The 57,671-nt window shown below is 46.5% G+C and carries 43 protein-coding genes and 1 tRNA gene (1 of these 44 running past the window's edge); 25 read left to right on the top strand and 19 right to left on the bottom strand.

The window, feature by feature from the left end:
• On the bottom strand, window positions 1–704 hold the 5' portion of the coding sequence (locus NDI42_RS02500) for an SDR family oxidoreductase (protein WP_190459739.1). It extends 157 nt beyond the left edge of the window; only the first 704 of its 861 coding nucleotides appear in the window; it begins with the start codon at window positions 702–704; its stop codon lies off the left edge, out of view.
• Window positions 705–814: 110 nt separating this feature from the next.
• Window positions 815–1,555: an SDR family oxidoreductase gene (locus tag NDI42_RS02495; protein ID WP_190459737.1), complete on the bottom strand. Its 741-nt coding sequence runs from the start codon at window positions 1,553–1,555 to the stop codon at window positions 815–817.
• Between the two features lie 325 nt (window positions 1,556–1,880).
• Between NDI42_RS02495 and NDI42_RS02490 the strand changes: the two genes are divergently transcribed.
• Window positions 1,881–2,258, top strand: coding sequence for a winged helix-turn-helix transcriptional regulator (locus tag NDI42_RS02490; RefSeq protein WP_190459735.1), 378 nt, complete (start codon window positions 1,881–1,883; stop codon window positions 2,256–2,258).
• A gap of 80 nt (window positions 2,259–2,338) precedes the next feature.
• Here NDI42_RS02490 and NDI42_RS02485 read toward each other — a convergent pair whose 3' ends face one another.
• From NDI42_RS02485 to NDI42_RS02470, 4 genes are all read right to left on the bottom strand, one after another.
• A complete protein-coding gene (locus NDI42_RS02485) occupies window positions 2,339–2,872 on the bottom strand; it encodes a hypothetical protein (protein WP_190459733.1) in 534 nt (177 codons plus the stop codon).
• Window positions 2,873–3,176: 304 nt separating this feature from the next.
• Complete coding sequence (locus NDI42_RS02480) at window positions 3,177–3,962, bottom strand: DUF3891 family protein (protein WP_190459731.1); 786 nt, start codon at window positions 3,960–3,962, stop codon at window positions 3,177–3,179.
• A 148-nt stretch (window positions 3,963–4,110) separates the two neighbouring features.
• Window positions 4,111–4,371 carry a GIY-YIG nuclease family protein gene (locus NDI42_RS02475; protein ID WP_199311433.1) on the bottom strand — a complete coding sequence of 87 codons (261 nt, stop codon included), beginning with the start codon at window positions 4,369–4,371 and terminating at the stop codon, window positions 4,111–4,113.
• A gap of 158 nt (window positions 4,372–4,529) precedes the next feature.
• Window positions 4,530–5,429, bottom strand: coding sequence for an alpha/beta fold hydrolase (locus NDI42_RS02470; RefSeq protein ID WP_190459730.1), 900 nt, complete (start codon window positions 5,427–5,429; stop codon window positions 4,530–4,532).
• A gap of 130 nt (window positions 5,430–5,559) precedes the next feature.
• Between NDI42_RS02470 and NDI42_RS02465 the strand changes: the two genes are divergently transcribed.
• A complete protein-coding gene (locus NDI42_RS02465) occupies window positions 5,560–7,590 on the top strand; it encodes an S-layer homology domain-containing protein (RefSeq protein ID WP_190459728.1) in 2,031 nt (676 codons plus the stop codon).
• A gap of 150 nt (window positions 7,591–7,740) precedes the next feature.
• Here the strand turns inward: NDI42_RS02465 and NDI42_RS02460 are convergent, their stop codons facing one another.
• The 3 genes from NDI42_RS02460 to petB all read right to left on the bottom strand — a co-directional run bounded on the left by NDI42_RS02460 (window position 7,741) and on the right by petB (window position 10,449).
• Window positions 7,741–8,922, bottom strand: a complete 1,182-nt coding sequence (locus NDI42_RS02460; protein WP_190459901.1) for a glycosyltransferase — start codon at window positions 8,920–8,922, stop codon at window positions 7,741–7,743.
• Between the two features lie 277 nt (window positions 8,923–9,199).
• The gene (gene petD / locus NDI42_RS02455) at window positions 9,200–9,682 is read right to left on the bottom strand and encodes a cytochrome b6-f complex subunit IV (protein WP_190420580.1); all 483 of its coding nucleotides are present in this window, start codon (window positions 9,680–9,682) and stop codon (window positions 9,200–9,202) included.
• 98 nt (window positions 9,683–9,780) lie between these two features.
• A complete protein-coding gene (gene petB, locus NDI42_RS02450) occupies window positions 9,781–10,449 on the bottom strand; it encodes a cytochrome b6 (protein ID WP_190420582.1) in 669 nt (222 codons plus the stop codon).
• Between the two features lie 184 nt (window positions 10,450–10,633).
• Between petB and ctpA the strand changes: the two genes are divergently transcribed.
• The 4 genes from ctpA (at window position 10,634) to trmFO (ending at window position 18,519) form a co-directional block, all read left to right on the top strand.
• On the top strand, window positions 10,634–11,869 hold the full coding sequence (ctpA, locus tag NDI42_RS02445; RefSeq protein ID WP_190459725.1) for a carboxyl-terminal processing protease CtpA: 1,236 nt from the start codon (window positions 10,634–10,636) through the stop codon (window positions 11,867–11,869).
• A gap of 291 nt (window positions 11,870–12,160) precedes the next feature.
• On the top strand, window positions 12,161–15,184 hold the full coding sequence (locus NDI42_RS02440) for a GAF domain-containing sensor histidine kinase (protein ID WP_348231359.1): 3,024 nt from the start codon (window positions 12,161–12,163) through the stop codon (window positions 15,182–15,184).
• A gap of 360 nt (window positions 15,185–15,544) precedes the next feature.
• Window positions 15,545–17,050: a site-2 protease family protein gene (locus tag NDI42_RS02435; protein WP_190459722.1), complete on the top strand. Its 1,506-nt coding sequence runs from the start codon at window positions 15,545–15,547 to the stop codon at window positions 17,048–17,050.
• Between the two features lie 122 nt (window positions 17,051–17,172).
• Window positions 17,173–18,519, top strand: coding sequence for an FADH(2)-oxidizing methylenetetrahydrofolate--tRNA-(uracil(54)-C(5))-methyltransferase TrmFO (gene trmFO / locus NDI42_RS02430; RefSeq protein WP_190459720.1), 1,347 nt, complete (start codon window positions 17,173–17,175; stop codon window positions 18,517–18,519).
• Between the two features lie 64 nt (window positions 18,520–18,583).
• On the opposite strand, the gene NDI42_RS02425 is transcribed toward trmFO, so the two are convergent.
• Entirely contained in the window at window positions 18,584–18,745 is a 162-nt protein-coding gene (locus NDI42_RS02425) for a hypothetical protein (protein ID WP_190459718.1), read from the bottom strand.
• A gap of 416 nt (window positions 18,746–19,161) precedes the next feature.
• On the opposite strand from NDI42_RS02425, the gene NDI42_RS02420 reads away from it, so the two are divergent.
• Together NDI42_RS02420 and NDI42_RS02415 are read left to right on the top strand one after the other, a co-directional pair.
• Window positions 19,162–20,304, top strand: coding sequence for a M23 family metallopeptidase (locus NDI42_RS02420; protein WP_431191424.1), 1,143 nt, complete (start codon window positions 19,162–19,164; stop codon window positions 20,302–20,304).
• A 40-nt stretch (window positions 20,305–20,344) separates the two neighbouring features.
• Window positions 20,345–20,417, top strand: a tRNA-Arg gene (locus NDI42_RS02415).
• A gap of 124 nt (window positions 20,418–20,541) precedes the next feature.
• On the opposite strand, the gene NDI42_RS02410 is transcribed toward NDI42_RS02415, so the two are convergent.
• From NDI42_RS02410 to NDI42_RS02390, 5 genes are all read right to left on the bottom strand, one after another.
• On the bottom strand, window positions 20,542–20,667 hold the full coding sequence (locus tag NDI42_RS02410) for a hypothetical protein (protein ID WP_277876901.1): 126 nt from the start codon (window positions 20,665–20,667) through the stop codon (window positions 20,542–20,544).
• Window positions 20,668–21,516 (bottom strand): class I SAM-dependent methyltransferase, encoded by an 849-nt coding sequence (locus tag NDI42_RS02405; RefSeq protein ID WP_190459715.1) that lies wholly within the window; start codon window positions 21,514–21,516, stop codon window positions 20,668–20,670. It abuts the gene before it with no gap.
• A gap of 377 nt (window positions 21,517–21,893) precedes the next feature.
• Window positions 21,894–23,459 (bottom strand): circadian clock protein KaiC, encoded by a 1,566-nt coding sequence (gene kaiC / locus NDI42_RS02400; protein WP_190459713.1) that lies wholly within the window; start codon window positions 23,457–23,459, stop codon window positions 21,894–21,896.
• 122 nt (window positions 23,460–23,581) lie between these two features.
• Complete coding sequence (gene kaiB / locus NDI42_RS02395) at window positions 23,582–23,896, bottom strand: circadian clock protein KaiB (RefSeq protein ID WP_190459711.1); 315 nt, start codon at window positions 23,894–23,896, stop codon at window positions 23,582–23,584.
• 75 nt (window positions 23,897–23,971) lie between these two features.
• Entirely contained in the window at window positions 23,972–24,889 is a 918-nt protein-coding gene (locus tag NDI42_RS02390; RefSeq protein WP_190459709.1) for a circadian clock protein KaiA, read from the bottom strand.
• A 329-nt stretch (window positions 24,890–25,218) separates the two neighbouring features.
• On the opposite strand from NDI42_RS02390, the gene NDI42_RS02385 reads away from it, so the two are divergent.
• The 3 genes from NDI42_RS02385 (at window position 25,219) to NDI42_RS02375 (ending at window position 30,828) form a co-directional block, all read left to right on the top strand.
• Window positions 25,219–28,440, top strand: a complete 3,222-nt coding sequence (locus NDI42_RS02385) for an ATP-binding response regulator (protein WP_190459708.1) — start codon at window positions 25,219–25,221, stop codon at window positions 28,438–28,440.
• Window positions 28,441–28,673: 233 nt separating this feature from the next.
• The gene (locus NDI42_RS02380; protein ID WP_190459706.1) at window positions 28,674–29,678 is read left to right on the top strand and encodes a coiled-coil domain-containing protein; all 1,005 of its coding nucleotides are present in this window, start codon (window positions 28,674–28,676) and stop codon (window positions 29,676–29,678) included.
• 73 nt (window positions 29,679–29,751) lie between these two features.
• Window positions 29,752–30,828, top strand: coding sequence for a coiled-coil domain-containing protein (locus tag NDI42_RS02375; RefSeq protein WP_190459704.1), 1,077 nt, complete (start codon window positions 29,752–29,754; stop codon window positions 30,826–30,828).
• A gap of 68 nt (window positions 30,829–30,896) precedes the next feature.
• Here the strand turns inward: NDI42_RS02375 and NDI42_RS02370 are convergent, their stop codons facing one another.
• Window positions 30,897–32,813 (bottom strand): ArnT family glycosyltransferase, encoded by a 1,917-nt coding sequence (locus NDI42_RS02370; RefSeq protein WP_190459702.1) that lies wholly within the window; start codon window positions 32,811–32,813, stop codon window positions 30,897–30,899.
• Window positions 32,814–33,049: 236 nt separating this feature from the next.
• Complete coding sequence (locus NDI42_RS02365) at window positions 33,050–33,697, bottom strand: hypothetical protein (protein ID WP_199311431.1); 648 nt, start codon at window positions 33,695–33,697, stop codon at window positions 33,050–33,052.
• Window positions 33,698–33,827: 130 nt separating this feature from the next.
• Here NDI42_RS02365 and NDI42_RS02360 point away from each other — a divergent pair, with 130 nt between their 5' ends.
• The 3 genes from NDI42_RS02360 to tilS are packed head-to-tail and all read left to right on the top strand — an operon-like array spanning window position 33,828 to window position 36,324.
• Window positions 33,828–34,184: a DUF565 domain-containing protein gene (locus NDI42_RS02360; RefSeq protein ID WP_190459700.1), complete on the top strand. Its 357-nt coding sequence runs from the start codon at window positions 33,828–33,830 to the stop codon at window positions 34,182–34,184.
• Window positions 34,184–35,215, top strand: a complete 1,032-nt coding sequence (locus NDI42_RS02355; RefSeq protein WP_190459698.1) for a glycerate kinase — start codon at window positions 34,184–34,186, stop codon at window positions 35,213–35,215. Before NDI42_RS02360 ends, NDI42_RS02355 begins: the two co-directional genes overlap by 1 nt.
• A complete protein-coding gene (gene tilS / locus NDI42_RS02350; RefSeq protein ID WP_190459696.1) occupies window positions 35,215–36,324 on the top strand; it encodes a tRNA lysidine(34) synthetase TilS in 1,110 nt (369 codons plus the stop codon). Before NDI42_RS02355 ends, tilS begins: the two co-directional genes overlap by 1 nt.
• Before the next feature lie 33 nt (window positions 36,325–36,357).
• Here tilS and hmpF read toward each other — a convergent pair whose 3' ends face one another.
• A complete protein-coding gene (hmpF, locus tag NDI42_RS02345; protein ID WP_190459694.1) occupies window positions 36,358–38,118 on the bottom strand; it encodes a pilus motility taxis protein HmpF in 1,761 nt (586 codons plus the stop codon).
• Between the two features lie 606 nt (window positions 38,119–38,724).
• Here hmpF and NDI42_RS02340 point away from each other — a divergent pair.
• The 10 genes from NDI42_RS02340 to NDI42_RS02295 all read left to right on the top strand — a co-directional run bounded on the left by NDI42_RS02340 (window position 38,725) and on the right by NDI42_RS02295 (window position 57,122).
• Window positions 38,725–40,047 (top strand): response regulator, encoded by a 1,323-nt coding sequence (locus NDI42_RS02340; protein WP_190459692.1) that lies wholly within the window; start codon window positions 38,725–38,727, stop codon window positions 40,045–40,047.
• An 86-nt stretch (window positions 40,048–40,133) separates the two neighbouring features.
• A complete protein-coding gene (locus NDI42_RS02335; protein ID WP_190420614.1) occupies window positions 40,134–40,316 on the top strand; it encodes a hypothetical protein in 183 nt (60 codons plus the stop codon).
• A gap of 47 nt (window positions 40,317–40,363) precedes the next feature.
• Entirely contained in the window at window positions 40,364–40,729 is a 366-nt protein-coding gene (locus tag NDI42_RS02330; protein WP_190414517.1) for a response regulator transcription factor, read from the top strand.
• 81 nt (window positions 40,730–40,810) lie between these two features.
• Window positions 40,811–41,341: a chemotaxis protein CheW gene (locus NDI42_RS02325; protein WP_190420615.1), complete on the top strand. Its 531-nt coding sequence runs from the start codon at window positions 40,811–40,813 to the stop codon at window positions 41,339–41,341.
• 128 nt (window positions 41,342–41,469) lie between these two features.
• A complete protein-coding gene (locus NDI42_RS02320) occupies window positions 41,470–44,349 on the top strand; it encodes a methyl-accepting chemotaxis protein (protein ID WP_190459690.1) in 2,880 nt (959 codons plus the stop codon).
• 253 nt (window positions 44,350–44,602) lie between these two features.
• A complete protein-coding gene (locus NDI42_RS02315; protein WP_431191423.1) occupies window positions 44,603–52,159 on the top strand; it encodes a hybrid sensor histidine kinase/response regulator in 7,557 nt (2,518 codons plus the stop codon).
• Between the two features lie 229 nt (window positions 52,160–52,388).
• The gene (blaOXA, locus tag NDI42_RS02310; RefSeq protein WP_190459686.1) at window positions 52,389–53,231 is read left to right on the top strand and encodes a class D beta-lactamase; all 843 of its coding nucleotides are present in this window, start codon (window positions 52,389–52,391) and stop codon (window positions 53,229–53,231) included.
• 76 nt (window positions 53,232–53,307) lie between these two features.
• Window positions 53,308–55,392 carry a prolyl oligopeptidase family serine peptidase gene (locus NDI42_RS02305; protein WP_190459684.1) on the top strand — a complete coding sequence of 695 codons (2,085 nt, stop codon included), beginning with the start codon at window positions 53,308–53,310 and terminating at the stop codon, window positions 55,390–55,392.
• Window positions 55,393–55,491: 99 nt separating this feature from the next.
• Window positions 55,492–55,929 carry an NUDIX hydrolase gene (locus NDI42_RS02300; protein WP_190459682.1) on the top strand — a complete coding sequence of 146 codons (438 nt, stop codon included), beginning with the start codon at window positions 55,492–55,494 and terminating at the stop codon, window positions 55,927–55,929.
• A 107-nt stretch (window positions 55,930–56,036) separates the two neighbouring features.
• Window positions 56,037–57,122: a phosphodiester glycosidase family protein gene (locus NDI42_RS02295; protein WP_190459680.1), complete on the top strand. Its 1,086-nt coding sequence runs from the start codon at window positions 56,037–56,039 to the stop codon at window positions 57,120–57,122.
• 136 nt (window positions 57,123–57,258) lie between these two features.
• Here the strand turns inward: NDI42_RS02295 and NDI42_RS02290 are convergent, their stop codons facing one another.
• Window positions 57,259–57,516, bottom strand: a complete 258-nt coding sequence (locus NDI42_RS02290) for a hypothetical protein (protein WP_199311430.1) — start codon at window positions 57,514–57,516, stop codon at window positions 57,259–57,261.
• Window positions 57,517–57,571: 55 nt separating this feature from the next.
• Between NDI42_RS02290 and NDI42_RS02285 the strand changes: the two genes are divergently transcribed.
• On the top strand, window positions 57,572–57,671 hold a 100-nt coding region (locus NDI42_RS02285), incomplete at its 3' end, for an IS1 family transposase (RefSeq protein ID WP_190450560.1).

The following is a 57,671-nucleotide window of genomic DNA, read 5'->3' as shown; positions in this document are numbered from 1 at the left end:
CCCGCCTCTTTCATCCCCTCTCGTGCAGCATCTTCAGGAACATCGACATATTGAATAGTTCTACCAAGCACAGATGAAAATATGTCTGCTATCTGTTTATTGTCTAGTGCTTCCGAACCTGTTACCAAGTAAGTTTTGCCCTCATGGCCCTCTTCCGTTAGTACGGCGGCGGTGACAGCTGCAATATCGCGCGTATCTACAAGACTAAGCTTTGCATCTCCCAGCGGTAGATAAAAAGCGTTTTGGCTTTTGATAGTACCTCCTGTAAAAGTAATGTAGTTTTGATAAAACGAATTAGGACGTAAGATAGTGTAGGAAAGCCCGGAAGATTCTATCATTTTTTCAACTTCGCGGTGCAATTTACACAAAGGGTTTGCTGGTTCCCCATCTGCACCCATTACTGACAGTCTAACAATGTGTTTTACACCTGCTTTTTTGGCAGCTTCTAAACTTGTAGCATCCAGTTCTACCATGTTTGCAACTAGCGGCGTTGCCAAGAAAAGTTTATCAATTCCTGTAAAGGCGGATTGAACTGTTTCTGGTTTGTTCAGGTCAAACTCTACAAGTTCTACTCCAGTTAACTTTTCTGCCTTGCTGGTTGAACGTACAGCAGCACGAACATTTGCGCCAATTTCTGCCAGTTTTTTGACGACTTGACTGCCAACGGTTCCGGTGGCACCAGTTACTAAAATTGCGTCATTCATTATTTATTACTCGCATACAAAAAGGTCGGTATTGCCCACTTTTTAAATTGTGCAACTATTGATTCGAGCTGAAATATTTCTAGGCAGATATTGCTCACTCTACTGAGGACTTATAAATTGGGGAGAAATTGGGCAAGCTGCTTTTCGACAGCCTTGCGATCGCTACTCAATTGAGCAATCGTATATGTCGCTTCCTCCCCAGGATAGACATCCTCCACCCCATCAATAACTGCCTGCAACGCCGCCTGAGCCACTTCAGCCGCGGGTGTCTTGGGTTTGTCATAGTCTTTGCTGAAATCAGTGTCAACCGTTCCTGGCATCACTGCGACAACTAGAGTTCCCTGCGCCGCCAATTCAGCCCGTACCCCCTGCGTCATCGACAATGCAGCCGCCTTTGAGGCGCTGTAACTTCCACGAACAGGAAGATTTACTAGAGCTAGCGAGGATAATATATTAGCGATCGCTCCGCCGCCATTGTTTTTGAGGATGGGAGCAAAAGCGCGGCACATCTTCAGGGTGCCGAAATAATTAACTTCCATCTCAGTTTTGGCGTGGGACAAATCCGGCGCGGCGATCAAACCTGCATCAAACCCTACACCAGCATTGTTGATTAACAGGGTGACATCGCCGCAATTGGCAGCAGCATCATTGACTGATTTCTCATCAGTGATGTCGAGTTGGATGGGAATAATCCGTTCCGGGTCAGTAGAGACTATCTCTGCAACTGATTCAGCTTTACGCGCACAGGCATAAATTTTTGCTGCCCCTGCTGTTCGTAATGCCTCAACAAACTGCCTGCCAATTCCCCGATTTGCACCTGTCACCAGCGCAACTGCACCTTCAATTTGCATTGGTTCACTTCCTTGATTTATTAACTTAAATACCAGTTCCTAAACTTAGCGGATGTCCCAGAAGTGTCAAGAGTTAGTTTGATCCCCCCAGCCCTCCTTTTCAAGGGGGGAGAATCAAGTCTTAGTCCCCCTTTTTAAGGGGGATGCAAGGGGGATCTCCACCCTCTAAGCGTCTCGATTATGACTTTTCAGACATCCTCTTATCTGTTTATCTGTACATTCGTGTAAAATGCACGCAAGCTGTTTAATTCATTCCCCTATAGGTATGATTACAATAGTACAAATCTTTTAACAAGTAGGTACTAAAAAGTGCTGTACTTACCAAATGGTGCCTAAATTTCCCGAACCCGACGTTTTCAACGCCAATTGCCCCACGCAGCAAGTATTAGACACGATTGCTAACAAGTGGAGTGTTATTGTTGTTTATTCCCTTTCTTTTGGCACTAAGCGCCACAGCGAACTTCAGCGACAGATTAGCGGTGTGTCGCAAAAAATGTTAACCCAAACGCTACGCAACTTAGAGCGTGACGGGCTAGTTGTGCGAAAAGTTTACCCCGTTGTCCCCCCTAAAGTTGAGTATTCTTTGACACCTTTGGGAGAGACGCTGATAGAACCATTAGCAACTATCTGCAAGTGGGCTGAAACCCATATAGATGAGATGCAGGCAGCGCGGGAGCGTTACGACAATACAGTGGAGCATTAGGCTTTTTATTCTCGTTCCCATCCCCATGTATGGCACTGGGAACGAGAAAATTTTTTAGGACTTATGTAGTAGCTATCAAATTATTCCTTAGTCTCAGTAATAGTCTTAATTTGAACACTCAGCTGCTCACGCCTAGCCTTAAACCTAGCAAGCTGATCCTGAAATGTAGTTAACCGAGTCTTAAGCACCTCAAACCGCTCGTTAAACTTATTAGCCTCAGAGCTAAACCGACTATTATCAGCAAGATTCGGCTTTGGTATGCACCCCAGCTCCCATGATTCGACTGGAGAGATATAGATAGCACTTAGCAGCTGGGCTAAAGATTCCCTGGTAGGCTTTTGGGTTATCACAATTTCTTTAGCTAAGTCCTTAGCTTCATCGAGCGTTAACCGCTCTGCCATAAGTGCGGTACATAAATCCTGGTTTGTATTACTCAACTCTTGCTGTATCTGTTGCAGTTGTTGACTCTGGTAACTAAGCTCTAGTTTTAAAGTGTCAACCTGTTCCCGCAAAAGCTGATTCTCATCCTGACTATTCAATTCGCTAAACTCTATAGAAGGATCAGTAGATGCTTCATCTTCTGCCAGTTGACGCTCTTGTTGATATTTCTGCATGGCATGTACTGCCTCTATAACTGGAAAAATTCACCACCCTGTCTTGACAAAAATCGCCTTCCTTCCTGCTTCATTTATACTAAAAATTATTAAAATAGTCGTCTATCTTAAGTTCTTATAACAATTCTTAAGATAGACGTTTGGATGCACTTATAAGAACATAAAAGCGGGAATTGGTAATTGGGGATTGGGGATTGGGGATTGGGGATTGGGGATTGGGGATTGGGGATTGGAAGGACTCTTACCCAGTTCCTTGTTCCTAGTACCCAGTCCCTAGTCCCTAGTCCCCAGCCCCCAGCCCCTTTCATGCTGGGCTGAGGTGGGTTTTGATTGTCGCCCAAGGAGCGATCGCGATCGCGTTCCGCATCGTCTCCTCATCTGCAAATGTTTCTGACAAATAACGTCCCTCGCAAACCAGCGTCACCGTCTCCTTTGCAAAAGGCCAAGGACTCACACTCACTCGCGTCGGATCGCCATTTAGGGGCGTTAGTTTCAGCGTCGTTTCCGCGTTAGCGGTGGGAACCTTCTCAACTAATCGCTCTTTTAAGAGCCTCATGCACAGGATAAGTGACAGACCATCCCATATTGCAACTAACTGCTGATTCCGGGCGATCGCTTCTGGTGTAGTGTAGGGTGCGTAATCAGGATCGTTGCGGAGGGTGGCAATTAATTCCTTTTGGAAAGCCTGTTCGCCCACGAGGAACTTCTGCACAAGCTGGGCATCTTCTGGGGAATCATGGGTAGCATCGTAATGCTCGTATAGGCGCGTACCATGCAGCGAAGCCAAAAGTGCCGGATATCTCCCCAGCGCGATCGCTAATCTTGCCGCCCCAGACCAAATATCTATGTGTATCTTTCGTGGCAGCTCCGTGAAGCTGTGCGGCAAACCCGTCTTGGGGTTGAAGGTGGGCATCTTTTCCCACGAAAACCAGCCGATATCGTGTTGTTCTGCACCCATACAGACATCTTCTCTGGGTGCCAAATTGCCAAAATATTCATTTCCCCAAGCCCGTGCCAACTGACCGGAAACCCACGCATGAGCAGGTTGCGCGATCGCGAGAAGCCCCTCTGGATCTTTGCGATATAGCATTCAATAGTTCCTACCGCACCTTCTTAACTATACTCGTCACGAGTTTGATGTATCACTATAAGAGACGCAGTGGTGCTTTCCTTTCTTAAACTCGCATCGGGTCTTTCTTATACCATTTCATTTTATGTCTGCAACAGCTCCGTTTATATTAAGCATCGTCAACAAGTTGCTCAATACCCACAATTTCCGTATCGCCAACAATATTTGGCTTTGTGTGAAATGTGAAGCGGCGCTTATGTCCTTGTTGGTTCCACACCTCTTGCAACGCTGCATTAGGATAAGCCCCACTATTAAGTTGGGCCAGTAACAAAGGCCATGTCACCTGAATTTTGCTGGCATCACCAGCGTAGAGCTTTAGATGACCAATGTGCGCGATCGCATATATCCCAGAAGCCATAGTTCGGGGCATAAATAAATTGCTCAGAATCTCAGAATTACCTTGCTCTTTCTTAGCTGTTTTCAAAAGAATTGACTAAGGCTGATATAGCAATCCTAAATGATTCGTGAACCCCTGTAGGGACGCGGCAGTGCCGTGTCTCTACACTAGGGCGATTACTCGTTCACAACTTAAATAGGATTGCTATACTTCGCCAACCAATCCAAAATCAACTCATTCACAATGTCTGGTCGTTCATCATGGGGACAGTGACCAGCCTTAGGAATGCCCACAACCTCAACAGGTTGACCAGTTTCACCTAGTTTTCTGTAGATTTCAGCCGCTTTAATCGGTGTCCAAGGGTCATTTTCTCCCCAGAGTACCAACAACGGGTGTTGTACTTGTGGCAACAACTCTGATGGGCTAGGCCCAGGGGGTGCAGTCAGAATTGAAGCAAAAACCTGCTGTGCGCCAGTGTCACAAGAAGGATCGTAAAGCATATCCACCAGTTCATCTGTAATCGCTTCCGGGTCTTTGTAAACCTGGCGGAGAGTGCGACGGAGGCGGTCTTTCTGGCGGATGCGGTTAAACAAAAATGGCCCGACAATTTTGGAACTAACCAGCTTAGTAAAAGCTCCCATCACCAACCGCAAAGGTAAATTTAGCTCATCTGGTCGATGATTTAGACCACCAGCACAGTTAATCAAAATCCCACCAGCAGACATCTCTGGATGATTTGCTACCATCATCAGCGCCAGTAGTCCGCCGATAGAGTTACCCACAAATACAGTTGGCTCCTGAATGTGCGTTGTCCAGAAATCTTGTATCAGTGATTCCCACAACTCCACGGTATAATCTAACGCTGGCTTATCAGAACCGCCGAACCCCAGCAAATCCAGCGCAAACACCCGATAGCCTCCGGCGGCTAACACTGGTATATTTTTCCGCCAGTGTCCAATAGAAGCTCCAAAGCCATGAATCAGCACCAAGGGACGACCAGTTCCCATCACTGTGTACTGAATTTTGTAGCCTTGCCAAGCCCAGTTGAGTTTTTCAAACGTGCTTGTTGTTGTTATCTGTTGGGTAGTCACAAGAAGTATTAAAATTTATAAACTCTTTTTCTATCCTAGTGTTTTATGACTTAAAAAAAGAGAAATCAGGGAACATTCTAACCGCATTCACAGTCACTCTAACGGTTTATAAAGGTGTGAGAACAGCGCGATGAATCGAAGTTCCTTTGCTTTTTTGGGCAGCATGGTATTAGCTGCTACGAGTCTTAGTATTGCCACTACTGCAAGTGCCTTACCTTCTGAAATTACACAAGCTGGCAAGTCTGGAGAACAAATATTAGTGCAGCAGCCTGCTGTAAGCCCAGCAGCAGAAGAAGCTGTTGAGTTGCCGAAACCTGTTGCTGATGCCGTTTTAAAAGATATTGTCCAGCGGACGGGTGTAGAAAATTCTACCCTTCGCGTCCTTCAGGTGGCAAGGCAAACTTGGTCAAATGGTTGTTTGGGTATCACTACCGCCGGTGTTGCTTGCACTGAGGCTACTGTTCCCGGCTGGGTGGTGCTGGTAGCCAACGCCCAAACAAAAGACCTCTGGATATATCGGGCTAATGAATCTGGTTCTTTGGTAAAGTGGGATGAAGCGGCTACCAAGACTCTGACTGCTCGGCTGAGAACCGAAACCACGACTCAGGAACGAACGACTACTGAGCAGCGCACTACAAGCACACAGCAGTCTACAGTAGCAGTCAGCCAGTCAGCAGGATTTAGCCTCACGGTTGTGCAACCAGCAGGCACTTTATCTGATGTGATTGCTCGCGTTTCGCTGAAGGAGAAACAAAGCAATAGCTATACCCAAGAGAAATATCTGGGTGATTTCAAGTATAAAATCAAACAAAAGGCTAAGTTTGTCCAAGGGGTAAAACCAGGCGATCGCGTCGTAGTTCGCTTGTACAATTTGCAAAACAGCCTGATTGGTTACAGCGAGTTTGAACTTCTCTCGGAAAACGCCGCCGTTAACTTAATTCTGCCGCCGAACCCTTCCCAAGTGCGCGTAGTGCGGACAGTATACGGGATTGATGCTAACGCCGATGGCAATATTGACAGCGGCACCACTGTTTACAACTACTACACTCAAATTAATAGCCAGGAGCGCGTCACCTTCCTCAGTAGCGTTGAGCAGCTTAACCTCAGCTCTTTCCAGCTAAGCGGAGTACCCGCTGCTGCAACCAACGTTTATCCCACTTCCTTTACCAGTGGTGAATATGCACTTGCCAGCCAGACGATGAGCGCTTACAGCTCAAGCTTAGCGGCGGTTTTGACATCTATACCTGGTAAGCTGGTGCAAGTGGTGGACGTAGGTGCTGGTAACGCCATCTACCAAGTTAGCCAACTGCTTTCCAAATATCAACAGGTGGCGGCGGCGGCTCAAACTGTTCAGACGAGTTTTGTGGATGTGCCGCAGGGACATTGGGCAAAAGGTTTTATTGCCGAGTTGGCATCCTTGGAGATTATCGAAGGCTTCCCCGATGGTCGTTTCCGTCCAGATCAGCCGGTAACTCGCGCCCAGTTTGCGGCGATGATTCGGAAGGCGTTTGAGAAGAGTAAAGTCAGGAATGCGATCGCTTTCAGAGATGTTTCCTCAAACTACTGGGCATATACTGCCATACGAGAAGCTTATGAAATGGGCTTTTTGAGCGCTTCTGGCAACCGGTTCAACCCCACGCAAAACCTTTCTCGTCTTGACATCTTAGTAGCCTTGGCAAAGGGAATGAATTACTCTTCTGCCACCACGACTACCGAAACCCTGCTGCAAGTTTACAGGGATGCCTCTACTATTCCTAGTAGCGATCGCAGTTTGATCGCCGCAGCTACTGAACGTGGTCTGGTAGTGAACTATCCCGACATCAAGTTACTCAAACCCAATGAAGTAGCAACTCGTGCAGATGTCTCGGCTTTCCTCTACCAAGCCTTGGTCAGCAGTGGCAAAGCTAGCAACATCACCTCACCCTACGTGGTAGGAGAAGAAGCGACACCTCAGCCGACTCAAGTCCGCGAGGTAGAACAAACCCCTGGTAACAACCGTCAGGTAGATGATCGCGATCGCACTAACCAGCGTCAAAATTGTAACCAAGGCGTAGGTAATGGCCCAGAGGGTTGCGACCCAGGCAATTCAAATCGTAACCAACCAAGTAACGACGAAGGAGCAGGAGCAGCACCTGGAAATCCAGGTCGTCAAGGCAAATAATATTAAGTTTGTCTAGCCGATAACAAAAGAACCCCACCCCCAACTCCTCCTCGCCAGCGGAGAGGGTTGCCGGAGCTAGCGTTGGGTGAGGTTCCTCAAACGCGACACCCCTGTGCGTGGGCAAGCCACGCACAGGGGTAGCAGCTCCTCCTACAATACTTTCCTCTGCGTTCTTTGCGCCTGGGCGGTTCCTTCAATCAACTGTTTTAACTGCACCGCAAGAGCTTCCTTACTAAACAAAGCAAGGCTTTGTTCTCGCAACCACTGACTATCACAGCGCTGATCTCCTCCCTGAAGAATTTCAATACAAGCAGCTGCAACGGCTTCCGGGTTGCGGTGAGGGACGCGCCAGCCGAAGCGTCCATCCTGTAGAGGGTCAGCGGAACCATCGTCGTCACCAGATAGAACCGGGATACCACACGCCATCGCCTCTAGATAGACAATGCCGAAGCCTTCTTGGGAAGGCATGATATAAGCATCAGCAACGCGGTAATGGTCTACCAAGTCTTCTGTGGGGACAAACCCGGCAAATACAACTCGGTCAGCAACTCCTAAATCTTTGGCAAGCTGGGCGAGTCTGGGTTGATCGTCGCCGCGACCAATCACCAGGTATTTTACTTCTGGGAATACTTGAGCGATCGCCGGAATTGCCCGAATTGTCACATCCACGCCTTTGTAGATATCGCCTGACCACAGCCGCGCCACAGTCATCAATACCTTGGCACCAGCAAGATTATACCTTTCGATCAATTTCTGCGGTTTCGGCCCTGGGGTAAAGTAATTTCCATCAACCGCACAGGGTAACATCTGCACTTTGTGGGGGTCGAGGTTATTCACAGCACAGGCGCGATCGCGGCTATAACGACTGATTGTCCATATCCCCGATGCCTGCGCCAAAGCCGTGCGATCGCTTATGCCTAAAGGTTCCCAAAACTCTTTTCCGTAAGTAAGCACCGTGTAGGGAATCCCTAGCGGCTGACAAAAGAATCTAACCAGTGGTGCCAAATTAATATGACCACAAAAAACGTGCTGGGGGCGTTTTAGTAATAAATACTTTAAAAATGCGCTTGCCAGTAGCAATCGCTCTAACTGACGAGTTTTACCTTTAAAATAATGAAATTTCAGGTTCTTACCTTCAAACGAATTTGGGCATCCAGAACCATCTCTCAGCAAAAATACCTCCCCCCTAGCTTGTCTCAACGAGAGATAGGACTTCAAAATGTCCTTGACATAAGATTGAATGCCACCTTCGCAATCAAAAACACTCAGAAAAATGAAAGCATGGTTGGCGGCTGGCTTAAGTTTCTCAGCAAAATCTGTATTTTCTCCCACTTCAGTATCCCAGGATGTTAGGAGTTCTATTTCTGTTGGGGTAGAGGCACTGGAATGGTTGGTCAATGTTTCAAGTCCTTAAAAACCATCTTCTTCAAAAGACTTTCAAAGCTGATTGCGGTTCCCAGTTAAGTTTAAGTAGCGCTTTCTGTTAAGACTACCAGTAGGAAATATTTATCATCACTATTTCGTAATTAACGCCTGTAAAAGTTTCCTAGCTGCACCGTAGAACTGCTGAAGAAACTCTCACAGGCGTTAAATCGCAAAAATGACCGTTTTAGAAAAGACCAAGGGTCAGAGATTTGTCAATTGGGAAAGTAGCACCGATACCAAGCCAGATGGTAACAACGGTTCCAAAGAGGAAAACCGTTGTAGCGACTGGACGACGGAAGGGGTTTTGGAACTTGTTGACGTTCTCAATAAAGGGAATCAGAGTCAACGCCAAAGGAATAGCGGTCATGCTGGCGATACCCAACAGTTTGCTGGGTAGAATCCGCAGGATTTGGAAAACAGGCCATAAGTACCATTCTGGAAGAATTTCCAGGGGGGTAGCGAAGGGATTTGCTGGTTCGCCAACCATAGCGGGGTCTAGCACAGCTAACCCGGTACAAAGAGCGATTGTCCCCATAATCACCACGGGGAAGATGTAGAGTAGGTCGTTAGGCCAAGCAGGTTCACCATAGTAGTTGTGACCCATGCCTTTGGCAAGTTTTGCACGTAATTCTGGATCTGCCAGATTCGGCTTTTTTAGAGTTCCCATTTTTTGAAGTGTTCTCCTAATGAGTTGTTAACGGTTTGTTTGGAGATTTCTAGTGGTTTTTAGCTAATGGCTATTAACCATTAGCCATTTTTCACTATTTACAAAGGACCGGAAATGCCCTGCTTACGAATCATCAAGAAGTGTAGCAGCATGAAGACTGCAATCAGCCAAGGCAACACAAAGGTATGCAGGCTGTAGAAGCGAGTCAGAGTGGCTTGACCAACACTTTCACTACCGCGCATTAGCTCAACGATTTGATCGCCGACAATGGGGATAGCAGCTGGAACGCCGGAGACAATCTTAACCGCCCAGTAACCAATTTGATCCCAAGGCAGGGAGTAGCCTGTAACACCAAAGGAAACGGTGATAACGGCGAGAATTACACCTGTCACCCAGGTCAGCTCACGGGGCTTTTTGAAACCACCGGTGAGGTACACCCGGAAGCTGTGCAGAATCATCATCAGCACCATCATGCTGGCAGACCAGCGGTGGATGGAGCGGATCAGCCAACCGAAGTTGACATCTGTCATCAAATACTGTACTGAGGAGAAAGCTTCGGTGACGGTTGGCTTGTAGTAAAACGTCATCGCGAATCCAGTGGCAAACTGGATCAAAAAGCAAGTTAAAGTAATCCCACCCAGACAGTAGAAAATATTAACGTGGGGAGGTACATACTTGCTGGTGACGTCTTCGGCAAGCGCCTGTATCTCTAGGCGTTCCTCAAACCAGTTGTATGCTTTTGAATCAGTTACCTGCTTAGAAAACATGAAGCCAGAGTTCCTAAAAATTTATTCTTGTTTTTGACACGATTGAAGCCTATGAGACAGTGTGCCGCTCTTTGGGGGGGGCTTTCAGTTTCGATGAGGCTAGTTTAAAGGCAGCGCTTGCGGGTTGTCTAGGCGTAGCCTCTACAAAAAATGTAACATAGCCCGAAAGGGAGATTAGAGTGTTATGCACAATCGAGTTTTTCGGGTTCTATTTGTACTGATCATACAAACTATCGTTGCCTTTAGTTGGTTGAGTGCGCCTGCTTTGGCTTTGACGCAGGAACAGCAGATCCTGAACGAAGCATGGCGCATTGTCAATAACGCCTATGTGGATGATACTTTTAATCATCAAAATTGGTGGTTGGCGCGGCAAAAAGCTCTCAAGCAACCGCTGTCGAATCGTGAAGAAACTTATACGGCAATTCAGAAAATGGTTGGGATTCTGGACGATCCGTTCACGCGGTTCCTGAAACCAGACCAATACAAAAGTTTACAAGTGAATACTTCGGGAGAGCTTCAGGGTGTGGGACTGCAAATTGCCCTGGATTCTGAGACGAAGCAGTTGCAAGTGGTGGCACCGTTAGACGGTTCGCCAGCCCAAAAAGCCGGAATCAGATCGCGCGATCGCATTCTGGAAATTGATGGTGTGTCAAGCGCCGAACTGACTCTCGACGAAGCTGCTGCCCGGATGCGCGGAAGAGCAGGCACCAGCGTTACCGTTTTAGTGCAACACGAAGCAGAAACACCAAAAGAAATCAAGCTGGTACGCGATCGCATTGCCCTCAACCCAGTTTATGCAGCATTAGATTCTCGCAATTCCGAGATACCAGTAGGTTACATTCGCCTCTCCCAGTTTAGCGCCAACGCTCCAACTGAGCTGGCTAATGCTGTCGCCAAACTAGAAAAACAAGGCGCACAAGCCTACATTCTCGATCTCAGAAATAATCCCGGCGGACTGTTGCAAGCAGGGATTGAGATTGCCCGTTTCTGGTTAGATGAAGGCACAATTGTATATACAGTAAACCGACAAGGAATCTTAGGCAGTTTTGATGCCAATCAACCAGCACTAACTCGCGCTCCGCTGGTAGTTTTAGTTAATCAGGGAACAGCTAGTGCCAGCGAAATTTTGGCAGGGGCGCTACAAGACAATGGTCGCGCTCAACTGGTGGGTGATAAAACCTTTGGTAAAGGCTTAATTCAATCTTTGTTTGACCTTCCCGATGGCTCCGGACTGGCGGTGACAGTTGCCAAGTACGAAACGCCAAACCACCACGATATTCATAAATTGGGTATCACGCCAGACCGAATAGTGCCAAATGAGCCAATTACTATTGAACAGGTCGGTACACAGGCAGATAGCCAATATCAAGCCGCATTGGAGGTGTTAACCGCTAAAACCGTAGTTGCTGGTGCAGCTTGATTTACAACTAAGATATGAAAACTGAGTAACTAACGGGATTTCTCGTAATCCCAAAAATTAGCTACAAAGTGACAAGATTTTACTCAGTTCTTAGTTCTTAATACTCTGTATTAAAAGACCAGCGTAAATTGGGAATAAGTCAAGAGGCTTGACGATAAATAGATTGTTGAAAAATCTAAACTTGAGAGGGTTAAGAACTGCGATGCGGCGACCTGTCGGTTACTGAATTTCTCATGCCCAATCACCAAAACTGGTGAGTGTTTTTACCGCCTTTCCCCAGCGCTCAAGCTCATGGTTTTTCTGCAAAATAATCCCAGATACTCTATCAGTCGGTTATCTGTTTTGTCTGTTGCTCACTCACTGCTAAAGTTTTTGGCTTCAGAGCAAAATTCTAGAGTGTTACTCATCAAACCTGGCGAGTCAGATTTCACATTTGACGACCTTTGTCCGGATTTGGTATCAAATACTCCCCACGATTTGCCCGATTTGTCTCAACACAACTGTTATTTGACACTGGCGACCCAGGAGTCAGTAAGTAGGGTGGGGGAGAACGCTGCACTACGCTGCTGCTTCCCTTGCTCTGTCGAATGGAGGGAGATAATAACTGAAAACGCTCTTTCCCTGGCATCTGTGGCGATTTTGGGAATGGGCGATCGCTTCAACGTGCTATGTTTAGCCTACAAAGCAGCCCAAGACTCACCAACGGACGCTAAGTGTTATGAGTTGTCCTTTGTGTTTGATCCAGGGATTGTTGCCAAAATTTGCACCGAAATTCAAAGCGGTCTGGTCTTAACACCAGAAACAAAGCAGATATTTGAGCAAGCGATCGCATCTTGGCATCCTCAGCCCAATCTGCCAGAAGCACAAAGCGAATTTACCTCAATGCTGGTAAGTGCGCTTTCACAGTCACAATTACAGGGGGAGAGTGGGAGAAGGGGAGAGGGGGAGAGGAGCAGAGGGGGAGAGTGGGAGAGGGGGAGAGTAAGAATTCCCCAATCCCCAATCCCCAGTCCCCAATCCCCAATCCCCAATCCCCAATCCCCAATCCCCAATCCCCAATCAACACCTTCTCAACAGCAGCAATGGTTACAGCAAGAAAAGTTACTGCACGAACTGCTGCGCGTTACCTGGACAACTCAAGGAGTCCAGGCGATTTTGCAGGGTTCGGCAGCATTAATTCAGGAGAATTTAGGGGTCAGTCGGTGTTTAATGGGGTTCTATAGCCCCAAAGATGAGCGCGTCATCTGGGGTGCGATCGCTCACGCTCCATCTATCCCCGTTGCTTCGCGGCAAAACCATTATCCCGACTGGGCGAAGGTTGAACAGTGTCTTTTACAACACCATCAATCTAATCCTTGGGCGATAGAGCGATCGCCTATGGACTCGTACCTTGAGCAAAACCTTAGCGCCAGAGCAGCCCAATCTGCCTTTCTAACATGGCTGCATACACACCCGAACCAGAATCTAGAGATGCAAAATCTCGCGCCTCTAAATGGCACGTCTGTAGTCGTTGGTTTGCTGGTGGTTGAGCAATGGGATGAACAGCGAGATTGGCAACCTTGGGAGCGGCAATTACTTCATCTGACGCTCCATCTGATGCACAGAGCGCACGATCTATCCAATCTTTATCAGCAAGCCGAGGAACGGATTACATATACAGCGCTGCTAAATCGACTGGTTGCCCAGATCCGTGCTTCTCTAGACGTGTCTCATATTTTTCAGACGGTAACGTTGGAATTGGGACATCTCCTGGTGGCAGATCGATGTTCAATTTTTCAATACGTAGAAGATCAGCAATGTTGGAAGCCGCTCGTGGAGTATCGCGCTCATTGTGATGTTCCCACAGCCATGAACCTGATAATTCCCGATCAAAATAACCCTTATTCCAGAGCGCTGCGGAATTTGCAAATGGTTCAGGTGAGCGATACGCGCACAGTAGATGACCCGATTAATCGCTCCTTGGCAGTAAAATATCCCGGAGCGTGGCTAATGGTGCCGATTCACCGCAGTGGCTCTATCTGGGGTTTCCTCAACTTCTGTCAGGATAAGTATCCCCGCTACTGGCACGAGTCAGAATTACGGTTTGTCACCACAGTTGCCGATCAGCTGGCGATCGCTATCTACCAAGCGACACTCTACCAAAAAATTCAAGAGCAAAACCAAACTTTAGAAGTCCAAGTGCAAGAGCGCACCGCCGAGCTTGAAAGTTTCTTTGACGCTCACCCAGATTACATTTTTGTGGTAGAGCGCGAAGGTATGCGTCTGCGCTTTTGCAACCATGCTTTTGCCAAAGCAATTGGCTTTGATAACCGTTACTCAGTTCAGGGACGGCCTATAATCGAATGCTTCCCGCCGCTAGTTGCCAATTCTTTTGCCAAACAAAATCTGCGGGTATTTGAATCCGGAGAAACGCTACACGAGCAGGAAAGGCTGATTTTCGCAGACGGAACTCACCACTTTGATACTTTCCGTGTGCCGCTAAAACACCCTAATGGCGAAGTTTATGCTTGCTTAGGAACTTCCCGCGACATTACCGAGCTACTTAAAACAAAGCAAGCTTTATCCGAACGCACTGAGCAGCTACAAGACGCCTTAACTGCTGCTCATGCTGCTTCTCAGGCAAAAACCGAGTTTTTGGCAACGATGAGCCATGAATTGCGGACACCGCTTACGTCTGTGATTGGTATGTCTTCAGCTTTAATGCAGCCATACTTTGGCGAACTGAACGTTAAACAGAAAGAATATCTCAACATTATTCATCGCAGCGGACAGCATCTGTTGCAGCTAATCAACGATATTCTCGATGTGTCTAAGATTGAAGCAGGTAAGGCATCTTTATCGCTAAGTCAATTTTCTCTGCTGCGGGTGGGTAATGAATGCTTGGCACTGTTGCAAGAAAAAGCTCAAGCTCAACAAGTGAGCTTGATGGAAGATTTTACTGGGTTGCCTCAGGGGGAAGAATTTTGTGGCGATGAACGGCGGGTGAAGCAAATTTTGCTGAATCTGCTCTCAAATGCAGTCAAGTTCACGCCGCCTGGGGGTGAGGTATGGCTGCGAATCGGGTATATCGACGACAAGGTGATGATTGAGGTATCCGATACAGGAATTGGCATTCCTCTAGATAAGCAGCATCTTTTGTTTGAGGCGTTTCAACAAATTGATAGTTCTCTAAATCGCCAGCACGAGGGTACTGGCTTGGGGTTGGCTTTGACTCGCCAGCTAGTGGAGATGCACGGCGGTACGATTGAGTTTAATTCTCAAGAGGGTGTCGGTACGGTGTTCACAGTTTATCTGCAAGCGCAAAATTTAGATTGAGGGATTGGGAATTGGGAATTGGGAATTGGGGATTGGGGATTGGGGATTGGGGATTGGGAGAAAAAAACCAGGGACAACTGACATCTTCTAAAACAATCGTTCAGGATATTGCCTGGGTTTTCTACAATGGAATATAGGGTGTGGCACTCAATCTATCTAGATTGGGTGGAAAAGTCTAAATGGCATCAAGGACAGCGAGAGGTTATTTAATAGCCCCAGAGTGTTCTGCCATAAGCTGTGAGGCGGGAAGGAAAGCGCTGTATTCTGGAGAATCTGGTTGTACTTTGCCAGTGATTAGAGTAGCTAGCAAGCTTAAGCTGCTCTGGTTAATTCTCCTGTAGACCAATTCAGATTTATATCATGGAACTCTGGTTGCTCCTAATCTTACTGGGTCTATTTACTTACTTGATCGTTAAGCGTAGTGTTGCCACCATCACTCGAACGCCAGTCTGGCTATTGTGGCTGGTGATGATGACTCCTGCACTGATTTGGACTGGCTGGATTTTGGTCTACGGTGAAGACACGCGGATGCCTCCAGTTTTGGAAATTGCTCCGTTCGTCGTCTGCCCGTTATTGTACTGGGTGTTGATTCAGATGGGTCGCAGGGAGATCAACACACCCTCGACAAAAACGCAAGAGATGGCGGCAACAAATCAGAGTCAGAATCCAACTGAGGCAAAGGCTGTTGTGCCTCCCGTGCCGGTTAGTAGCTATCGTCCCATCGATAAAACAGAAGAAACTAATCTCCGAAATTGCTTTCCCTGGTCGATTTACTACCTCCAGAACATTGATTATCGACCGCAAGCGGTGATTTGTCGGGGTAAGTTGCGCTCTAACCCGGAGGTGGCTTACAAGACAATTAGGGAGAATATTGAGAATTTATTTAGCGATCGCTTCTTCGTTGTCTTTCAAGAAGGTTTAAACAAAGATCCGTTTTTTGCTCTAGTTCCCAATCCCCAAGCACACCCAGAGACGCAACAGAACACCGAACCCTTGAAGCGACCAGGTTTAGCTTTGGCGTTGCTGGTCGTTACCTTGCTTACCACCGCTTTAGTTGGGGTGGAGATTGCAGGCGTTTCTAACTCACAATTGCAATCAAACCCAGCTTTGTTACTAGCAGGATTGCCCTACGCTGTAGCGTTAATAGGAATTTTAGGCATCCACGAAATAAGTCATTACCTGACAGCCCAATATTACAAAATTCGCACCACCCTGCCTTACTTTATTCCCGTGCCGTTTTTCCTAGGGACATTTGGGGCGTTTATTCAAAGGCGATCGCCTATACCCAACCGGAAAGCATTATTTGACGTGGGCATTGCCAGCGCCCTAGCTGGCTTTGTGGTAGCGTTACCGCTATTGTGGTGGGGATTAGCTCATTCTGCGGTAGTTCCCCTGTCCGACCAATCGAATATTTTAAACTTCACTTCCCTCAATCCCCGGTTTTCTCTGTTTTTAACCGTGCTGAGTAAATTGGCGCTGGGAACTGAATTCACGTCGAATATGGCAATCAAGCTGCATCCGGTAGCGGTGGCGGCTTACATTGGTTTTGTGTGGACGGCATTTAAGTTGATGCCTGTAGGACATCTGGATGGCGGTCACATTGTCCATGCTATGTTTGGGCAACGAACTGGCGCTACTATTGGTCAAGTTACCAGGCTGCTGATGCTGGGATTGTCTTTGGTTCAGACAGATTTGTTTATCTGGGCAATTTTCTTATTCTTGATACCTGTAGCTGATGAACCAGCGCTGAACGATGTCAGCGAACTCGACAACAAGCGAGATTTTGGGGGATTGCTGGCGTTAGCACTTTTAGTCAGCATTCTTTTGCCAGTGCCTGGGACTATTACTCAATGGTTAAATATTTAAAACGCGGCGAGTGCTGCCAGTTAATTTGGTTTTTTAAGGCAATTCGCTAAGGATTTCTTTGCGTTCCTTTGCGTACACCTTTGCGTTAAAAGAAAATCCGCACTAGGGGTGGAAAGATTTAGATGGAACAACAACCAATTCAAGTTATAGGCGGGGGTTTAGCGGGGACGGAAGCAGCGTGGCAAATTGCCAATGCTGGGTTGCCTGTAGTGCTGCACGAAATGCGCCCCAAGCGGTTTAGTCCTGCCCATCACTCAGAACATTTGGCGGAACTGGTGTGCAGTAATTCCTTTGGGGCAATGTCAAGCGATCGCGCTGCTGGTCTTTTACACGAAGAACTGCGTCGCCTCAACTCAATTATCATTGGCAAAGCTGACGAACACGCCGTTCCTGCTGGTGGGGCTTTAGCCGTTGACCGGGGAAAATTTAGCAGCGAATTAACAGAAACTCTTGCTTCTCACCCTTTAATTGAGTTGCGGCGCGGCGAATTGCCGCAAATCCCGACAGAAGGCATTACAGTTCTCACTACTGGCCCTCTAACTTCCCCCGATTTGGCGGCAGATTTGCAACGCTTCACGGGGATGGAATACATGAGTTTTTTCGATGCTGCCAGCCCGATTGTGGTGGGAGAATCGATTAATCGTGACATTGCTTTCCTCGCTTCTCGCTACGACAAGGGAGATGCGGCTTATCTCAATTGCCCAATGAATAAGGAGCAGTATCTACATTTCCGGGAGGAACTCTGCAAGGCTGAACAGACGGAATTGAAAGACTTTGAACGGGAGACGGCAAAGTTTTTTGAGGCTTGTCTGCCAATTGAGGAACTGGCGCAACGGGGAGAAGATACCATGCGCTATGGCCCTCTGAAGCCTGTGGGATTGTTTGATACCCGCAAAGGTGATTTCCGCGCCCCAGAAAATCAGTCGCAACGTCCTTATGCGGTGATACAGTTGCGCCAAGAAGATAAGGCGGGGCAACTCTGGAATATGGTGGGATTTCAGACGAATTTGCGCTGGGGCGAGCAGAAACGGGTGTTTAGCTTGATTCCAGGCTTGGAAAATGCGGAGTTTGTGCGGTTGGGCGTGATGCACCGCAACACGTTTATTAATGCGCCGCAGTTGTTAAAGCCTTCTTTACAATTTCACAACCGCCCTACGTTGCTTGCCGCAGGGCAGTTGGTGGGAACTGAGGGTTACACGGCGGCGGCTGCTGGCGGTTGGCTGGCGGGGATGAATGCGGTGCGAATTGCTTTGGGTAAAGAACCGCTGACGCTACCAACTACGACGATGATGGGGGCGTTGTTTGAGTTTATTAGTTCGGCTTCACCAAAGCATTTTCAGCCGATGCCGCCCAATTTTGGCATTTTGCCGGAATTGCCTGTAAGGATTCGCAATAAGCAGGAGCGATATGGCGCTTATCGCGATCGCGCTTTTGCGAATCTCGCTAGTTGGAAGTCTGCCATAGGTTAATCGGTCGTTCCCAGCATCTGACTGGGAACGACCGATTTGCATTTAAGTGTGTTCTCTGACCATATTAAGAGCCAATGAGTCCGTAATAATAACTGGCAGCCAAAATCAGAATTGTTAAAACTCCAATCGTAGTGCTGATGACAAATTGCTTAGATGTTTTTTGATTGAGTTCCTTTTTACTTTCACCTACAGCATTTTGGGAAGTCGTTGTTTTGTCAGTGGTCATTGTTGTTAATCGCTTATACTTATTTATTACCTAGTTTGCTTTAACTGCAAAAAACTTCATCTAACTTTAGGGCTATCAAAAAACGGTGTACAAAGATACCTAACAGGTTTAAGTTTTTTTAAGTTTTTTATTTCGTTACGCAGCTTGTAAAAATGGTTATTTGTGGTATATTTATATAATGGAAATCCGTGCGCTCAGGTAAATGTTTAAATAACCCACATCGCTTCAACTGGTGGGGCAGGCGGTCTTTCCGGCGACTAGAGATGATCAAAGCTTTATTTCCCAATCAAAGCCAGAATTATTACCTTTTGCTGCTGTGTCTTGCCCGAAGATTTGGGGAGGGAAAGCTACACCGAAATTTCGGACGCTTTTTAAGCTTTGTTGGGGGTATTGCCCTTTGCCTTTGCCTGTGGCTAATGCTATCAATGCCCGTGAAGGCTGAATCTCCCACGCCGCCGCCAGTCACAGTGGACACGTTGAAGCAGATGCAGCAACAGTTAGATCGACAAAGGTCTAATTTTTCCCAAGAAAGCGATCGCTTACAAAAACTCGAAAAAGCCGCACAGGGACAACTAGGCAAAGTACAGCAAAATATTAACTTAACCGACACCCAAATCAACGATTACCAGTACCAATTACAACAAGCCACCCAAACATTAAAAAAGTTACAAAACCAGTTATTTTTCGCCCAAAGGGATTATCAACAAAAGCAAGCCGCCACCGTCGCCAGATTGCGTTTTCTGCAACGCCAGAACCTAACTAACCAAGGCTGGAATATCCTGCTTTCTAGCCAGAATTTTAATCAATTTTTTGACCGCCGTCGTCAGATAAAATTAGTTTTTCAGGCAGACAGGCAAATTTTAAGCAACCTGAAAGTCGAGTCAGATCAAATCAACAGCCAGAAAATCGCAGTCGAACAGCAGGAAAATCAAATTGCCCTAATTAGCCAGCAGCTACTGCTACAAAAAGCAGACTTTATGGCACAGGGACAGGTGCAGCAGCAACTGATTGAACGCCTCAATAGCAACAGACAAGCCTTAGAAGCTGCCGAGAGAGTTTTGGCAGAAGATTCCCAAGGCATCGCCACCTTGATTCAAAAACGGGTTGCAGAAGCTAAAGCAAAAGAAGCCGCCGAAAAAGCCATTCTTCGCGGCGACGACATTAAGCGTAGCACTGGTGGCATCTTCGGATATCCCAGCGATGCTGCAATTAGCAGCAACTTTGGCTGGCGGATACACCCAATTCTAGGCTACCGCCGCTTACATTCCGGCCTTGACTTTGCGGCAAGCTATGGCAGCACCATCCGCGCCGCCGAGAGTGGAGAGGTGATTTTTGCGGGTTGGTATGGCGGTTACGGCAAAGCAGTAATAGTCAACCACGGCAAGGGTATTACGACTTTATACGCTCACTCTAGCCAACTGTATGTATCTGAGGGACAATTGGTGAGAAGAGGAGATGCGATCGCATCTGTTGGTTCCACCGGATTTTCCACAGGCCCCCACCTCCACTTCGAGGTACGAAAAAATGGCGAACCAGTAGACCCCATCAATTACCTCTAACAATTACCTCTAACAATGCTATACTTATCCAAAGATATCAGGGCACGTAGCTCAGTGGATAGAGCACCAGATTCCGGTTCTGGGTGTCGGGGGTTCAAATCCCTCCGTGCTCGTTTAAAGCAATAGCGAAACCCAACAAATCGCTAAAACTAAGCCCGCCTGCGCGGGCTTAGTTTATTCGCCCTTGACTTTAGTCGTCAGGCGTTTTTCCCAAAAATTAGACAAGCCCAAATACTTCTATGCTCCACAAACCATTGCCTTCGCAACGGCTAAAATATCTTGACGCTGCTTTTGGGCAGTCTTTGCCCCTGTAACCGCACCCTTGTGGATGACAGCTATTAACCAAAAAGTATAGAAGCCCATCTAAACTTTGCTGTAAACGCTATAACCACAAGCTAAAAACTCTTTCAAAAATTTGGGAGGATTTATTTCCTTATTGATGTCATTAGAAACACGCATCCCCACATTCCCAAATTTTTCTTGCAGCAAAGCAGGTTTATGCGGTTTGATAGTATATTGGGGACACTTCTGCGATAATTGAGAATTTTTCAACAAACGCTTTATCTCACCTAAAGAATATTGCTTTAAATGACCGAAATCGAGTTTGGATTTCCTCGCTTTATTCAAAACGTTATCCAAAATATTCATCGGACAGTAGCGATTGTAGAATAAATCTTCAAATACAAAAACTCCCCCCGGCTTGATAACGCGAGCAATCTCTGCCAGATTGTGTTTTAGTTGCTCTGTTTCTAAACTCAAGAAAATACTACTTGCTCTAACAAAATCTATTGAGTTGTCCTCAAATGGCAACTTATCCCCGGCGGTACAAATTAAAGAGAACTCGGCTGAGGGAAACAAATTATATGCTCTTTTATACCCCAGCATACGCCGCAGAAGACTCTCGGAAATGTCTATTCCATAATAATTGTTGCAGGTAATCTTTTTCTGCTTTGAAAGATAGGCAGCGAGTCTGCCATATCCACAACCTAGATCCAAAATTGAATCAAAATGTTTACCAATAGGTAGGGGTTCCCAAACTTCCCCAAAACTTCCTAGAGACTCTGCTGTTTGTTCCCATTGCACTACAGCTGTTTCCCACAACAACTGCTTGAGTTTCCACATGGAGCTAGCTTCATAGTTTTTGGGAAAATATATCTCTTGAACCAGTTGAAAATCGCTTAACTGAAGTTGAGATTCTGCGAGTGTAACCACTTGAATATACCTCCCCTGTAGCTTTGGCGGAATACGAAGAACCTGTATCCTTACCCTAGCCGCCTAAAGATCGGGTATTTACGTAAAAATGCGGATTGACATCAATTGCATTTTAATTTCTATTTGAAAAATTTTGCTATAGCTAAAACCCATCTTCACTTAATCTTTAAGTAAGAAGCTAACTGAAGGCAGAATTATGAAGTTTGTGTAAAGTGTAGTTGTAATTACCAATAACCGGAATTCAGGAGCTTTCATTAAAATCAAGGCTAACAGGCAATTGAAGAAGCTATACTATTCCGACTTAGGTTATTACTAGGTAAAGATTTGCTTATATCCGTATTATTGCGGATATAAGCCCTTAACTGACAGACCCAAGGTTAAATTACCGTATCGCTACTATTGTCCCTCATCCCTCGAACAATGCGGGATAATTCGCTCTTTTCGTCAACTGCAATCCGAGTGGGTGAGCCACTGATAATTCTTTCATAATTACGGAAAGAATCTTTAATTTCAGCTCCCTCATCAGTGATAGTGTACTCGCGGATACCTTTTTCGTGCCAAGAACCCCGCATCTTGAAAACATTGATAGCACGGGACATTTCACCGCGAATTTCCACATATTGCAGCATCAAAATCGTGTCTGTAATCGTGGAAATATGGGAATCCGTAATCGAATGGGAACCCATAAATTGGTCAGTTGTGTTGGTAAAAAAGCCAGTAATTTCCTCTTGCTTGGCATAACCAGTAACGCCAATTACAAACTGCCGGAAGGCATTACTGCTAACGCCGCGTGCTAAAGCAGATAGGGAATCAATGGCAATGCGACACGGCTTAAATTCAGCAATTTCTGATTTAATAATTTGCAAATGGTCTTCTAACCCAGCCGACTCTGGATAAGTACAGAGAATTTTTAGCAACCCTTTTTGCTCCATCTCCTCAAAATCAATGCCCCAGGAATAAGCATTGCGAGAAAGTTGGGCGCGAGATTCTTCATAGGCAAACAAGATGGCACGTTCGTCCCTGAGGCAGGCATTTTCCAAAAATTTGCTTACTAAAAGCGTTTTTCCTGTACCTGTAGCACCTGTTGCCAAAATAATCGAATCTTTGAAGAATCCACCACCACACATTTCATCGAGGGTTTTGACACCAGAAGACACCCGAATATTGGAAGAACGCTGGGTGAGTCGCATGGCTCCTAGTGGGAAGATATTGATTCCATTATTGGTAATGGTGAAAGGGTATTCGCCTTTCATATGGGTAGTACCGCGAAGTTTAAGAATTTCAATGGTGCGGCGGCGACGTTCTCCTTCCAAAACGTTGCGAACAATGGCCACGTTATCAGAAACAAATTCTTCTACCCCAAATCGCGCCACTTGGCCATATTCCTCAATCCTTTCTGTCGTCATTATGGTGGTGACACCAATTTGTTTGAGGCGGGCTACCAATCTAAAAATTTCCCGTCGTACTAGCCCTGCGGCATCATATTGCTGAAAAATAGCTGTTACAGAGTCAACGGAAACCCGCTTGGCTTTATATTTACGAATGGCATACTGAATGCGCTCAATTAAGGCAGACAGGTCAAAGTTACCGACAACTTCCTGTCCTTCAGGATCGGGAGAAGCATCCAGAATAAATAGCTGGCCTTGATCTATGAATTTCTGCAAATCCCAACCAAAGCTGGAGGCATTTTTTATGATATCTGTAGGAGATTCTTCAAAAGTAACAAATACGCCAGACTCATCAAACTGAGTAATACCGTTGTAGAGAAACTGAACTGCAAACAAGGTTTTACCAGTTCCGGATGTGCCACTGAATAAGGTGGTTCTCCCCAGTGGTAAGCCTCCATGACTAATGTCATCGAAACCTTCAATCATTGTGCGAATTTTTTGGACTCCTAGCGGTGCCAATTCGTCTTTATGCTCGCTTGGATTAGTTTGATTCATCACTTGAGTCAAAAAAATAAGAGATTAGCAGAAACTGAGTAAGGGCTATAGACCAGTCTAAAGTTTAAAGGCGTAAGTATCTCTGGTTGTAAGGGTTTATTACTAATACACCCGAATATAATTTATAAATCTGATTCGGCTTGGCTGAGTTCTTCATAGAGAAGATCCAATCCGACTAATACCTTTTCTCTATCCGAAAGATCCCCGATGATTCTGCGGACTGGTGGAGGTAATACTTTTGCCAAAGTCGGCGTGGCTAAAATTTTATCTTCTTCAGCCAGTTGGGGATTTTTGAGAACATCAATCACTTTCAGGGCATAGACACCCTGGAACTCTTGTTCCAAGATATTTTTGAGTGTTTTTAAAGCCCGTACTGAGTTGGGAGTGTTTCCAGCAACGTAGAGCTTAAGAACATAGGTTTTTTTCAGGGCGGCCATAAATTAGCAATTGAGGACTTGAAAAAAGAATTAAGACTTAAAATTAAATTTTTTTAATTCTTAATGTTTAAGTAGTTAGGACTCTCTGGGAATGGAACGGCGATACATTTCGCACAGATGAGCAATGACATCAATCAAGGTCAGACGATAGTCTAATAATATTTCTTCGCTCCGCCCTTCTAGTTGCAAGTATTTGGAGAATTCATCCATTAATTCCATGTGAATCTCGACAATTTGAGACACGGACATATCGGCAAAAAAAGCCACTGTGACAAATTGATCGATGGCTTGATTCAGTGTACTCTCTTTGGAGAAGTAATTTATGACAATCTGGCGATATTCAGCTTTGAGTTGGTTTAAAATTTCTTGCCTTTCAGTTCGCGATAGATGACGGAAAAAAGCCTGGGAATTTCTCTTGTAGTACACGCCTAAATACCCTAATCGTTCCTGAAGTTTTTCAGCTAGCCGACGCTGCTGTAGCATTAGGAAACTTTGAGTATTTAGCTCAGTAACGGGATCGAGGTTGGCGGAAAGGTCAGGGAGACGACAGCTGGGTGCTAGGGTGAGGAATCGAGCGATCGCTTGATCAATCAACAGCGTCATCTTGTTGGCTTGGCTTGCGGTTACATGAACTTCCGCAGCGTGGTACAGATAAGTCCCCAACGATTGGTTAGCATCAGCGACGCTACTTACGTTACTCGGCTTATCTGTAATCACCGCATAATTACTGAGTTCATGCGTTACCTTTTTGAAAATTACAATTGGCAGCAGAGTGCCTTGTTCGTACAATTGGTTAAACAGGGGTAGCAACTCGCCTTCCTCCTGTAAAACCAAACAATCGATCTCCTGCTTGTGTTGCTCGATTTCGGCAAAAAACTCAGATAAGGAACTCGCCTGAGTTACAAGATAGTGATCGCTGCTCAAATCGTCCCTCACGGACTTAGCCAGCGATTCATTAGAAACAAACGTACAAATAGACAGGGGTGAATCCAAAACCTTAGTCAGTGTAATAAATTAATTCAGTGTTTCCATTGAGACATCCTTCACGAGGAGGATTTCTCACCGGAATCGTTCAAAAACTACTTAATAATAATTTAAACATTAATCGAATTGTAATTAATTGTAAGTAGGAGTATCTGAGAGTCGCCTGGATGGAGCAATAATTAAGCAGAACCTCTACTTTCATATTCCATAAGAAACTGCGCGATCGCCAGTTTTTTTTTAAACCCAACTTTTTTTGGCAGAAGGCAGGAGAAACCCCTACCGAGAAGCCAAGGAAGTACGTCCGCGCAGAAGTCACTCTCCCAAGAGCCAGGTTTGTCATGTTCATTACCAATCCCAGTCTAAAGGAATTTATTGAACGAGTTCCTGTTTGCGAACAAACAGCTGCCTTCGCATCTCTTTTAGAGATTTTTCGCTCTGGCGGTTGCGATCGCGTGGTGGTGGTGAGCGAACAACAACACCCGCTAGGAGTAGTAAACCTCCGGGCAATTATGCCTCATCTGATCGTAAAAAACCAGTTTAAGAAGCAAGATTACCTAATTGCGGGGGTAGCAATAGATTTGCAGCAACCCCTGTGCGAACTGGATTTGCCGCTGATTGAAAAAGTGGCAACCTTGCCTGCTTGGATTTCTTTAAGCCAATTCTGGCTGTATTTGCGTTCTTCTAATTCCCAAACACATCTCCCACACTGGGCTGTAGTCGATCCCTCAGATAAATTCTTAGGTTTGTTGGATAGCCAACGTCTGGTGAAATTTCTGGCAACGATAGAAGAAATTCCAGGGGAAATGGAGCAAAGGAGCCGAGGAACCCAGGAACCCAGGAGCAAAGGAACTCAGGAGAATTGGAACGCAGGAGAATTGGAATCTACTTCCCCTACTGCCTGTACCAAAGAGTCCCTAGTTCAACTCTTGGAACAACTGCCTTTGCCCTTGAGGTTGCAAACGATAACTGGGCAAATTATCGCCCAGAATCTGACCTGGAGACAGCAGATAGGAGAAAGTCTTGACCCTCACCTAGAAGAGCCTGAAGCACCTGTCTTAATAGATTCCTTGTGGCAACAGGAGTTAGTGGGCGTAAGTTCTAGGGGTACCGCAGCAGAATTTGTAAATTGGTGGGAAGGTGCCGACGAGACAAATCACCATCAAATATCAGCGACAGAAGCAACCATTGCCTCTAGGGAAACGGCCTCTAGGGAGGCGGTGACGCGAAATCCAACTACAAAAAAGATAGGTGATCGCCTCTGGCAATTTGTCACAATTCCCCTGCGCCAAAACAGCACTAACGTAGAGGAGAAGAGCATCCGAGTATCGGAGTGGGAACACCTACAAAACTACAACGCTACAACGCCCCTGCATTCGCTCAGCCCTGACCTCTCGCTGGTGATGGCAACCGACGTAACAGAGCAGCACATCTTCGCCAAGGAATTAGCAGCTAAAAATGCCGATTTAGTCCAACTCAACCGGATGAAGGATGAGTTTTTAGCCTGTATCAGCCACGAACTCAAAACCCCCCTGACGAGCGTACTAGGTTTAGCCAGCTTGCTCAAAGATCAGTTAATCGGGCAGCTGAATGAACGTCAGGCACGTTATGCACGACTGATTCATCAGAGTGGGCGGCAGTTGATGACGGTAGTCAATGATATTTTAGATTTGACCCGGATGGAGACAGGGCAGCTGGAACTGACACCAGAGCCAGTGCATATTCCCACAGTATGCGATCGCGCCATTGCTCAAGCGCGACAACTCCAGCCAGGTAAAGAACCATTGGAAACTGATCTTGAACAAGAAGAAATCAGCTTCACACTCAGCATAGAACCCGAATTAGAAACAATGGTGGCAGACGAATTGCGCCTGCGCCAGATGCTAACTCACCTGCTTTCCAACGCCCTCAAATTTACCGAATCTGGAGGCGCAATCGGTCTGAAAGTAGCTTGTTGGGAAGGCTGGATTGCTTTTACTATCTGGGATACTGGCATTGGCATCCCCGAAGCAAAACAGCATTTAATCTTTCAGAAATTTCAACAGTTGGAAGATACCCTCACCCGCAGATTTGATGGTACAGGTCTGGGACTGGCTTTAACCCAACGCCTTGCTCACCTGCACGGCGGAGATATTTCGTTTATCTCCAAAGTTGGTCAGGGAAGCCAGTTTACCCTGCTACTACCTCCTGTTCCACCACCCAATTCTAAAAAGCTGGGGACTGAGCAAGATTATTCCCAACCCCCAATTTCTAATAAACAAAAATCCAAAGCCCAAAATCCAAAATTTAGCAATCGGTTAATCTTAATTGTCGAAGCTGTACCCCAGTACATCGAAGATTTAACCCAGCAACTGACAGGTTTGGGCTATCGATATGCGATCGCTCGTTCTGGTACAGAAGCAATCGAAAAAGCACGCCAGTTGCAGCCACAAGCCTTACTGCTCAATCCCTTACTACCCCTGCTTTCCGGTTGGGACGTTTTGACTCTGCTCAAATCAGATGAACAAACCCGTCACATCCCAGTCCTCGTGACAGCAAGCCAAGGAGAAAAAGAGCAAGCATCGGCCAACCGCGCAGATGGCTTTTTAACCCTGCCAGTACAGACAGAAGCATTACGACACAGCCTGATTAGCTTAAAAGCACCTGAAACTCCTACCCCCAGTCTGACGATTTTGCATCTTACCTTTGAGGAGCAAGCAGCAATAGAATTCTCACCTACAGCATTGGGCCTGTCGCCAAAGCACCGAGTTCTAGAAGCCGACGATATAGAGCAGGCAGAACTTTTGGTGCGTGTTTGGCACCCAAATGTCGTCATCCTCGATGGTGCTGGTTTAGAAGACCCTCTGGCTTACTTAAAGGAGCTTTCGTTAACTGATCTTGCCTCTTTACCCTTAATAACCTTAGACCGCCAGACTACTCAAGCGGCAAATCAAGTTACTGGTCTTTCCGTATTTCCGTGTTTAGCATCAGATCGCCATGAGAATATGGATGCCTTATTGCAGGTGATTCAAGTTGCTGCTGGCATCAGCTGCCAATCAAATATTTTAGTTGTGGATGCCCGCAGTCTCACCGATGTGTTCTCCCCCACCGAAGAAATTGGGGAATCGAGAATAGATACAGGCGCAAATACTTCTCCCTACGACCGTACAGGCGAAGCATTTGACCCCCAATTTGTGGCTAGCCCCCAAATTAGCAGCTCGAATGGTTCCCCTCTGCTGCACTACCTGGAAAGCGCAGGGTTTAAAAGTTTACTCTCGCGTTCTTGGGCGGAAGTATGCCGTCAACTGCAACACCAAAACGTAGACTTACTGCTCATCGATCTGGCGGACATCAAGCCTTATCCAGCACTGGTGGAAGCTTTGACCTCCTTGAAGCAGATGCCTGCTCTACCGCCCATTTTGGTGCTGGATCATCGCTGGGATGGGAGAAATTTGGATGAAGCGACCATTAAGTTTGAGGCAGCCTTGAGAGCGATCGCTACCAAAATTCTCTCAGTACCTCCCCTGTCAATGGCAGAAGTGCTAGACCACATTCACGCCTCCCTCGCCCAAACAAGCTTCTAACCTGCTCTCCCTCGTTCCCAGGCTGAGCCTGGGAATTACGCAGGTCTGTGATTTTTAATTTAAAGCAATTTTATACGCAGCTTCTACGTATTTCTTTCCTTGACATTACTGCTAATCCTTGAGTATATTGCACTAGAACAAATGTTCTACTAGAGGACAGCGTTCCCGGACAGATTGCTGCACTCTGCTGTAGGAACACCTGCAACAGAGCAACTTTGTTATGGAGAAAAAGCATGAATAAAATAGCCTCAAGAGACAGCAAAGAAAAAATTCTTGAAGCCTTCAAGCAGCTTCTAACAGAAAAGAAAAAAATCGAGTCAAAAATAGCGACAAAAGAACAGGAAGCCGAAAAAGAAAAAAACAAAGAAATTCTCCAAGCTGCGTCTACATATACCGTCGATAGTATTGTCAAAGGTCTAGCAGACCTGCAATTAGAATTTGGCAGCATCGTCACCGGACTCTCCACAAAATTAACAGGAGAGACATCAAAGTTAAACGAACTAAAACGGGCGATAGAAATTGAAACCCAACACCTACAAGAACTTCAAGAAATCAGAATAGTAGCAGATGCGCTGCACATCTTAACTCAAGAACACCAAGAAAACTTAAAAGCGCTAGAACAAAAAACTGCAATTGAGCGGGAAGCGCTGCAAAAACAGCAAACTATAATCCGCAAATCTTGGCAAAAAGAGCAAGAAGAATACGAAACTGCACTCCAAGAACAAAATGCCTTATTAACCGCAGAACGCCAGCGGGAAACTGAAGATTATCAATACGAATTAGAAAGAACTCGAAAACTGGAAACAGATGAGTACGAAGAAATCAAGCGAAACCTAGAACGGGAATTGCAAGCGTCTGAGAAAGAAAAAGAAAAACAATGGTTAGAACGAGAAAATAATCTAACAGCGCGTCAAGCAGAGTTTCAAGAGCATCAAAAGAAAATAGACGGATTTCCTAAAGAATTGGAGGACGCTGTTAAAAAAGCCAGAGAAGAAGCTATTAAAGACGTTCACCAAGACGCTAAGGTGCAAGCTGATTTGTCTGAGAAAGAGTGGGAAGCTACTAAACAGAGTAATGAATTTAAAATTCAATCTCTGGAACAGACAATTCAAAGACAAATGGAACAGATAACAGAAATTACCGCCCAACTCCAAGCCGCCTCTAAGCAAGCACAAGATATCGCCATGAGAGCTTTTGAAAGTTCCTCTGCTAAGCTGACAACCAAAAGAGAGAACTAGGGGTTAGGGATTGGGGACTGGGGACTGGGGATTGGGGATTGGGGACTGGGAAAAACAAATTAGGAGATTAGCAATGGCGAGAAAACCTAGCGATAAAAATACCAAGGCTGAAATCTTAGCGGCGTATGAGGAATTAAACAAGGAAAAAGCAGCCATAGAGTCACAACTTAAGCAACTGAGTGAAGCTAAACCGCCTGCGATTAAAGATAAACTACCATTAGAATCTTGGACGACTATGAATCAGGGTGCTGCGGCTCAAGAAAAAATGGGTAACGTGATTGAAAGCCTCGCAAAGCTACAATTAGGCTTTGGTGGTGCTGTCAGTGAATTGTCGGAAAAACTCACCTTAGAAGCTTCTAAATTACAAGAATTCAGAAGTAATGTAGAAACAGAGGTTACACAATTACAAGAGCTGCACGCTCTAGAAATTGAAGAAGGAATGTTGGATACACTAATCCAACAATATGAGGAAAGCGCCAAGGAATTTGGCGAGGAACTAAGCCAAAGTCGCGAAACTTTGGAACAACAAACGTTGGAGGAAAAAAACGCTTGGTTCAAAGAGCAAGAAGAACGTAAACGCTTAGTTAAAGAACGAAATGAGACGCTGAATAAAACTCGACAGCGAGATGAAAAAGAATATAAGTATGAGCTAGAACTGCAACGCAAACTCAATCAAGATGAGTACGACCAAAACAAGAAAGGATTGTATAAGGAAATAGAAGAGTTCCAGCAAGAAAAAGATAAACAGTGGGCTGAGAGAGAGAAAGCGATCGCTGAACGAGAAAAACAATATGATGAAGCTAAAGCCAAGGTAGAAGCTTTTCCGAAAGAATTGGAAGCTGCTATCAAAAAAGCCAAGGAAGAAGGCAAAGGAATTGCTCATCACCAGACTAAGATTAAGGCAGATTTGTATGCTAAGGATGTGGAAGTGCAAAAGCGTTTGCACGACCAAAAGATTCAATCCTTAGACGAGACTATTCGTAATCAAGAAGCACGAATTCAAAGCCTCTCTAAACAACTTGACTTTGCCCTCAAACAGGTTCAGGATTTGGCTGTTAAAGCAATTGAAGGTGCCTCAAATGCCAGTTCTTTCCAGTCATTGAAAGAGATTACTCTGGAGCAGGCAAAAACCTTACAGAAAACTAAGTGATATAAAATCCGGTTACTTACGGATATAACCCCTCCACGAACAGCGGGGAGGGGAGCCAGAGCCTTTTATTAGTTGGATCGAGCCGCCTCGCTCCAAGCAACCATTTGTTTCGAGATTCGGATAAGCTGATAAGCACCAACTTTACCTAGAGTTTGGTATTGATGAGGCGCAAGCTTTGTTTGCTGCAAATATTTAGGCTCGGTAAGAATAAGTACCGAAGGTGGCTTAGCTTCACTGGCTGAGATCGCTTCAATGTATTCCATTGCCGAGCTAGCTTTGGCAAAGTAATTTACCGGACGCTGGGTGTAAAATACTACGCTAGGCTTTTTGAAGCCAATCATAACCATCGGTTCCCCAGGCCGCTCAACTTGAGCCGCGATCGCGCTTAATTCCCGCAACGGCAACTGACGCGCGTTATCCATCATGAAGTAGGCGGGTGTCAACACAAAGATTATAAAAGCCATAAACCCAATCAGATTGGGACTCCAAAGCCAACGCCACCAGCGTCGCCACAACAGCACTGCTGCTGAAACAGCAGCTGCTCCCCAGATGATAAATCCCCGCACCGGCAAACCGGAATTTTGCACCAGTTGCTGCAAATCTGGCACAGCCGGATCGTATCCCAGAAAATTTGGGCTGTATAAAATACCACCAGCAAGCACCGCCAAAAATACTACGTTGACAATGCCGCTCCAGAAGAGTCCTTTGTTCTTTGAGGTTGGATGGGAAGGTTGGATGGGAAGGTTGTTAGAATCCAACGTTTGAGGGTTCAAGCTTGACGACTCTTCTGTGACCACAGACAAGGGACGACTAACAAAGGTCATCTGTTCGCTGAACAAAAGCGCCACCAAAATCCCCGCTGCTGGCATCAGGGGCAGCACATAGCTGGGAAGTTTAGTCACTGCAACTGTGAAGAAGCCAAAGATACCAGCAAACCAAAATAGGGCAAATAGACCCAATTGAGCAGAACGCGGTTGTTGACGCCAGCGATCGCGTTTCCAAAAGCGCAGTCGCGCGATCGCTATCGGCAAATAAATCGACCAAGGCGCAAAACCAAGCAGCACCACCAGAAAATAAAAATACCAAGGGGCCCAATGGTCATTCACAACGCCCGTGAAGCGTTCAAAATTGTGATAGCCAAAAAACTTATCTATGTAGGCTTCCCCATTGCGCCAAATTACCAAAACATACCAAGGCACTGCTAGAGCCAGGACAATTGCCAAGCCCCTAATCGGGCGCATCTCCCGTAAAACTTGCCAGAAATTGCCCAGATAAAGTAGAAAAGTCCCAATAATTAGCACTGGCAACACAATTCCCACCGGCCCTTTGGCAAGAATAGCTAAAGCAACCAGCACATAAAACGCCAGATACCAACGTGACTGAATTGCTGGGCGAGAGGGCTGAGCATAACCAAGAAAAAAGGATAGGATTGCACAACCCATACAGCCAGTCAGCAGCATATCAGAAACGCCAGTTCGTCCCCAGACGATCATTTCAGGATTCAGGGCGATCAAAGCTGCACCCAGCAGTGCCGATAGCCACAACTGGGGAGGTGTCCGTTTGCCAACGCTAGATTGCCCCGTCGCAACAACACCAGAAGTAGCCCCAAAGTATCGCAACGTGTAAAAGGCTAACCCAGTCACAGCGATCGCACTCAAAGCAGAAGGCAGCCGCACCGCCCATTCATTCACGCCAACCGATTTATAAGCGATCGCCATCAGCCAATACACCAACGGCGGCTTATCAAAGCGCGTCTCACCATTAAAAAACGGCGTGATCCAATCTCCCGTCACCGTCATCTGGCGGGCAGCTTCCGCAAACAGCGGCTCCGTCTCATCGATAAGACCGATACTGCCTACATTCCACACAAAAGCCAGCCAGCAAACCCCTAGCACCCACAGAATCGATAGCGTCCAAGCAACGCCTGGATGCTTATCCCAATATTTCCACCCACGTCTAAGCGCTTGATCTACCCTAAATTTCATGAAATCCCGAACAGTCCCTCAGTAATGGGCAACCCCAAAGAGCATCTTCCCAGACCTTAATCTATCTGGAAATGCGACGCTCATGCTCAGTTGCAGGGGCTAATACTCTCGCTTGTCCCAGTTGCATTTCCTGACTCTGCCAGTACACGGGAGTTCCCGGTTATTATTCGGAGAAAAGTTTGTCAAATTGTCAAGTTGAAATATTGTCCGCTTCCAACAAACAACCGATAAAATTCTCATTGTAAAACCAGCTGCCATTCCGACACCTGACTATTCCATACAGGCAAAGGTGTCTCGCCCACAACATAAGGCCCCCAGTATTGGCGGGAGCCATCCTGGGCAAATGCCACCAGAATATCCCCCTTTTTTAGCTGGAAATCACCATTTGGTAGGGATACAATCAGTCCTTGGCTGCCACCTTCCCCAGGCGCAAAATCCCAGTGTGCAGGCTGCATAGAATAGGGGCGACTACTAGGTGAAGACAGCCCAGGAACAGAAGAAAATTTAGTCGGTGCCATAGCCGCCAGGAACGCCAGCCGCACCGGGTAATCGGTTTGATTACTCACCCGTAAAACCCCCTGAAGATCCGTAACTACGGCTGGTGGAATGACTGAGGGTGGGGAAACTCGGATAGAGTTCGACAACGCAGAAGTCTTTAGCTTTTCCACGCCTTCAGAATTAAGCAACACAGAAGGCTTAGTTTTCTTTAAAAAGGAGGCATCTGGCGACGCTGACTCAGTTTCTACCCTAAACTGCGTTCCCAACACAAAGAGTCCTAAAAGTAAAGCAATCAGAACTCCAGGGTAAACTTTTAAGCTCAAAAGCTTTTTCATAATTTTTAACTGCTTTACCCCGCACCACTGGTTAGCAATAACTATCTCCATAACAACAGGCTGCTCTTGAAAGCATCGCCACCCTAATATTATTGAAGCAGGGTTATAGAACGCACGACATCTGAGCATGAAATATTGGCTCAAAGTCTGCTAATGCCAACTTCACTCGTCAGCCCCGATCATGCAAAGGACTCGTCTGAACAATTTTGTTGATGTTATCGCCGCTCGGCTGGGACAATGGCTGAGCAATCCTTGGCGGCGAATATCACTGGTTACTATTAGTCTACTGTTTGGTGTCTTTCTGGGAACTGCTATTCCCACTACGTCGGGACAAACCGCTGAGGTAGATATAATTGCGGCGGGAATTTTGATTTTCTTCACTGAACTCGTCAGCCGATATGTTTATGGCGGGAAGCCGCTTTCCCCGCAGGCGGCTGTTGGTAATCCTCGTCGCAGTTTACTATCAGAAATTTTGAACGCTCTTAAAATTGGACTGACTTACAGCTTGTTCATTGAAGCCTTTAAACTAGGTTCCTAATGTTATCTCTGAGTGAAATTCTTAATCGTTCTTTAGCAGGACAAACGCCGACTTCAGGCGAGTTGGAATATTTGGCTGAAGTGATGTTATCAGATAAGCGGCGATCGCTTGCTTTCGGGATCACACCAGCTAATGTTGAGGAAGTTATTCGAGAGCGATCGCATCTCCTACTGGGTGTCTACCCAAATCTCCACCCAGTCTCCAGCCTAGAAACTCTCTGGAACCTCTGGCTTCCCTTAGCAATGCAACTGGCGCAGTCTCAGCAACAGTTGGGACATCCCCTGATCCAGGGAATTTTAGGCGGACAGGGAACTGGCAAAACTACCTTGGCCGCTATCCTCACCTTAATTCTCAAACACTTGGGAAAATCCACACTTAGCCTTTCCCTCGATGACCTCTACAAAACCTATAGCGATCGCCTCGCCTTAAGAAAGCAAGAAAGACGCCTTATCTGGCGAGGCCCACCCGGAACTCACGATATAGACCTGGGTTTAGCAGTTTTGGATCGCCTGCGCCATCCTGACGGACAACCAATTCCCATCCCCCGTTTTGATAAATCTGCCTGGAACGGTGCGGGAGACAGAACCCAGGCGGAAATTGTCCAGGGTGCCGATATTGTCCTATTTGAAGGTTGGTTTGTCGGTGTCCGCCCCATTGACCCAGTTGCCTTTGAGAACCCGCCACCGCCGATTCTAACTGCCGATGACAAGACGTTTGCCCGCGATATGAATGCTCGGTTAGAGGAGTATTTACCCCTTTGGGCGCGATTAGACCGTTTGATGGTACTGTATCCAGTTGATTATCGCCTGTCCCTAGCGTGGCGACAGCAGGCAGAACGGGAAATGATCGCTGCTGGTAAATCGGGAATGAGTGATTCAGAAATTAATGAATTTGTCAAGTTTTTTTGGAAATCGCTGCACCCAGAGTTATTTATTAAACCGCTAACCACAAATCCCAACTGGGTAGATTTGGTGATTGAGATTAATGCAGACCATTCACCGGGTGATGTTTATCGACCAAGCGATCGCTAATGCCACAACCTACTTGGACACCTCTCCATGCCCAGCTGCACCGAACTCTCTTGCAACGCCTGTTGATTCCCCGTGGAGAAAGGCTATTAGTAGCAGTCTCTGGCGGGCAAGATTCCCTCTGCTTAATTAAATTACTGCTAGATTTGCAACCAAAGTGGGGATGGCATCTGGCAATTGCTCACTGCGATCATCGTTGGCGGAAAGACTCCCAGGAAAATGCCAACCACGTAGAAAATCTTGCCTTAACTTGGGATATCCCTTTCTATCTGCAAATCGCTCCAGAAACCGAAAATATCGCCTCAGAAGCAGCAGCCCGACAATGGCGTTATCAAGCTCTAAGCGCGATCGCACTCGACAACAACTCCCCCTACATCGTCACAGGTCATACAGCCAGCGATCGCGCCGAAACTCTCCTATATAACCTAATTCGCGGTAGCGGTGCCGATGGCTTGCAAGCCCTTACCTGGAAGCGTCAATTAAATCCTGGGTTGCAACTCATGCGTCCCCTTCTAGAAGTCACCCGTACCCAAACAGCCCAGTTTTGCCAAAACTTTCAGCTTGCCATCTGGGAAGATTCCACCAACCAAGACCGAAAGTACGCCCGTAACCGCATCCGCCACGAGTTACTACCCTACCTACAAACCAACTTCAACCCAAAAGTTGAGCAAGCTTTAGCCCAAACCGCGGAACTCCTCCGGGCAGATGTGGAATATCTCGAAACAGCGGCCCAGCAGCTACTAGAACAAGCTATGAATCAGGGGTTGGGGACTGGGGACTGGGGGCTGGGGGCTGGGGACTGGGGGCTGGGTAAGAATCCTTCCGATTCCCAATTCCCAATTCCCAATCCCCAATCCCCAATTCCCAATCCCCAATCCCCAATCCCTACTCGACTAAATCGCCTCGTACTGCGTCAAGCACCCTTGGCCCTACAACGCCGGGTTATCCGCCAGTTTCTCTCCTTAGTCTTACCAGTAGCCCCCAGCTTCGAGCAAATTGAAAAGTTGACAGCCTTAATTACAGCTTCCAACCGTTCCCAAACCGATCCGTTTCCCGGAGGCGCGATCGCCCAAGTCTGGGGTGACTGGATTTTGTGGAAATTTGAGTGTTGAATTCAGAAAATAACTCAAAACTCAACACTATTTTTACGCGGCATTAAACTGCCCATTCATCAAACTAACGATAACTTCCCGCATCTGGGCAATAGATTGCAGCTGATAGTCACCCGTTTCCTGAACCTGAGCTAAAGTGGACGCGATCGCTTCCAACTTTTGCCGCATCTCATTAACGCGATCCTGATAAGGCTGTAGCATTTCCTGATAAACATTCACCCTGGCCCAAAGTTCAGCTAAAGCCGTCCTCGACGAGAGCAAATTCTGCTCTAGCTGCTTAATTTGGTTGCGAGTTGCCTCTTGTTCGCCAGCTTGATGATCGATCATTCCCTGCGCTTGGCTGATCGAGAGACGCATCTGCTCAACCTGACTTTCCAGCTTTTGCAGTTCCTCTGATTGTTGTTGTCGTTGCCCGTCCAGCTGACTCAGAACAGGCCCCAAATCAATTTTCTGGTTGTCCTGCCCATCAGATTCTATAACCCCCTGCCGTCGCCGCAGCACCCGCTGGTGCTGGTTCAAAATCTCTTCTCGCTCCCGCAGATTTCGGCGTTGACCTACCAGCGTTTCGTCTAGCATTTGGTAGCAATCCTGCTCCTCTGCCAGTTCATTCTCTAGACTCATCCGGTCATACTCGCTGGCTTGGTTGATCTTCGCCTGCAATTCGTCCACCGTCTGGCGCTGAAATGTCAGCTCTTCTTCCTGGTCGTTGACAAAGCGCACCACTTTTTCCAAATCCTGCTGCAAGTTTTGCACAACTTCTTGCAGCTCTCCTAATGGCATTTTCTCCAGGGCTTCCAGATCGATTTTCTGACTAATTTTGACATCTGCTGAAGTCGTTGCCAGACGGTTAAGTTGCTCGTAAAGCTCTTGTTGGGTTCGCAACTGGAGATCCTGCATCCGAGCAAACTCCTGCTTCATTTCCAGAGCATTCTGAAACACCATCCGCTCCGAACGCGCCTTTTCCAAAGCATTTTCAGCTTGGGTCAACTCCTCGGTGCGCCTTTGCAGCTCTTGAGTTTGCCGATCCACATCTCCTTGCATCTGAGTAGCGCTATTGCGTTGTTGCTCCAGCTGCTGCCAATGCCCGTTAAGCAATTCCTGCTGCCCATTGACAATTTCAAAAGCCAGATTCAGTTGTTCCCGGATCGCTTCAGTGGGCGCGATCGCCCCCGCTAAACGATCGAGCAATTCCCGAATCTTTTGCCCCTGAGCCTCATCTAATACCGTTCCCTGCTGATACTCCGCCTGTCGCTCCTCCAGCCGTCTTGTCTCGCCTCGCAGGTGTTCCCAAGCTCCCTCCAACTCCAGGCGGTTGCGCTCAAACTCCTCCCGCAGTCGCTGAGTTTCCTCCCGCGCCGTGTCAATCTCCTGACGCTGCGCCTCCAGCCGTTCAAAATCTTCATCCAACTGCGCCAGTTGTTCCACCCGCGCTTCCATTTCCATCTCGCGACGGTTCAGCTCCTGACTCTGATAAGTCAGCGACTGCTTCCACTGTTCAATTTCTTCTTCCTGGGTTTTTGACTTTTCCAGCTGGCGAGAGAAATTTTGCAAAATGCTCACCAACTGCCGCCCCGCCTCCGTCGGCGGACGCTGCACTTGTTTATTTCCACTCAGCTCGACTAACACCAAGACGCCAGCATTAAAATTATTGGCTTCATCGGGAGCGGGAATTACTTCATCAGCAGTCACCGCACTCCAACTCTGGTCAGTCCGCTGACAAGCCAGCAGTTTTAGGTCGGTCTTAAAACCCATTAACCCAGATTTCTGCTTTTGTACTTCTGCTAGATACAGCACACTGATGGTCCTCTTGATGTGTGTTGTGCCTGATTCTTGACCGACCTTTGGCCCAACCAGAGCCATAAGGTGACAATTGCGTAAGGCTAATACAATCGAGATCCTAACCTTTTGTGTCCCTGTTGTGGGAGTGGCAACCCACAAGGCTTTGAAAGAGAGTAATTGACACCCCGCTCTTAGCCATTATGACTGGTGGTCAGTTTCCTGTGAAAAAACTCGATGAATAAGCCCGTATTGGCAGCGCCGTCAAGACTTAAATTAAACTAAATATATTTCGATTTTCTGTTTATTTAATATCTAACTTGAAAACCCGCCCAATCTCAACACTGTATGTCAGATAGTTTCATTTTCCGTTGAGCTTACCTTCATCGGAAGCAATCTCTAAAGCATTCGTCTTGCTACGAGTCCAGATTCAGACTAAGCATTTTCACCTCCCCACCAGAACGATCCCTGGTACTGTATTATCTGGTTCAATCCGTTGCCAAAAGAAAAAGGGCATAATTGTAAAGAATTTTATAGCAGACATGGCCAATTAAATCAACACTTCCCCGGAATACAGCATTAACTTTTTTCTTAAAACGGTAATTAGGAGAGCGTTTTCATTACATGCAGGGAACGTTAAATGAAATTGATATACGCAGCATCCTGCAACTGATCGAATTAGGTCAGCGAACAGGGGAATTATTTGTAGAGGCATACAGCCATTCTGCCTCTGGTGCCTCTGAGAGTGCCGGAGCGCGATCGCGTAATATGCCCGGACGCGAAGCCAAACTAAAAGAACCAGGACCCTTCTGGTTCGTCTTCTTTCACAACGGGCAAATAGCTTATGCTAGCGATGGCACTCTCAGCCTATCGCGCCTGCGCGATTACCTGCGTCGCTACCGAGCCGACACCGCCCTCAACAACCTAGAAGTCCCCGCAATTGATTCCATAAACGCGCCAGAGTACGGCTACCTGTGGGCAATGCTCGAAAATCATATCCTTACACCAGCACAAGGGCGCAGTATCATCCGCAGCATGGTACACGAAACCCTCTTCGACCTTTTGGGCCTCCACCAAGGAGCTTTCATCTTCGACATCGGGCCAGCACTAGCACCCCAACTAACCACCCTAGAAATTGCCCCGCTAGTCGCCAAAATCATGAAGCAGGTGCAGGAGTGGAAACAGTTTCATCCCCACATCCAGTCCCCCGACCAATGTCCAGTAATTACAGATCCCGCCGCTTTAGGCAACGCCCTCCCGCACAACGCCTTTAACACCCTAGAGCGTCAGCTAGACGGAAAAACATCCCTGCGCCAGCTATCCCGATACTTGAACCGCGATATCTTAACCGTAGCTAGAGCGATCTATCCTTATGTACAACAAGGCTGGGTACAACTACTAAATTCCACCAACGACGAAACCATAGGAGCAGGTTTCAAACCCCCCCGTACCAAAGTAGGCGTAGGATTAAAACCCGATCCAACCCAAGAAACCCAAGTTCCTCGTGTTGTCTGTATTGAAGATGACGTTGCCATAGGAAAAGCAGTTGAATATACCCTAAATCAACAGGGTTACGAAGCAGTTGCGATTAACAATCCCCTGCAAGCCCTTAGTCTCGTCTTCCAACTCAAACCCGACCTGATCCTCTGCGACCTAGCAATGCCAGAACTAGACGGATATGAAATTTGTGCCATGCTCCGCAAGTCAACAGCTTTTCGGCAAACGCCCATCGTCATGCTGACAGGCAAAGATGGATTTATCGACCGCGTTAGAGCGCGAATGGTAGGAGCAACTGACTACCTAACCAAGCCGTTTGGAGAAAGTGAGTTATTGATGCTACTAGAAAAATACATTGGCCCAGGCGAAAAGGAAGCTATACTCCCCGACAGCACCTACCCTTCCGGCTTAGATCGCGAGATAGAACAAACAGATGTACGGGCTGGGTAAAGAAACACAAGAGCAGAGGGCAAAGAGAATTTTTCCTCTCCTCTTCTACTAAAAAATTGCCCCAGCTTGGGGCTTCGGCTTAGTTAATGATTAATCTAGGAATAGACTATGGACTAGGGACGGTGAACTACAGACTATCGACTACAGACACCACTGGAGTCATCAGCGCCGGAGCAAATCAGTATATCTGTAAACTTAGCCCCGGCATGAGTCTAAAGTTAGATGGGATACTTGAATTATTAGAAGGTCTAGGGGTGAACCAAGCGTGAGTCGTGAGCGTTCATGTTTGAACCGGCAGACAGGGAGGTAGAGAGTTATGAGTGTAGTTCTGGTTGTAGAAGACAGTCCCGCCCAACGGGCAATGATCTCAGACCTCCTAAAAGGAAGTGGGTTGACAGTTACAATTGCCACTGATGGCGTAGAAGCCTTGGAACAAATTCTCAAGTCTTGCCCCGATTTGGTGGTACTGGATATTGTTATGCCTCGGATGAATGGTTATGAGGTTTGCCGTCGGCTCAAAGCTGACCCAAAAACTCAGAATGTTCCAGTGGTAATGTGTTCCTCGAAAGGAGAAGAATTTGACCGCTATTGGGGCATGAAACAAGGTGCAGATGCTTACATAGCCAAACCTTTTCAGCCAACCGAGCTGATTGGTACGGTAAAACAGCTGCTACGAGGCTAAAAATCAATTAAAAATTAAAGATGAAAACTTAAAAACTTTTTCTTCATTTTTAATTTTTGATTTTTAATTAGAGGAGATGGGATGGTAGGCAATCCAGACTTTTTAACAAGCAGCGGTCAAGATCACTCACCGGATTTTCAGGAACTAGAGAGTCCTGAAGGCGAATTACATTTGCGTTTCTACGTTCCTTCAGGTAATGAGTTTGCCTTGGGAGCAAGTGGAATCCGCGAAGTGATTTCCTCGTCACCAGACAGGATTACTCCCATTCCCAATGCTTCTCCCTTACTATTGGGAACACTAAACTGGCGCGGACAAGTGATTTGGGTGGCAGACTTGGGTCAATTTTTAGGGGATTCCCAACCTTTGAATACAGATAAACCGGAAATTCCGGTGATTGCCGTTGAAGACCAGGACACTATGTTAGGTTTAGCTGTTGACCGTATTGTAGGGATGGACTGGCTTGATATCGATCAGGTGCAAATGCTAACCAACGTTCCAGACAGTATGGCGCCTTTTTTGCGAGGCGAGTGGTTGTTAGATGAAGCCAGCAATCAGTTTCTGAGATTGTTAGACCAAGTGGCAATTGTTCGCTCAGCGCGGTGGGCGGCATGAAAAGGCAAAAGTAAAAAGGCAAAAGGCAAAAGAAAAAACTTTTTTGCGGTTTTATATTTCTTTTTTTCTTGATTTTTACTTTTTACTTTTTACTTTTTACTTTTTACTTCTTTAGCTGGGGAAGGCAAATGAAATCAAGTACAGATTACTCACAAGAATATCAACACGCCTTTTCGGCATACACTCTGGGTAACTACGAAGAGGCGGCTACTATTATCGATCGCTTGGTCGAACATTATCCGGATGATCCGAATGCTCGAATCCTGAAAGGTCATATTTACTGTTATGGGTTACGGCAGTATGACATCGCACGGGAACAATATGAGTTGGTGCCTAGCCTGACTGACAATGCAGAATTTATTGATTGTGCCAACAATGGAATAGAATACGCTGTTTCTTGTCAAAACTACTCGGAATCAGTGGGTGTATCTGATACGCCAGTTGAAACGTATGAGTCAGGCAACCACGAAGAGTTCGCGGATGGTGACAATTATATTCCTGAAGGAATAGGGACATGGAATTCTCTGGAAGATCCAGACGCTAACGAGGCATGGAATTCCTCGCCAGCTTCAGACATGGAGACGGAAAATTTCGGCTCTCTAGATGATTTTGACTCTGGAGATTTTCAAGATATAGAGGCTTACCCAGAGGCTGATCCTTTTGGTAATCAGGCTTTTGAGAATTCAACTCCGGAGACACCAGCAAGCTATCACGATCCGTTTGTACAATCGTGGTCTGAAAACGACCTGGACGATCCGGTAGCATCCAACGATCCGGCTTTGTTTCCTATCGATGCCTTTAGTGACTTTGATGAACTGCCGAATGATGAATTTACGGGTGATGACACATTCGATATTAGTCAAAGTTCGACATATGAACTTCCAAATGCTGCTGACTCTTTAGAAACAAACAATTTCGAGCGCTTCCCTCTTGAAGATGAAACTCTTTTAATGAGGGCAAAAGAGCTGGAAAACGATCTAACTCCAGACGACAGTTTTGGATATGATAGCCTGGGTTCCACAGACGACACTGAACCGTATGGAACGATAAGTGACTCGATAGGCTCCCGAAATCGGTCGTTTGAGACTCATCCTTACCATGAAGACGTAACTTTTGTATCTCACTCAGACCAAAATGGCAACAGCGCTCAAGAGCATTTTGATTTTGAGGCTTTTGACGAAGCAATTAACTATGACTCGCTGGATTCACTTTCATCAGATACTCCCAGTAGTAGCGGACTACATACAAGTAGCAGCGACTTTTTAGACGAATTTGGTGATTTTGGCGATGATTTAGCTAGTATTCCGGATTTCGATCTGCAACGTGAAGGCAATAGTCAAGGATTCACTTCGGGAAATTCAGACTTGAGTGGAATTTCCCGGCGATCTTCGCCCAAAGATTTTGTCCGGAAAGTAGATAAGCGAATTCCATCTGGACAAGCTGGCGATCTGGGTACTAGCGTTCAGGATGATGAAAATTTCACCTTCACTGGAACTAGCGAACAAGTACCGCACTTTTCCCCAGATGTTACTAGAGCTGAGGCAAACGTTACCGTTGAGCAAGGGCCGCTTGCTTTCTATGAAAATGCTCCTTTAAAAAGAAAACCGCTGATTGCAGCTGCGATCGCCGGAGTAGTTTCCGCCATCGTCGTCGCCGTAGTTAGCCAAATCTCCGCCAACGCCTCTCCCCAAGCCAACAAAGGCCCCATTGTTAACCATCTCCGCAGCACTGGCTGGGTCATGACTCTCTTTGCAGGTGCCGCCAGCTTTGGCACAACTTTAGCTTTAGGGCGAATCACCACCCAACAAATTAAAAGAGCCACTGAAGACCTGCAAAACCAATTTGAATCAGTTTCGAGTGGCAATTTCAACGCTCAAGCTACCGTCTACACAGAAGACGAATTTGGCACCCTAGCCGCTGGTTTTAACCAAATGTCTCGCGTTATCCTGATCACCACATCAGAATCCCAACGTAAAGCCGAAGAGCAAGAGCAAGCCAAAGAAGACTTACAACGGCAAGTTATTCGACTGTTAGATGACGTGGAAGGTGCTGCTCGTGGGGATCTCACTGTACAAGCAGAAGTCACCGCCGACGTGTTGGGAGCGGTTGCCGACTCGTTTAACCTGACAATTCAAAACCTGCGGGAAATTGTGCAGCAGGTGAAAATGGCAGCCCGACAAGTTAGTAAAAATGCTACTGATAGCGAATCTTTCGCCCGTAGTCTGTCAAGCGATGCCTTGCGTCAGGCAGAAGAGTTGGCAGTAACTCTAAACTCGGTTCAGGTGATGACCGGATCGATTCAGCGCGTTGCCGAGAATGCACGAGAAGCTGAAGATGTTGCCCGCGCAGCCTCTGCTACCGCCCTCCGGGGTGGGGAGTCGGTGGAAAGAACGGTTGCTGGTATTCTGCAAATTCGGGAAACGGTAGCAGAAACTACTCGAAAAGTCAAGAGGCTTGCGGAATCTTCCCAGGAAATTTCCAAGATCGTCGCCTTGATTTCCGGAATTGCCTCCCGTACTAACCTGTTGGCGCTCAATGCCAGTATTGAGGCAGCACGGGCTGGCGAAGCGGGTCGCGGCTTCGCGGTGGTGGCAGATGAAGTGCGACAACTGGCAGACCGAGCCGCGAAAGCTCTTAAGGAAATTGAGCAGATCGTGCTACAAATCCAGCAGGAAACGGGTTCGGTGATGACGGCAATGGAAGAAGGTACCCAGCAGGTAATTGAGGGAACTAAACGGGCAGAACAGGCAAAACGCAGTCTAGAAGACATCATTCAGGTGTCAAATCGCATTGATGCGCTAGTGCGTTCGATTACCGCTGACACTGTGGAACAGACAGAAACTTCTTCTGCTGTGGCTCAGGTGATGCAGTCGGTGGAACTGACCGCGCAAGAAACTTCACAGGAAGCTCAGAGGGTGTCAAATGCGCTGCAAAATCTGGTCGGCGTGGCGCGAGATTTGCTGACTTCCGTGGAACGCTTCCGCATCGAAGCTACCGAGGGAAAATAAGGGTCAGTTGGCGTTGTCAGGTTGTCAGGTGGGAAAGTTGTTAAAACATGACTTCGTTTCAAGAAGTTGAATCTTGCCTGAAGACTGACTAACGACTAATGACTAATGACTGGTGATGTCGATTTTGAGTAGATTGGGTACATTAAAAGCAATCTACTCAAGAGACAGCACTCAGCAATCATCAGGACACACAGGCGAGACACCTGTGCTACGCACTCAGCACTTAGCACTCAGCACTGATAGGGACACTGCTATGCAGCCGGAACAACAACAGCGAATCATGGGCTACTTTATTGAGGAGGCTAAAGACCACCTCAACACCATTGAACAGGGTTTGATGAATCTGCAAAGCACGATTGAAGACCCGGAAATGGTAAATGAAGTATTCCGCGCCGCCCATTCGGTTAAAGGAGGGGCGGCAATGCTAGGACTCAATAGCATTCAGAAAGCCTCCCACCGCTTAGAAGACTCTTTTAAAATTCTCAAAGAGTGTCCGGTGAAGATTGACCAAAAGCTGGAGTCCCTATTTTTGCGAGTTTCTGATACTCTCAAGGAACTGATAGAGCAGCTAAGCGGCCCGTTCGGTCTGACGGAAGATATTGGCAACAGCATCATGTCAGGGGTGGAGCCTGTATTTGAGGAACTCAACCAGCACATGGCGTTACTGGTGGGCGGGGCTGGTGGCATGGCTTTAGAGGCGGCTAACAGCACTAAGGCTGAGGCACCAATGGTAATGTCTGCACAGTACGCTGGGAGCAGCGTTCGAGATGGGCAGGCGCAAAAAAGCGTATTTACAAGCGATGTGCTGAGCCAGCTGCGGGAGATGTTGCAGTTATTTAAGCAGCCGGACTCTGCCAGGTGTAGGGAAAAACTTCAGGAAATCTGCGGCAGTTTAGAGCTTTTGGGCGAGCAATTTGAGTTGCCAAAATGGTCGCAGCTGATTCGGACAGCTGGAAGCGCGATCGCTAATCCAGAAAATTCCTATCGCATTCTTGCCAGCGTTGTTATTAAAGAGATAAAACAAGCTCAAGAACTGGTGTTGGCAGGTCGGGAAACATCAATAGAGCCAAGTTCCCAGCTAAAAGCACTGATACCGTTAACTACTGTAGTCGCGACTGGTGAAACTCACGAAGCAGAAAACTATCTCCAGGGAGCGATCGCTACTTTTGAGTCAGCACACCAGACAAGCGATCGCACCGTATTGGCAGTAGAGGCGGGAAATCTTCACAATCATCCCGTGATCGCCATCGATGGCGATCGCTACACCGATACGCCAATCCAAGAAGAAATCGTTGCCTCCGTGTCCTCTGGCGCTACTTCTTGGCAGGAACAAGCCCTTTCGCCAGACGTAGATAATATGTTCTTTGAGCCAGCTAATAACAAAGGTCGGAGTAAAGAATCAGCCACCCACCGCGCCGATCCCAGTGGGCCAGAAGTGGGGATGGCAGAACTCAACAGCCTCGCAGACCTCTTTGAAGGCGAAAGTCCGGAACTAGATGAAACCTGGCAAGAAGAAGAAGTCCTCAGCGATGTTGGTCATGACCTGGTAAATGAGCGTCACGGGGAAAGCGATTTTGACGAAGAAGGCGATTCTTTCGATGATTTTTCCGATCTTTTGGGCGATTCATTAAGTGGAATAGCAAAACCCTCACCCACAGCCACAGCGGGAGACGAATTAACCAATTTATTTGGCGAAGACTTTGTAGACGAAGCAACAGTAGATGAGCAACCTTCTCTCCAATCGGTTGATGATGGCTTTGCCGATATGCTATTTGAGGACGATAGTTCAGTCAATACGACATCAGAAGATTTAAGCAGTCTCTGGGACGATAATTTTATAGACGAGGAAGAATCCGATTCACCAGAAATCGCAACAACAGCCACAGGAGCAACCGAACTGAGTGATGAAGATTTGGTTGTCATTCTTGCTGCTGACAATGTGGAAATGGCTGTAGCAGCGGCAGACTTGGAAGAATCATTTGGCGAGGATGGGAATGCTGTGGGTACAGATACCGACGAAAATGAATCTATTTTCGATGCAGCACCTGGTTCACTGGAGTCGTTCGACTTTGACTTGACAGCAGAAACTTCCGACGAAGTTCTAGAAGATTGGGACACTCAACCAGTGATGTCTACCACAGAAGCAGCAGATGACTGGACTGCTGACTGGTCGAGTGAAGATTTGCAAATACTTGATGGTGTTTCAGAAACCGAACCATCTTTGACCAGTTCTCCTGAAGATTGGTCAGATTCGATGTTTGGCGATGAGCTAAATACGGATGCCGCTTTGAGCGACAATTTGAACGGCGGTATGATGGCAGATGACGAAAGTTGGACGACAGATGCTGGTTGGGAAGAAGAACCAGATTTTAGCAACTTGAATTTGTTTGAAACGCCAGTTGCTACACCAGAGAGTCACAATGTTTTAGAAGAACTGGTGCTAGACGAAAACGGCGACCTTTGGCTTGAGGAAAATGGAAGTACCGCAGAGGAATTAGAAGTGTTTGGTTTGGATGGGGTAGGGGAAGCTATGCCAGATGAGGATGCGATCGCTTCTACCGAAACCAATGTTGTAAATGATGTGAACCTTGACTTTAACTGGCCCTTCACGTCCAATACTGAAGACACCAATCCAGCAGACACAGAAAACAGGTCAGCAGCAGACTTGGCGTGGGATACAATCGACAACCCAGCCCTATCAGAATCAACCTCAGCAGACGAAGATCCAAACAGCCAGGAATTTAATCAAACTCAGCTTGAAGATCCATTATCAGCTTTAGATAATCTGGAAATACCCAGTGAATGGGCAGCAGGCGATCCATTTGCACTCTCTGAAACCTCAGAAACAGCAACCACAACAGATGCACTGGAATTGCTTGATTTAGACAGTCCTCACCCCAGTCCCTTCAACATGGATTGGGATAGTGCAGCCGAAAGCGCGACACCAGAGGAAAATGTTAACGAATATCTAGACGAACCGCTGAACTTAGACTTCACAGAACTCCAAGAAGAAACCCCCCATACAGCACTGGATAACTTCTTTAGTGAAGAACCAGAAGCAACGGAAACTTCTGACTGGGATAGCAGCCTAGACTTAACGGGCTTTAACCTATCCGAAGCAAATACAGATGTGGATGCTTTTGATACTAACCAACAGGGCAATTTTACTTATCTGCTCGACACAAGTATAAGTGAGTCGGGAACCCTTTCATCCTCCGATGACTTATTTAATACAGGCGACACGTCTTTAGAATCATCAGTTTTTGATGATGCAGAAAATAGCCTGGTTGTGTTTGATACCGAAGCATCTTCAAGTACAGATGCTTTGGATTGGAATGAACAAAACCTGTTGTCTAGTGAAACTGACTCAGACTGGGAAATTCCCTCAGCAACGGTGCCACCAATAGAAGCCGAAAACATCGAGTCGATGTTCGGTGAGGATTTGTCTGCAACTACTGAGGCGCTGGAACTATCAGATGAGGATTTATTTGCCAGCGACGACATGAACGCTGAGTGGGATATGTCTTCGATGCCAGCAGCCGAAGCCGAAATGGACAATATGTTCGGTGAGGATTTGTTAGCCACACCATCTGAAAATCTGGACGATATGTTCGGTGAGGATTTGTCTGGAACTACTGAGGCGTTGGAACTATCAGAGTCAGGTTTGTTTGCCAGCAACGACATGAACGCTGAGTGGGATATGTCTTCAATGGCACCAGCGGAAGCTGAAAATCTCGACGATATGTTCGGTGAGGATTTGTCAGCCACACCAGCCGAAAATCTCGACGATATGTTCGGTGAGGATTTATCTGCAACTACTCAAGCGCTGGAACTCGACAATCTGGACGATATGTTCGGTGAGGATTTGTCAGCCACACCAGCCGCAAATCTGGACAATATGTTCGGTGAGGATTTGTCAGCCACACCAGCCGCAAATCTGGACGATATGTTCGGTGAGGATTTGTCTGGAAGTACGGAATCGCTGGAACTGGACAATATGTTCGGTGAGGATTTGTCTGCAACACCAGCCGAAAATCTGGACAATATGTTCGGTGAGGATTTGTCTGGAAGTACGGAATCGCTGGAACTATCACAGTCAGGTTTGTTTGCCAGCGACGACATGAACGCTGAGTGGGATATGTCTTCGATGCCAGCAGCCGAAGCCGAAAATCTGGACAATATGTTCGGTGAGGATTTGTCTGCAACACCAGCCGAAAATCTGGACAATATGTTCGGTGAGGATTTGTCTGGAAGTACGGAATCGCTGGAACTATCAGAGTCAGGTTTGTTTGCCAGCGACGACATAAACGCTGAGTGGGATATGTCTTCAATGCCAGCAGCCGCCGAAATGGACGATATGTTCGGTGAGGATTTGTCAGCCACACCAGCCGGAATGGACAATATGTTCGGTGAGGATTTGTCTGCAACTACTGAGGCGCTGGAACTCGAAAATCTGGACAATATGTTCGGTGAGGATTTGTCTGCAACTACTGAGGCGCTGGAACTATCAGAGTCAGGTTTGTTTGCCAGCGACGACACGAACGCTGAGTGGGATATGTCTTCAATGCCAGCAGCCGAAGCCGAAATGGACAATATGTTCGGTGAGGATTTGTCAGCCACACCAGCCGAAATGGACAATATGTTCGGTGAGGATTTGTCAGCCACACCCACCGAAATGGACAATATGTTCGGTGAGGATTTGTCTGGAACTACTGAGGCGCTGGAACTATCAGAGTCAGGTTTGTTTGCCAGCGACGACATAAACGCTGAGTGGGATATGTCTTCAATGCCAGCAGCCGAAGCCGAAATGGACGATATGTTCGGTGAGGATTTGTCTGCCACACCAGCCGAAATGGACAATATGTTTGGTGAGGATTTGTCTGCCACACCAGCCGAAATGGACGATATGTTCGGTGAGGATTTGTCTGCAACTACGCAATCGCTGGAACTCGAAAATCTGGACGATATGTTCGGTGAGGATTTGTCTGCAACTACTCAAGATTTGTTTGCCAGCGACGATATGAACGCTGAGTGGGATATCTCACCAGCAGCAATGTCACCCACCGAAAATCTGGACGATATGTTCGGTGAGGATTTGTCTGCAACTAATGAGGCGCTGGATTTGGATGCAGACAATTTGTTGGGCAGTGAACTGGATGCAGACTGGGATATGCTGTCAGCAGCGGTGCCTGAAGATGCGGACTTGAGCCAAGCGGATTTGTTAGGTGTTGAGCCAGCCGAAATCGGAGATATGCTAGATTTTGAGGAGGATCTGTTTACTGCCCAGATGCCTTCAGAAGATTTAGCGATCGCTACAAATCAGCTGAATCAAATTGAAGCGCTTTGGGGCTTGACAGCAGAAGAAGAAAATGATAATCAGACTTCTGAAACGACTGAAGAACTAAGCACCGCTGATTTTAACGCTCTGTCTTTTGAAGAAGACAAGGTATCAACCGCCGAATTTTTGGGAGCAGATGAGTTTGACGAGTTAGAGGCATTACTGGGTGAGGATGCAATCGGGGATCAAATAACTCCAGACCTCGTACTAAACAATGAGTTTGACGAGTTAGATGCCTTGCTGGGTGAACAGGAGACGGCATCAGCAGATATGCTTGATGAGTTTGCTGACCTGGAAGCCTTACTAGGAGATGAACCGCAGGCGATTACTCCCAAAGCGAAGCAGGCATCCAAGAGCGCTGCACCCGTTAGCAACACCATTGATGATGAATTTGGGGATTTGGAGATACTGCTGGGGCAAGCTGAGGAGACAATGGGCGTACCAAGGAGTGCGAAAACCAGCTCTAGTCCAGTTCGCCCAGTGAATCGTACCCGCCAAATTAAGGTGTTTGAGCAAACAATGCGGGTGCCAGTAAAACATCTGGATAACCTCAGCAACCTGGTTGGGGAATTGGTCGTGAACCGCAACACCTTGGAGCAGGATCAAGAACGCCTGCGGCAATTCTTGGATAACTTACTGCACCAGGTACAGCAACTCAGCGATGTGGGTGCGAGAATGCAGGATCGGTATGAGCGATCGCTTCTGGAAAGCTCCCTCCTCGCCAGCCGTCAGGGTAATCGGTTCAACCCACGCGGCGATCGCGATTCCCAATCCCAAGATAATACCCCCCCAAATAGCCGATTTGGTTTGGGTGAGCTAGAACTCGATTTGTTTACGCCTTTCCACACCCTCTCCCAGGAAATCATTGAGCTGATTGTCCGAGTCCGAGAGTCGGCTGCTGACATCGAATTCCTGGTCGATGAAACCGATCAGGTGGCTCGGATGCTCCGGCAGATAACCTCTCAGCTACAAGAAGGGCTGACCCGAAGTCGAATGGTGCCTTTTGCCAATACAGCCGATCGCTTACCCCGTGCCGTGCGCGACATTTCCATCCGTTGTGGCAAGCAAGCAGAACTGCACATCGAAGGTCGGGAAACCTTGCTCGACAAAGTGATCCTAGAACACCTCTCCGACCCGATGACGCACCTGATTAACAATGCCATTACCCACGGCATTGAAACCCCAGAAGTGCGTAAAGCTGCTGGTAAACCGCCAGTAGGTCGGATTACCATCCGCGCTTTCCACCAAGGCAACCAAACCGTGATTTCTGTATCTGATGATGGAGCAGGTGTTGATGCCGAAAGGGTGAAAAGCAAAGCGATTGAAAAGGGTTTGATTACCCCAGAGCAAGCCACAACCATGACCCGCTTGGATGTGTACGATCTGCTGTTCCACCCCGGTTTTACTACCAAAGATAAAGAAGACGAATTCGCAGGTCGTGGTATTGGGATGAACGTAGTTCGGGAAAACTTGACCGAAATTCGCGGTGTCATTAACACAGATTCCACGCTGGGCAAGGGAACCACCTTTACCGTCCGCCTACCCCTCACCTTAAGTATCTGTAAAGCCCTCTGCTGCCTGATCGACAGAACGCGGATTGCCTTTCCAATGGATGGGGTGGAAGATATGCTGGATGTGCCTCAAGAACGCATCCAAACTAACGCTGAAGGTCAGACCTGTATCTACTGGCGCGATTCACTAATGCCCTTCCAGCCCCTTAGTGAATTGCTGACATACAATCGTCACCTCAGTCGAGGCAACGTTTACGGCGGCAAACGGGACGACGATATGATTTCGGTTGTAGTGCTACGCAGTTCTGGCAACTACATCGCCGTCCAGGTGGATCAGGTGTTAGGCGAGCAGGAAATTGTAATTAAGCAACTGGAAGGCCCCGTACCCAAGCCCCTTGGCGTTGCTGGTGCTACTGTCCTGGGGGATGGTCGGATTATGCCTATTGCCGACGTTCTAGAGCTGATTGACTTAGCGACGGGACGAATTGGAAAAGACCGTGGCGTGTCTCTGTGGGATAAGAGTGGTGTTCCTGCTCCTGTGGAAGTTCCAGAGGTTAAGACCGATCCGATGGTCTTGATTGTGGATGACTCGATTACGGTGCGCGAACTGCTCTCTATGACTTTCAACAAGGCGGGATACCGCGTGGAACAAGCCCGTGACGGTCAGGAAGCCTGGGATAAGCTCCGCTCTGGTCTACCTTGCGAGATTGTCTTCTGTGACATTGAAATGCCCCGCATGGACGGTCTGGAGCTGCTCTCGCGGATTCAGAAAGACCCCACACTTAGCCATCTGCCAGTGGCAATGCTGACCTCTCGCGGCGCTAGTAAGCACCAGCAAATGGCAGCTCAATTCGGAGCTAAGGGTTACTTTACCAAGCCTTATTTGGAAGAGGTGCTTCTCGATGCCGCGCAGCGAATGATTAAAGGTGAGGTGTTGCTGAGTATCAATAGCAACGCTTAACAAAGTATGGGCAATATGTAGAGACCTATACAACGTCTCTACATATTGCTCGCATTTTTATATTGGTTATGAGAAAAAGGACGCGATCGCATCTTTTGGACACCAATTAAAATCGCATCTTTTGGACATCAGTAAAAAATGATGGCATTTTGGCTCAACAAATTTAACCCATACACCTGATAAGCTTATGAGGTTGTATTGAAGTAAACAGATCGCCAATTTCTTAAAAATGAAAACTCCCAAACTCTTGTCAGCACTTTTATTATTTATACTTTCTCTATCATTCGTATTTATAGTAAATCATATTCCCGTAACTAACGCCATTCCCGTAAGTAATGCTAACGAATCAGTTTTAAATGCACTTTTTAAAGATACTGAGGGTGCTTTTGTTCTATACGATCTCAAGAATAATAAGTATATTCGATACAATGAATCGCGCTGTCGCCAAAGATTTAGCCCGCACTCAACCTTTAAAATTCCTAACGCATTAATTGCCTTAGAAACTGGTGTTGTTAAAGACGAAAATGTTATAACTCCTTACGCTAGTGACAAGCATCCATCTGAGGCATGGTGGCCTGCCGAGTGGCAACAGGATACCAACCTTCGCTCAGGAATAAAATACTCGGTTGTCTGGTATTATCAAGAGATTGCTAAACAAGTAGGTAAGGAAAGATATAACAAGTATCTCCAGCAATTCCAGTATGGAAATGAAGATATTTCTGGGCCAATCGACCAGTTTTGGCTTGGCAGTTCCTTGGAAATATCGCCAAATGAAGAAGTGGAATTCTTAAAGAAGTTCTACAATCAAGAATTATCTGTATCCAAGCGCACAACTGATATTGTCAAAGATATTCTGGTTTTAGAAAAAACTAATTCTTACAAATTGAGTGGAAAAACAGGTTTAAGTGGGGTAGTTAACGGAAAAGCTTTAGGTTGGTTTGTTGGTTATTTGGAAAGAGAAGACAATGTTTATTTCTTTGCTACTAACCTAGAAGCTACTTCTAAAGAAGCACTCATGAAAAAACGAATCCAGCTAACTAAGCAAATTTTGACAGAATTAGGGCTGCTGTGAAACCAATAATCTAGGGCGCGTGAACATAGAGTAAATCTGACGCTAGACTGGACAGTGTTGCCTAAAGTCTAACCCTATGTCATATCCAGATAAACCCCTAGCCTACCCAACTAGCCAAAAAGTCGATCAAGTTGATGACTATCACGGTACAAGAGTAGAAGATCCTTACCGATGGCTTGAAGATCCAGACTCAGACGAAACAAAGGCTTGGGTGGAAGCGCAAAACCAAGTCACTTTTGAATACTTAAATGAAATTACAGTCCGCGAAAAGATTAAGCAGCGGCTAACCCAATTGTGGGATTATGAGAAATTTAGTATTCCTTTTAAAGAAGGCGATCGCGCACTTCGCTACTTCTATTTCAAAAACGATGGCTTACAAAATCAAAGCGTCTTATACACTTTAATTTCCCTCGACGCTGAACCAAAAGTTTTACTCGATCCCAATAAGCTTTCAGAAGATGGCACAGTCGCCTTGTCTGGCGTTTCCATTAGCGAAGACGCTAAACTGATGGCCTATGGTTTATCTACCTCTGGTTCCGACTGGCAAGAGTGGAAAGTACGCGACATTGAAACAGGCGAAGATATATCAGATCATCTCAAATGGATTAAATTCTCTGGCGCATCTTGGACTAAAGACAATCAAGGCTTTTTCTACAGTCGCTACGACGAACCCAACAAAGAAACAAAATTAGAAGACGTTAATTATTACCAAAAACTCTACTACCACCAGTTAGGTAAACCGCAGTCAGAAGATATCCTGATCTATCATCGCCCGGATCAAAAGGAATGGGGATTCAGCGGTGGCGTAACCGAGGACGGACGTTACCTGATTGTCAGCGTTTGGTTAGGAACTGACCCGAAAAACTTGATTTTCTACAAGGATTTGGCAAACCCAAATGCTGAGGTAGTAGAACTTATTAACGAGTTTGAGGCTAACTATAGCTTTATCGACAATGATGGTGATGTGTTCTGGTTCCGCACCGATCTGGATGCGCCACGCGGTCGCGTTATTGCTATTGATACCAAAAACCCAGCGCGATCGCAATGGCAAGAAATTATCCCCCAGACAGATGAAGTCCTTGAAAGTGTCGGACTGCTAAATAATCAATTTGTGGTTGATTATCTAAAAGATGCCCACACACAAGTTAAAATTTTCGACCTAAATGGCGCATTTGTCCGGGAAGTCGAATTACCGGGAATCGGTTCTGCTGGTGGTTTTAGCGGCAAGCGCTACGACACAGAAACCTTCTACAGTTTCACCAGCTTTACCACACCAGCAACTATCTATCACTACGACATGGTAAGCGGAGAAAGTACAATTTTCCGCCAACCCAAGGTTGATTTCAATCCCGCCGATTACGAGACAAACCAGGTATTTTACAGCAGCAAAGATGGCACCCAAGTGCCTATGTTTATCACCCACAAAAAAGGGTTGCAACTGGATGGAAATAACCCAACATATCTTTATGGCTATGGCGGTTTCAATGTCTCTCTAACACCAAGCTTTTCTGTTGGGAGTTTGATCTGGCTGGAAATGGGCGGAGTTTATGCGATTCCCAATCTGCGCGGTGGCGGTGAATATGGTGAGGAATGGCACCAGGCAGGAACGAAGCTAAATAAACAAAATGTTTTTGATGATTTCATCACCGCAGCCGAGTGGCTGATTTCCCATAAGTACACAAAGCCTGCAAAACTAGCTATCGGCGGCGGCAGTAATGGGGGATTATTGGTGGGTGCTTGTTTGACACAACGCCCGAATTTATTTGGTGCGGCATTGCCTGCTGTCGGCGTAATGGATATGTTGCGTTTCCATAAGTTTACGATTGGCTGGGCTTGGTGTTCTGAGTATGGTTCTGCGGAAAACCCAGATGAGTTTAAGGCGCTTTATGCTTATTCGCCACTGCATAATCTAAAAAGCGAAACGTCCTATCCAGCTACGATGATCACAACAGCCGATCACGACGATCGGGTGGTGCCTGCCCACAGTTTCAAGTTTGCTGCTGCTTTGCAAGAGGCACACGCGGGTAAAAATCCGGTGTTAATTAGAATTGAGACTAAAGCGGGACATGGTGCTGGCAAGCCAACAGCTAAAATTATTGAAGAAGTTGCAGACAAGTGGGCTTTCTTAGTGCGTTCTCTGGACATAGCAGTTGACATTTAACATAACGTAGGGTGGGCAATGCCCACCTTACTAACTAACTAATACCTAACAAATATAGGGAGCAATACGCTGGAAAAATTAATAAAAAAAATTAAACGTATGATCTCAAAATCAGCCGGAGTTATTGAGCAATCGGGGGTAATTCCATACCGGATCAAAAACGGTAAAATCGAAGTTTTGTTAATCACTTCTTCGACAGGTAAACGCTGGGTGATTCCTAAAGGAATGATTGAGTTTATGATGTCACCGCAAGATTCGGCAGCAAAGGAAGCCTGGGAAGAAGCTGGAGTCATTGGTCAGGTACTGCCTACAACAATGGGTACTTACGACTATCAAAAGTGGGGGCGTACTTGTCGAGTTGAGACCTTTTTATTACAAGTCGAAACGGTACTGGAAGATTGGCCGGAAGCTAACTTAAGAAAGCGAGAGTGGCTTAGTGTTAAACAAGCAGTTAAGCACATTCAGGAAGCAGAATTAAAGCAAATTCTTATGGCTTTGCCTGATACATTATTAACTTTACAATCGCCTCCGGAATAGCTTGAGCTATTGCTGATTCTATAAGGATAGTTGTAGGGTGTTTATTGCTGACCCTACTTATCCAAATGTATCGTTCAATATCAATAGATAGACATAACTAGCTGAGTATGCCAGAGTGCAAAAAACCAAATGGCTGCCGTAAAATGTTGCGGCGCACTTTCCTATTTTTAATAGGTTTAGCACTAGCTAAAGTCTTAACCGAATTCTTTTCAATTGCTCAAAATCGTAGCAAAGTTATCAATTTTGTTGGTCAATTATGGGAGAAAGCGATCGCTCTCTGGGAAAAGTCTCAACAAGACGTAACTCAACAGCCTATACCCCAAGCTATCGCCACATCAGCGCCTTTACCCAGTAGTACGCCTACACCAAAACTTACTTCTACACCTAAACCAACTCCTACCCCGAATTTAAAAGGAAAACCTGTAAAAGTTACTAAGAAAACTGTCGCCGGAGTGTCTTTTTATCAAACAACCATTGACCTCAGCGACCCGGAAATTTTTCTTACCATTGGGTTAGCTAATAATGCTACTTATGCTAACACGCAAACTGCGACGACTGGAGATGAACCTTTTGCAAAGCTGGTGGCGCGTCAGAATGCCGCAGTGGTTGCTAACGGCACCTTTTTTAGTAAAAATGACAAAAAGGTGGTTATGGGTAATATGGTAGCTGGCGGCAAGTTTCTGAAATACAGCCGTTGGGAAAATTATGGGACTACTTTGGGGATAAAAGCGGGTAATCAACTAGAAATGATTACAGCGCGATCGCAAGGTAAACCAAATTGGGATCAACACTGGTTTTCTCTTACTTGTGGGCCGAGACTAATCAGGGATGGAAAAATCTGGCTTTCCCCATTATCAGAAGGGTTCTCTGAGCCGAATGTTTTAAATAAAGGCTATCGCACCGCCATTGGTTTTCCAGCCAATAGAAAACAACTATTTTTAATTAGCTTTCTGGCTAGTTTAACATTACAACAAGAAGCCGAAATCATGAAGGCCATTGGCTGTGTTGAAGCAATGAATTTGGATGGCGGTGCTTCAGAAGCTTTAGCCCATAACGGTAAAATTTTGCTTCCGGCTGGACGGAACCTCACAAATGTAATTGTCGTTTATGACACTAATTATCCTGCTCCTAGCGCTTTAAAAACATCTTGGCGACGCTTTCAAGATGGCGAACGTCCTTATATTCCCGGTTAACCTTCATCCAATAGATAGGATTATTAACCTCTCCCCAACCTTTTCCCTACAAGGCGAGGGGCTTTTCTCCTTCCCGATTCCGGGAAGGGGTAGAGGTTAGGTCTGTATTATTGGACAAGTATTAAAGCTGCATCTGTTAAGCATTCGCTGAAAGAAGTGGAATATTGTCAGCAAGCGGATCTTTAACATCTATCCCCTGTTTTATTGCCCAATACTCGCTTAAGAAATGAATTTGTCTCAAGCCGACAATTAAATTAAAACCTGGTATAAAAATCCACCAAACTACAAGCGGTTCTTTCATTCCAGCTTGGCGATAAAGTTCGTTTACAGTTCTATAAAGCTTGAATTGCACAATGTAAATCCAGGCAATACCGACTAAGGGGTAGTCCTGCATAGTAATGCTAATGAACTATAATTTTAATTATTCAACCTACCGTAATTTTTAGCTTATGCAATGCCCCAAGTGCGACTCTCAATACGTTGTAAAAAATGGTCATACTCACACTGGTAAACAAAATTTTAAATGTCGAGATTGTGGCAGACAATTTG

It is taken from the genome of Funiculus sociatus GB2-C1 (assembly GCF_039962115.1).
Lineage (GTDB): Bacteria > Cyanobacteriota > Cyanobacteriia > Cyanobacteriales > FACHB-T130 > Funiculus > Funiculus sociatus.
Note: the sequence above shows the minus strand (reverse complement) of the source record. Positions and strands in the feature narration are given on the sequence as shown.

Excerpts from the sequence above, each read along its gene's own strand:
- NDI42_RS02410 (WP_277876901.1), bottom strand. The coding sequence starts at position 20,667 with ATGGGCTTCTATACTTTTTGGTTAATAGCTGTCATCCACAAGGGTGCG.
- NDI42_RS02305 (WP_190459684.1), top strand. The coding sequence starts at position 53,308 with ATGTCATATCCAGATAAACCCCTAGCCTACCCAACTAGCCAAAAAGTC.
- tilS (WP_190459696.1), top strand. The coding sequence starts at position 35,215 with ATGCCACAACCTACTTGGACACCTCTCCATGCCCAGCTGCACCGAACT.
- NDI42_RS02490 (WP_190459735.1), top strand. The coding sequence starts at position 1,881 with ATGGTGCCTAAATTTCCCGAACCCGACGTTTTCAACGCCAATTGCCCC.
- kaiB (WP_190459711.1), bottom strand. The coding sequence starts at position 23,896 with ATGGCCGCCCTGAAAAAAACCTATGTTCTTAAGCTCTACGTTGCTGGA.
- NDI42_RS02340 (WP_190459692.1), top strand. The coding sequence starts at position 38,725 with ATGCAGGGAACGTTAAATGAAATTGATATACGCAGCATCCTGCAACTG.
- NDI42_RS02435 (WP_190459722.1), top strand. The coding sequence starts at position 15,545 with ATGGAACTCTGGTTGCTCCTAATCTTACTGGGTCTATTTACTTACTTG.
- NDI42_RS02335 (WP_190420614.1), top strand. The coding sequence starts at position 40,134 with ATGATTAATCTAGGAATAGACTATGGACTAGGGACGGTGAACTACAGA.
- NDI42_RS02355 (WP_190459698.1), top strand. The coding sequence starts at position 34,184 with ATGTTATCTCTGAGTGAAATTCTTAATCGTTCTTTAGCAGGACAAACG.
- trmFO (WP_190459720.1), top strand. The coding sequence starts at position 17,173 with ATGGAACAACAACCAATTCAAGTTATAGGCGGGGGTTTAGCGGGGACG.
- NDI42_RS02295 (WP_190459680.1), top strand. The coding sequence starts at position 56,037 with ATGCCAGAGTGCAAAAAACCAAATGGCTGCCGTAAAATGTTGCGGCGC.
- NDI42_RS02315 (WP_431191423.1), top strand. The coding sequence starts at position 44,603 with ATGCAGCCGGAACAACAACAGCGAATCATGGGCTACTTTATTGAGGAG.
- kaiC (WP_190459713.1), bottom strand. The coding sequence starts at position 23,459 with ATGAATCAAACTAATCCAAGCGAGCATAAAGACGAATTGGCACCGCTA.
- NDI42_RS02425 (WP_190459718.1), bottom strand. The coding sequence starts at position 18,745 with ATGACCACTGACAAAACAACGACTTCCCAAAATGCTGTAGGTGAAAGT.
- NDI42_RS02475 (WP_199311433.1), bottom strand. The coding sequence starts at position 4,371 with ATGCCCCGAACTATGGCTTCTGGGATATATGCGATCGCGCACATTGGT.
- NDI42_RS02480 (WP_190459731.1), bottom strand. The coding sequence starts at position 3,962 with ATGCTATATCGCAAAGATCCAGAGGGGCTTCTCGCGATCGCGCAACCT.
- NDI42_RS02330 (WP_190414517.1), top strand. The coding sequence starts at position 40,364 with ATGAGTGTAGTTCTGGTTGTAGAAGACAGTCCCGCCCAACGGGCAATG.
- NDI42_RS02300 (WP_190459682.1), top strand. The coding sequence starts at position 55,492 with ATGATCTCAAAATCAGCCGGAGTTATTGAGCAATCGGGGGTAATTCCA.
- NDI42_RS02365 (WP_199311431.1), bottom strand. The coding sequence starts at position 33,697 with ATGGAGATAGTTATTGCTAACCAGTGGTGCGGGGTAAAGCAGTTAAAA.
- NDI42_RS02485 (WP_190459733.1), bottom strand. The coding sequence starts at position 2,872 with ATGCAGAAATATCAACAAGAGCGTCAACTGGCAGAAGATGAAGCATCT.
- NDI42_RS02375 (WP_190459704.1), top strand. The coding sequence starts at position 29,752 with ATGGCGAGAAAACCTAGCGATAAAAATACCAAGGCTGAAATCTTAGCG.
- NDI42_RS02465 (WP_190459728.1), top strand. The coding sequence starts at position 5,560 with ATGAATCGAAGTTCCTTTGCTTTTTTGGGCAGCATGGTATTAGCTGCT.
- petB (WP_190420582.1), bottom strand. The coding sequence starts at position 10,449 with ATGTTTTCTAAGCAGGTAACTGATTCAAAAGCATACAACTGGTTTGAG.
- NDI42_RS02440 (WP_348231359.1), top strand. The coding sequence starts at position 12,161 with ATGGTTTTTCTGCAAAATAATCCCAGATACTCTATCAGTCGGTTATCT.
- ctpA (WP_190459725.1), top strand. The coding sequence starts at position 10,634 with ATGCACAATCGAGTTTTTCGGGTTCTATTTGTACTGATCATACAAACT.
- NDI42_RS02325 (WP_190420615.1), top strand. The coding sequence starts at position 40,811 with ATGGTAGGCAATCCAGACTTTTTAACAAGCAGCGGTCAAGATCACTCA.
- blaOXA (WP_190459686.1), top strand. The coding sequence starts at position 52,389 with ATGAAAACTCCCAAACTCTTGTCAGCACTTTTATTATTTATACTTTCT.
- NDI42_RS02385 (WP_190459708.1), top strand. The coding sequence starts at position 25,219 with ATGTTCATTACCAATCCCAGTCTAAAGGAATTTATTGAACGAGTTCCT.
- NDI42_RS02420 (WP_431191424.1), top strand. The coding sequence starts at position 19,162 with ATGCTATCAATGCCCGTGAAGGCTGAATCTCCCACGCCGCCGCCAGTC.
- NDI42_RS02290 (WP_199311430.1), bottom strand. The coding sequence starts at position 57,516 with ATGCAGGACTACCCCTTAGTCGGTATTGCCTGGATTTACATTGTGCAA.
- NDI42_RS02370 (WP_190459702.1), bottom strand. The coding sequence starts at position 32,813 with ATGAAATTTAGGGTAGATCAAGCGCTTAGACGTGGGTGGAAATATTGG.
- NDI42_RS02360 (WP_190459700.1), top strand. The coding sequence starts at position 33,828 with ATGCAAAGGACTCGTCTGAACAATTTTGTTGATGTTATCGCCGCTCGG.
- NDI42_RS02495 (WP_190459737.1), bottom strand. The coding sequence starts at position 1,555 with ATGCAAATTGAAGGTGCAGTTGCGCTGGTGACAGGTGCAAATCGGGGA.
- NDI42_RS02320 (WP_190459690.1), top strand. The coding sequence starts at position 41,470 with ATGAAATCAAGTACAGATTACTCACAAGAATATCAACACGCCTTTTCG.
- petD (WP_190420580.1), bottom strand. The coding sequence starts at position 9,682 with ATGGGAACTCTAAAAAAGCCGAATCTGGCAGATCCAGAATTACGTGCA.
- NDI42_RS02380 (WP_190459706.1), top strand. The coding sequence starts at position 28,674 with ATGAATAAAATAGCCTCAAGAGACAGCAAAGAAAAAATTCTTGAAGCC.